Annotated in this window: 60 protein-coding genes, 1 tRNA gene and 1 pseudogene (1 of these 62 running past the window's edge); 19 read left to right on the top strand and 43 right to left on the bottom strand. The window is 72.6% G+C overall.

Annotation, left to right across the window (positions count from 1 at the left end; genetic code table 11):
- Positions 1-56: 56 nt before the first annotated feature.
- Complete coding sequence (gene pknB / locus ACQ393_RS09875) at positions 57-1,937, top strand: Stk1 family PASTA domain-containing Ser/Thr kinase (protein ID WP_430646720.1); 1,881 nt, start codon at positions 57-59, stop codon at positions 1,935-1,937.
- Positions 1,938-2,094: 157 nt separating this feature from the next.
- On the opposite strand, the gene ACQ393_RS09880 is transcribed toward pknB, so the two are convergent.
- The 3 genes from ACQ393_RS09880 to ACQ393_RS09890 form a co-directional block, all read right to left on the bottom strand.
- The gene (locus ACQ393_RS09880; protein ID WP_430646721.1) at positions 2,095-3,423 is read right to left on the bottom strand and encodes a class II 3-deoxy-7-phosphoheptulonate synthase; all 1,329 of its coding nucleotides are present in this window, start codon (positions 3,421-3,423) and stop codon (positions 2,095-2,097) included.
- 141 nt (positions 3,424-3,564) lie between these two features.
- Positions 3,565-4,260, bottom strand: a complete 696-nt coding sequence (locus ACQ393_RS09885) for a lysophospholipid acyltransferase family protein (RefSeq protein WP_430646650.1) — start codon at positions 4,258-4,260, stop codon at positions 3,565-3,567.
- A 50-nt stretch (positions 4,261-4,310) separates the two neighbouring features.
- Positions 4,311-5,258, bottom strand: coding sequence for an ROK family glucokinase (locus ACQ393_RS09890; protein ID WP_430646651.1), 948 nt, complete (start codon positions 5,256-5,258; stop codon positions 4,311-4,313).
- Positions 5,259-5,400: 142 nt separating this feature from the next.
- Between ACQ393_RS09890 and ACQ393_RS09895 the strand changes: the two genes are divergently transcribed.
- A complete protein-coding gene (locus tag ACQ393_RS09895) occupies positions 5,401-7,236 on the top strand; it encodes an AMP-dependent synthetase/ligase (protein WP_430646652.1) in 1,836 nt (611 codons plus the stop codon).
- Between the two features lie 102 nt (positions 7,237-7,338).
- Here the strand turns inward: ACQ393_RS09895 and def are convergent, their stop codons facing one another.
- From def to ACQ393_RS09910, 3 genes are read right to left on the bottom strand one after another with little or no spacing between them, the layout of a single operon-like run.
- On the bottom strand, positions 7,339-7,830 hold the full coding sequence (gene def, locus ACQ393_RS09900) for a peptide deformylase (protein WP_430646653.1): 492 nt from the start codon (positions 7,828-7,830) through the stop codon (positions 7,339-7,341).
- Positions 7,831-7,843: 13 nt separating this feature from the next.
- On the bottom strand, positions 7,844-9,205 hold the full coding sequence (locus tag ACQ393_RS09905) for an AAA family ATPase (protein ID WP_430646654.1): 1,362 nt from the start codon (positions 9,203-9,205) through the stop codon (positions 7,844-7,846).
- A 38-nt stretch (positions 9,206-9,243) separates the two neighbouring features.
- Positions 9,244-12,648, bottom strand: a complete 3,405-nt coding sequence (locus ACQ393_RS09910) for a pyruvate carboxylase (RefSeq protein ID WP_430646655.1) — start codon at positions 12,646-12,648, stop codon at positions 9,244-9,246.
- Positions 12,649-12,725: 77 nt separating this feature from the next.
- Here ACQ393_RS09910 and ACQ393_RS09915 point away from each other — a divergent pair, with 77 nt between their 5' ends.
- The gene (locus ACQ393_RS09915) at positions 12,726-13,568 is read left to right on the top strand and encodes a ParA family protein (RefSeq protein ID WP_430646656.1); all 843 of its coding nucleotides are present in this window, start codon (positions 12,726-12,728) and stop codon (positions 13,566-13,568) included.
- Positions 13,569-13,695: 127 nt separating this feature from the next.
- Here ACQ393_RS09915 and ACQ393_RS09920 read toward each other — a convergent pair whose 3' ends face one another.
- From ACQ393_RS09920 to ACQ393_RS09940, 5 genes are all read right to left on the bottom strand, one after another.
- Positions 13,696-14,250: a MerR family transcriptional regulator gene (locus ACQ393_RS09920; RefSeq protein ID WP_430646657.1), complete on the bottom strand. Its 555-nt coding sequence runs from the start codon at positions 14,248-14,250 to the stop codon at positions 13,696-13,698.
- 110 nt (positions 14,251-14,360) lie between these two features.
- Entirely contained in the window at positions 14,361-15,053 is a 693-nt protein-coding gene (locus ACQ393_RS09925) for a MerR family transcriptional regulator (protein ID WP_430646658.1), read from the bottom strand.
- A complete protein-coding gene (locus ACQ393_RS09930; RefSeq protein WP_430646659.1) occupies positions 15,050-15,550 on the bottom strand; it encodes an FHA domain-containing protein in 501 nt (166 codons plus the stop codon). The genes ACQ393_RS09925 and ACQ393_RS09930 overlap by 4 nt, the downstream gene beginning before the upstream one ends.
- Before the next feature lie 17 nt (positions 15,551-15,567).
- Positions 15,568-16,188: a CDP-alcohol phosphatidyltransferase family protein gene (locus ACQ393_RS09935; protein WP_430646660.1), complete on the bottom strand. Its 621-nt coding sequence runs from the start codon at positions 16,186-16,188 to the stop codon at positions 15,568-15,570.
- A 9-nt stretch (positions 16,189-16,197) separates the two neighbouring features.
- Entirely contained in the window at positions 16,198-16,665 is a 468-nt protein-coding gene (locus ACQ393_RS09940) for an NUDIX domain-containing protein (protein ID WP_430646661.1), read from the bottom strand.
- A 153-nt stretch (positions 16,666-16,818) separates the two neighbouring features.
- Between ACQ393_RS09940 and idi the strand changes: the two genes are divergently transcribed.
- From idi to ACQ393_RS09985, 9 genes are read left to right on the top strand one after another with little or no spacing between them, the layout of a single operon-like run.
- Complete coding sequence (idi, locus tag ACQ393_RS09945) at positions 16,819-17,361, top strand: isopentenyl-diphosphate Delta-isomerase (protein WP_430646662.1); 543 nt, start codon at positions 16,819-16,821, stop codon at positions 17,359-17,361.
- A complete protein-coding gene (locus tag ACQ393_RS09950) occupies positions 17,354-18,400 on the top strand; it encodes a polyprenyl synthetase family protein (protein WP_430646663.1) in 1,047 nt (348 codons plus the stop codon). The genes idi and ACQ393_RS09950 overlap by 8 nt, the downstream gene beginning before the upstream one ends.
- Complete coding sequence (locus tag ACQ393_RS09955) at positions 18,397-19,320, top strand: phytoene/squalene synthase family protein (protein WP_430646664.1); 924 nt, start codon at positions 18,397-18,399, stop codon at positions 19,318-19,320. The genes ACQ393_RS09950 and ACQ393_RS09955 overlap by 4 nt, the downstream gene beginning before the upstream one ends.
- Entirely contained in the window at positions 19,317-20,933 is a 1,617-nt protein-coding gene (gene crtI, locus ACQ393_RS09960) for a phytoene desaturase family protein (protein ID WP_430646665.1), read from the top strand. The genes ACQ393_RS09955 and crtI overlap by 4 nt, the downstream gene beginning before the upstream one ends.
- Positions 20,930-21,289 (top strand): lycopene cyclase domain-containing protein, encoded by a 360-nt coding sequence (locus tag ACQ393_RS09965; RefSeq protein WP_430646666.1) that lies wholly within the window; start codon positions 20,930-20,932, stop codon positions 21,287-21,289. The genes crtI and ACQ393_RS09965 overlap by 4 nt, the downstream gene beginning before the upstream one ends.
- Positions 21,286-21,636, top strand: a complete 351-nt coding sequence (locus tag ACQ393_RS09970; protein ID WP_430646667.1) for a lycopene cyclase domain-containing protein — start codon at positions 21,286-21,288, stop codon at positions 21,634-21,636. Before ACQ393_RS09965 ends, ACQ393_RS09970 begins: the two co-directional genes overlap by 4 nt.
- Positions 21,633-22,535: a prenyltransferase gene (locus ACQ393_RS09975; RefSeq protein ID WP_430646668.1), complete on the top strand. Its 903-nt coding sequence runs from the start codon at positions 21,633-21,635 to the stop codon at positions 22,533-22,535. Before ACQ393_RS09970 ends, ACQ393_RS09975 begins: the two co-directional genes overlap by 4 nt.
- Positions 22,536-22,566: 31 nt before the next feature.
- Positions 22,567-22,938 (top strand): RNA-binding S4 domain-containing protein, encoded by a 372-nt coding sequence (locus tag ACQ393_RS09980; RefSeq protein ID WP_430646669.1) that lies wholly within the window; start codon positions 22,567-22,569, stop codon positions 22,936-22,938.
- Between the two features lie 35 nt (positions 22,939-22,973).
- Positions 22,974-23,264: a GNAT family N-acetyltransferase gene (locus ACQ393_RS09985; protein ID WP_430646670.1), complete on the top strand. Its 291-nt coding sequence runs from the start codon at positions 22,974-22,976 to the stop codon at positions 23,262-23,264.
- Between the two features lie 49 nt (positions 23,265-23,313).
- Here the strand turns inward: ACQ393_RS09985 and ACQ393_RS09990 are convergent, their stop codons facing one another.
- A complete protein-coding gene (locus ACQ393_RS09990) occupies positions 23,314-24,153 on the bottom strand; it encodes a hypothetical protein (RefSeq protein WP_430646671.1) in 840 nt (279 codons plus the stop codon).
- 170 nt (positions 24,154-24,323) lie between these two features.
- On the opposite strand from ACQ393_RS09990, the gene ACQ393_RS09995 reads away from it, so the two are divergent.
- Together ACQ393_RS09995 and ACQ393_RS10000 are read left to right on the top strand one after the other, a co-directional pair.
- Complete coding sequence (locus ACQ393_RS09995) at positions 24,324-24,728, top strand: YchJ family protein (protein ID WP_430646672.1); 405 nt, start codon at positions 24,324-24,326, stop codon at positions 24,726-24,728.
- Between the two features lie 128 nt (positions 24,729-24,856).
- A complete protein-coding gene (locus ACQ393_RS10000) occupies positions 24,857-25,561 on the top strand; it encodes a GTP pyrophosphokinase (RefSeq protein ID WP_430646722.1) in 705 nt (234 codons plus the stop codon).
- 3 nt (positions 25,562-25,564) lie between these two features.
- On the opposite strand, the gene ligD is transcribed toward ACQ393_RS10000, so the two are convergent.
- Together ligD and ACQ393_RS10010 are read right to left on the bottom strand one after the other, a co-directional pair.
- Positions 25,565-26,593, bottom strand: coding sequence for a non-homologous end-joining DNA ligase (gene ligD, locus ACQ393_RS10005; protein ID WP_430646673.1), 1,029 nt, complete (start codon positions 26,591-26,593; stop codon positions 25,565-25,567).
- Positions 26,594-26,629: 36 nt separating this feature from the next.
- Complete coding sequence (locus tag ACQ393_RS10010; protein ID WP_430646674.1) at positions 26,630-26,908, bottom strand: DUF2277 domain-containing protein; 279 nt, start codon at positions 26,906-26,908, stop codon at positions 26,630-26,632.
- Positions 26,909-27,094: 186 nt separating this feature from the next.
- On the opposite strand from ACQ393_RS10010, the gene ACQ393_RS10015 reads away from it, so the two are divergent.
- Complete coding sequence (locus ACQ393_RS10015) at positions 27,095-27,280, top strand: hypothetical protein (RefSeq protein ID WP_430646675.1); 186 nt, start codon at positions 27,095-27,097, stop codon at positions 27,278-27,280.
- A gap of 71 nt (positions 27,281-27,351) precedes the next feature.
- Here the strand turns inward: ACQ393_RS10015 and ACQ393_RS10020 are convergent, their stop codons facing one another.
- The 7 genes and pseudogenes from ACQ393_RS10020 to ACQ393_RS10050 all read right to left on the bottom strand — a co-directional run bounded on the left by ACQ393_RS10020 (position 27,352) and on the right by ACQ393_RS10050 (position 34,728).
- Entirely contained in the window at positions 27,352-28,413 is a 1,062-nt protein-coding gene (locus tag ACQ393_RS10020; protein WP_430646676.1) for a YihY/virulence factor BrkB family protein, read from the bottom strand.
- A 32-nt stretch (positions 28,414-28,445) separates the two neighbouring features.
- Positions 28,446-29,579 (bottom strand): AI-2E family transporter, encoded by a 1,134-nt coding sequence (locus ACQ393_RS10025; protein ID WP_430646677.1) that lies wholly within the window; start codon positions 29,577-29,579, stop codon positions 28,446-28,448.
- 125 nt (positions 29,580-29,704) lie between these two features.
- On the bottom strand, positions 29,705-29,920 hold the full coding sequence (locus tag ACQ393_RS10030; RefSeq protein ID WP_430646678.1) for a hypothetical protein: 216 nt from the start codon (positions 29,918-29,920) through the stop codon (positions 29,705-29,707).
- The gene (locus ACQ393_RS10035; protein ID WP_430646679.1) at positions 29,887-30,819 is read right to left on the bottom strand and encodes a hypothetical protein; all 933 of its coding nucleotides are present in this window, start codon (positions 30,817-30,819) and stop codon (positions 29,887-29,889) included. Before ACQ393_RS10035 ends, ACQ393_RS10030 begins: the two co-directional genes overlap by 34 nt.
- Positions 30,820-31,335: 516 nt before the next feature.
- A pseudogene (locus tag ACQ393_RS10040) lies at positions 31,336-32,995 on the bottom strand (SulP family inorganic anion transporter).
- Positions 32,992-33,423 (bottom strand): ArsR/SmtB family transcription factor, encoded by a 432-nt coding sequence (locus ACQ393_RS10045; RefSeq protein ID WP_430646680.1) that lies wholly within the window; start codon positions 33,421-33,423, stop codon positions 32,992-32,994. Before ACQ393_RS10045 ends, ACQ393_RS10040 begins: the two are co-directional and overlap by 4 nt.
- Before the next feature lie 96 nt (positions 33,424-33,519).
- Positions 33,520-34,728: a Fic family protein gene (locus ACQ393_RS10050; RefSeq protein ID WP_430646681.1), complete on the bottom strand. Its 1,209-nt coding sequence runs from the start codon at positions 34,726-34,728 to the stop codon at positions 33,520-33,522.
- A 207-nt stretch (positions 34,729-34,935) separates the two neighbouring features.
- Here ACQ393_RS10050 and ACQ393_RS10055 point away from each other — a divergent pair, with 207 nt between their 5' ends.
- Positions 34,936-35,484, top strand: a complete 549-nt coding sequence (locus ACQ393_RS10055) for a hypothetical protein (RefSeq protein ID WP_430646683.1) — start codon at positions 34,936-34,938, stop codon at positions 35,482-35,484.
- 4 nt (positions 35,485-35,488) lie between these two features.
- On the opposite strand, the gene ACQ393_RS10060 is transcribed toward ACQ393_RS10055, so the two are convergent.
- The 5 genes from ACQ393_RS10060 to ACQ393_RS10080 all read right to left on the bottom strand — a co-directional run bounded on the left by ACQ393_RS10060 (position 35,489) and on the right by ACQ393_RS10080 (position 38,386).
- Entirely contained in the window at positions 35,489-36,073 is a 585-nt protein-coding gene (locus ACQ393_RS10060) for a mismatch-specific DNA-glycosylase (RefSeq protein WP_430646684.1), read from the bottom strand.
- Between the two features lie 52 nt (positions 36,074-36,125).
- A complete protein-coding gene (locus ACQ393_RS10065) occupies positions 36,126-36,962 on the bottom strand; it encodes an NUDIX hydrolase (RefSeq protein WP_430646685.1) in 837 nt (278 codons plus the stop codon).
- 86 nt (positions 36,963-37,048) lie between these two features.
- A tRNA-Pro gene (locus ACQ393_RS10070) sits at positions 37,049-37,122 on the bottom strand.
- Positions 37,123-37,256: 134 nt separating this feature from the next.
- Positions 37,257-37,913, bottom strand: coding sequence for a hypothetical protein (locus tag ACQ393_RS10075; RefSeq protein ID WP_430646686.1), 657 nt, complete (start codon positions 37,911-37,913; stop codon positions 37,257-37,259).
- Positions 37,910-38,386 carry a MarR family winged helix-turn-helix transcriptional regulator gene (locus ACQ393_RS10080; protein ID WP_430646687.1) on the bottom strand — a complete coding sequence of 159 codons (477 nt, stop codon included), beginning with the start codon at positions 38,384-38,386 and terminating at the stop codon, positions 37,910-37,912. Before ACQ393_RS10080 ends, ACQ393_RS10075 begins: the two co-directional genes overlap by 4 nt.
- A gap of 103 nt (positions 38,387-38,489) precedes the next feature.
- Here ACQ393_RS10080 and ACQ393_RS10085 point away from each other — a divergent pair, with 103 nt between their 5' ends.
- Both ACQ393_RS10085 and ACQ393_RS10090 read left to right on the top strand, forming a co-directional pair.
- A complete protein-coding gene (locus tag ACQ393_RS10085) occupies positions 38,490-38,978 on the top strand; it encodes a nitroreductase family deazaflavin-dependent oxidoreductase (RefSeq protein WP_430646688.1) in 489 nt (162 codons plus the stop codon).
- Positions 38,979-39,010: 32 nt separating this feature from the next.
- Entirely contained in the window at positions 39,011-39,652 is a 642-nt protein-coding gene (locus ACQ393_RS10090) for an N-acetyltransferase family protein (protein ID WP_430646689.1), read from the top strand.
- A 52-nt stretch (positions 39,653-39,704) separates the two neighbouring features.
- Here ACQ393_RS10090 and ACQ393_RS10095 read toward each other — a convergent pair whose 3' ends face one another.
- Positions 39,705-40,673, bottom strand: coding sequence for a CHAD domain-containing protein (locus ACQ393_RS10095; RefSeq protein WP_430646690.1), 969 nt, complete (start codon positions 40,671-40,673; stop codon positions 39,705-39,707).
- 85 nt (positions 40,674-40,758) lie between these two features.
- On the opposite strand from ACQ393_RS10095, the gene ACQ393_RS10100 reads away from it, so the two are divergent.
- Positions 40,759-41,556, top strand: a complete 798-nt coding sequence (locus tag ACQ393_RS10100; protein WP_430646691.1) for a YqjF family protein — start codon at positions 40,759-40,761, stop codon at positions 41,554-41,556.
- Here ACQ393_RS10100 and ACQ393_RS10105 read toward each other — a convergent pair.
- The 16 genes from ACQ393_RS10105 to ACQ393_RS10180 all read right to left on the bottom strand — a co-directional run.
- Positions 41,528-41,764, bottom strand: a complete 237-nt coding sequence (locus ACQ393_RS10105) for a DUF167 domain-containing protein (protein ID WP_430646692.1) — start codon at positions 41,762-41,764, stop codon at positions 41,528-41,530. The two genes, ACQ393_RS10100 and ACQ393_RS10105, sit on opposite strands and share 29 nt — an antisense overlap.
- A 61-nt stretch (positions 41,765-41,825) precedes the next feature.
- Positions 41,826-43,334, bottom strand: coding sequence for a ribosome biogenesis GTPase Der (der, locus tag ACQ393_RS10110; protein ID WP_430646693.1), 1,509 nt, complete (start codon positions 43,332-43,334; stop codon positions 41,826-41,828).
- Positions 43,335-43,387: 53 nt separating this feature from the next.
- Positions 43,388-44,083, bottom strand: a complete 696-nt coding sequence (cmk, locus tag ACQ393_RS10115; protein WP_430646694.1) for a (d)CMP kinase — start codon at positions 44,081-44,083, stop codon at positions 43,388-43,390.
- Positions 44,080-45,162 carry a prephenate dehydrogenase gene (locus ACQ393_RS10120; RefSeq protein ID WP_430646695.1) on the bottom strand — a complete coding sequence of 361 codons (1,083 nt, stop codon included), beginning with the start codon at positions 45,160-45,162 and terminating at the stop codon, positions 44,080-44,082. The genes cmk and ACQ393_RS10120 overlap by 4 nt, the downstream gene beginning before the upstream one ends.
- Positions 45,163-45,960 (bottom strand): pseudouridine synthase, encoded by a 798-nt coding sequence (locus ACQ393_RS10125; protein ID WP_430646696.1) that lies wholly within the window; start codon positions 45,958-45,960, stop codon positions 45,163-45,165.
- Positions 45,947-46,651, bottom strand: a complete 705-nt coding sequence (scpB, locus tag ACQ393_RS10130) for an SMC-Scp complex subunit ScpB (protein ID WP_430646697.1) — start codon at positions 46,649-46,651, stop codon at positions 45,947-45,949. Before scpB ends, ACQ393_RS10125 begins: the two co-directional genes overlap by 14 nt.
- On the bottom strand, positions 46,641-47,507 hold the full coding sequence (locus tag ACQ393_RS10135) for a segregation and condensation protein A (protein WP_430646698.1): 867 nt from the start codon (positions 47,505-47,507) through the stop codon (positions 46,641-46,643). The genes scpB and ACQ393_RS10135 overlap by 11 nt, the downstream gene beginning before the upstream one ends.
- Positions 47,491-48,378 (bottom strand): ParA family protein, encoded by an 888-nt coding sequence (locus tag ACQ393_RS10140; protein ID WP_430646699.1) that lies wholly within the window; start codon positions 48,376-48,378, stop codon positions 47,491-47,493. The genes ACQ393_RS10135 and ACQ393_RS10140 overlap by 17 nt, the downstream gene beginning before the upstream one ends.
- 45 nt (positions 48,379-48,423) lie before the next feature.
- Positions 48,424-49,329, bottom strand: a complete 906-nt coding sequence (xerD, locus tag ACQ393_RS10145; RefSeq protein ID WP_430646700.1) for a site-specific tyrosine recombinase XerD — start codon at positions 49,327-49,329, stop codon at positions 48,424-48,426.
- Complete coding sequence (locus tag ACQ393_RS10150; protein WP_430646701.1) at positions 49,326-50,012, bottom strand: NUDIX domain-containing protein; 687 nt, start codon at positions 50,010-50,012, stop codon at positions 49,326-49,328. The genes xerD and ACQ393_RS10150 overlap by 4 nt, the downstream gene beginning before the upstream one ends.
- 1 nt (position 50,013) lies before the next feature.
- Entirely contained in the window at positions 50,014-51,726 is a 1,713-nt protein-coding gene (locus tag ACQ393_RS10155) for a CTP synthase (protein ID WP_430646702.1), read from the bottom strand.
- A 146-nt stretch (positions 51,727-51,872) separates the two neighbouring features.
- Entirely contained in the window at positions 51,873-53,570 is a 1,698-nt protein-coding gene (gene recN / locus ACQ393_RS10160; protein ID WP_430646703.1) for a DNA repair protein RecN, read from the bottom strand.
- Positions 53,563-54,519, bottom strand: coding sequence for an NAD kinase (locus ACQ393_RS10165; protein ID WP_430646704.1), 957 nt, complete (start codon positions 54,517-54,519; stop codon positions 53,563-53,565). Before ACQ393_RS10165 ends, recN begins: the two co-directional genes overlap by 8 nt.
- The gene (locus tag ACQ393_RS10170; RefSeq protein ID WP_430646705.1) at positions 54,474-55,283 is read right to left on the bottom strand and encodes a TlyA family RNA methyltransferase; all 810 of its coding nucleotides are present in this window, start codon (positions 55,281-55,283) and stop codon (positions 54,474-54,476) included. Before ACQ393_RS10170 ends, ACQ393_RS10165 begins: the two co-directional genes overlap by 46 nt.
- A gap of 3 nt (positions 55,284-55,286) precedes the next feature.
- The gene (locus ACQ393_RS10175) at positions 55,287-55,475 is read right to left on the bottom strand and encodes a hypothetical protein (protein WP_430646706.1); all 189 of its coding nucleotides are present in this window, start codon (positions 55,473-55,475) and stop codon (positions 55,287-55,289) included.
- Positions 55,476-55,503: 28 nt separating this feature from the next.
- Positions 55,504-55,668, bottom strand: the final stretch of a protein-coding gene (locus tag ACQ393_RS10180) for an HAD-IIA family hydrolase (protein ID WP_430646707.1). Its footprint extends 864 nt past the window's final position; only the last 165 of its 1,029 coding nucleotides appear in the window; its start codon lies beyond the right edge, outside the window; it ends in the stop codon at positions 55,504-55,506.

The raw sequence follows: 55,668 nt of genomic DNA on the forward strand, positions 1-55,668 counted from the left end.
GGGCATATGCCGCTTCGTACACTCGTACGGTGACCACAGCTCCACCCGCGGACCCGATGATCGGCCGTCTCGTCGACGGCCGGTATCAGGTGCGCTCGCGCATCGCGCGCGGGGGGATGGCGACGGTCTACCTCGCGACCGACCTGCGGCTCGAGCGGCGGGTCGCGATCAAGATCATGCACGGCCACCTGGCCGACGACAACACGTTCAAGACGCGGTTCGTGCAGGAGGCGCGCTCGGCCGCCAGGCTCGCGCACCCGAACGTCGTGAACGTGTTCGACCAGGGCCAGGACGCCGACATGGCCTACCTCGTCATGGAGTACCTTCCGGGCATCACGCTGCGCGACCTGCTGAAGGACTACAAGCGGCTGACGCCCGAGCAGACGGTCGACATCCTCGATGCGGTCCTGTCCGGGCTCGCCGCCGCGCACAAGGCCGGGATCGTGCACCGCGACCTCAAGCCCGAGAACGTGCTGCTCGCCGACGACGGCCGCATCAAGCTCGGCGACTTCGGCCTCGCCCGGGCCGCGAGCGCGAACACGGCGACCGGGCAGGCACTGCTCGGCACGATCGCCTACCTCTCGCCCGAGCTCGTGACGCGCGGCGTCGCCGACGCGCGCAGCGACATCTACGCGCTCGGCATCATGGCCTACGAGATGCTGACCGGCGAACAGCCCTACGTCGGCGAGGCGCCGATGCAGATCGCGTACCAGCACGCCAACGAGTCGGTGCCCGCACCGAGCACGCGCGCGCCGTCGGTGCCCCCCGAGCTCGACGCGCTCGTGCTGTGGGCGACCTCGCGCGACCCCGACCAGCGTCCGGCGGACGCCCGGATCATGCTCGAGCGCGTCCGCGAGATCGAGCCCGTGCTGCGACCCGCGTCGTCGCGCACCGCCATGCAGGACACGCTCGTCATCAGCGGCGCCACGGGCGCGCCGACCGCCGAGACGCGCGTCCTCGCGCCCGGCGGCGCCGCACTCGCGACCGCCGACGCCGAGCCCGACGACGACACGGCGACCCTCGAGCGCGCGGCGGACCGGCGCCGCAACCGCGGCTACTGGCTGCTCGCGCTCGTGCTGCTGCTCACCGGTCTCTCGGTCGGCACCGGCTGGTACTTCGGCGCCGGCCCCGGCGCGCTCGCGAGCGTCCCGGAGACCGCGGAGATGCTGCCGCAGAACGCGACGCGCGCCCTCGAGGACGCCGGCTTCGCCGTCGACCCCGTCGACCGCAACGATCCGGTCGTCCCCGCGGGACAGGTCATCGGCACCGACCCGGCAGCGGGCGACCTCGCGCGCCGCGGCTCGACCGTCGGGATGTTCGTCTCGACCGGCCCGCAGATGCTCGCGGTGCCCGACGTGGTCGGCCAGCCCGAGGCGGAGGCCCGGGCGCAGCTGTCCGACTTCACGGTCGCCGAGGAGAGCTCGGAGCAGTTCTCCAGGGACGTCGAGTCCGGTCTCGTCATCGCCGTGCTCGACGCCGACGGTTCCGCCGTGGGTGCCGAGTACGCCGAGCTCGGCGGCCTGACGCTCGTGGTGTCCGTCGGACCGGTGCCGCCCGTGGAGGGTCTCGCGGTGGGCGAGGCGCAGTCGAGACTCGACGGGGCCGGCCTGAAGGTCGAGTTCACCGATCCGGCGTACGACGAGGCGGTGCCGGTCGACGCCGTGATCACGGCCGAGTGGCTCGACGATCCCATGAACCCGGGCGACACGGTCCGGCTCACGGTGTCCAAGGGGCCGGCACCGGTCGAGGTGCCGGAGGTCGTCGGCAAGACGATGTCCGACGCGATCGCGGAACTCGAGGCCGCCGGATTCTCCGTCTCGTACGAGCTGCCCGACCTCTTCCTGCCGCTCGCCACCGTGAAGGAGCAGTCGCCGGCCGCGAGCGAACTCGCACCGCGCGGGAGCAGCGTCCGCATCGTCGGCTCGCTCACGCTCTGATCCGCCCGCCGTCGTCCGATCGCGCGTGACGCGGGCACGCGCGGCGAATGCTGCGACCGCGCGAGCGGCGGGTTGCGCCCGCGCACGGGGCCGTGCGCGCAACGGGCGGCCGCGGCATCCGTCTGCCACGACCGCCCGTCGGCGGTGATCCACGCGATCAGCGCGCGGCGAGCTCCTCCGCGACGAGGAACGCCAGCTCGAGCGACTGCATGTGGTTCAGGCGCGGGTCGCAGAGCGATTCGTAGCGCGTCGCGAGGGTCTCCTCGTCGATGTGCTCGGAACCCCCGAGGCACTCGGTCACGTCGTCACCGGTCAGCTCCACGTGGATGCCGCCGGGGTGCGTGCCGGCGGCACGGTGCGCCTCGAAGAAGCCGGCGACCTCATCCATGACGTCGTCGAACCGGCGCGTCTTGTACCCGGTCGGCGTCGTGATGCCGTTGCCGTGCATCGGGTCGGTGACCCACAGCGGGTTCGCGTCGCTCCGCTGGATCGCCTCCAGCAGCGGCGGCAGCGCGTCGCGGATCTTCCCGGCGCCCATGCGCGTGATGAAGGTCAGGCGACCCGGCTCCCGGTGCGGGTCGAGCTTCTCGACGAGCTCCATCATGATCTCGGGCGTCGTGGTCGGACCGAGCTTGACGCCGATCGGGTTGCGCACGCGCGACAGGAAGTCGACGTGGGCGCCGTCGAGCTCCCTGGTGCGCTCGCCGATCCAGATGAAGTGCGCGGACGTGTTGTAGGGCGTGCCCGTGCGCGAGTCGATGCGCGTCATCGGCCGCTCGTAGTCCATGAGCAGACCCTCGTGGCCCGTGTAGAACTCGGTCCGGCGCAGTTCATCGAAGTCGGCGCCGCACGCGTCCATGAACTTCACGGCGCGGTCGATCTCGCGCGCGAGCTTCTCGTAGCGGATGTTGGCCGGGTTCGCCGCGAAGCCCTGGTTCCAGGCGTGCACCTGCCGGAGGTCGGCGAACCCGCCCTGCGTGAACGCGCGGATCAGGTTCAACGTCGACGCGGCCATGTGGTAGCCCTGCAGCAGACGCGACGGGTCGGCCGCCCGCGACTCGGGCGTGAAGTCGTACCCGTTGACGATGTCGCCGCGGTACGCGGGCAGCGTGACGCCGCCGCGCGTCTCGGTGTCGCTCGAGCGGGGCTTGGCGAACTGGCCCGCCATCCGCCCCATCTTCACGACCGGCATCGAGGCGCCGTAGGTGAGCACGACCGCCATCTGCAGGACGGTCTTCACCCGGTTGCGGATCTGGTCGGCCGTCGCGCCCGCGAAGGTCTCGGCGCAGTCGCCGCCCTGCAGCAGGAACGCCTCGCCGCGCGACGCGGCCGCGAGCCGGTCGCGCAGCATGTCGACCTCGCCGGCGAAGACGAGCGGCGGCAGGGTGGCCAATTCAGCGGATGCCGCGTGCGCGGCCTCGGCGTCGGGCCAACTCGGCTGCTGCTTGATGGGGAGCGTGCGCCAATAGTCGAGGCCGGCAATCACGGAGGGATCTGCATTCACGACCGGCTCGACGAGCTGTACCACTGGACTGTCCTGGGGGTTCGGGCGCACGCGGCGCTGAAACGGAAGGGGCGCCGCACGTCGCGACGCCGTGGATCCAGCCTACCGCGGCAGAACGCCGCGTTACCGCGACGGGGTCTGGGCGGCGCGCTGCTCGCGGAGGGTGCTCGCGTAGACGTCGACGTACTCCTGGTCGCTGAGCCGCCGCAGGTCGTACACGAGCTCGTCGGTCACCGAGCGGAGCACGAACCGGTCCCCCTCCATGCCGTGGAACCGGGAGAAGTCGAGGGGCTCGCCGAACACGATGCCGACGCGCCGGACCTTCGGCAGGCGCGTGCCGATCGGCATGATCTCCGCGGTCCCGATCATCGCCACCGGCACCACGGGAACGCCGGCCTCGAGGACCATGCGGGCGACGCCGGTCCGGCCCCGGTAGAGCTTGCCGTCGGGGCTCCGGGTGCCTTCGGGGTAGATGCCGAGGATGCGTCCCTCGCCGAGGACGCGGAGACCGGTGTTCAGCGACGCCTCGGACGCCTTGCCGCCCGACCGGTCGATCGGCAGCTGACCGGCCGCCTGGAAGAACATCCGCGTCGCCCAGCCCTTGAGCCCCTTGCCCGTGAAGTACTCGCTCTTGGCGAGGAACACGACCGGACGGTCGACGACGAGGGGCAGGAAGATCGAGTCGATGAACGAGAGGTGGTTCGAGGCGAGGATGACCGGCCCCTCCTCGGGCACGCGCTCGAGCCCGACGACCCAGGGGCGGAAGATCGAGAGGAGCAGCGGCCCTACCACGATGTGCTTCATGATCCAGTAGAACACCTGGGTCCTCCGTCTCGTCCGGCTGCCCGGCAAGCCTAGCGCCGCACGCGTCAGGCGTGCTCCTCCACCCAGACCCGTGCGAGGTCGGCCGCTCCCACGACGCCGGCGTCGTTGACGAGCTCCGCGATCACGAAGTCCGGCTCGGGGTGGTAGCCGCGGGCGGGCAGGTGCTCGAGGTAGGCCTCGCGGATCGGTGCGAGCAGGAGCTCGCCGGCGACCGCGACGCCGCCGCCGAACACGAACCGCTGCGGATCGAGCACAGCGGACAGGCTCGCCGACGCCTCGCCGAGCCAGCGCCCGAGCTGCCGCAGCGCCGCGACCGCGCCCGGATCCTCCGCGGCGATGAGGCCGCCGACGATCGAGCCGTCGAGGGCGCCGTGCTCATCGCGGGCGCGGGCGAGGCTCTGGCCGATGCCGCCCGCATCGGCGATCTCGTTCGCCATGCGCAGCAGCGCCCGGCCCGACCCGTACTGCTCGAGGCATCCGTGCTGGCCGCAGCCGCAGGCGATGCCGCCGGGGACCAGCCGCAGGTGACCGAGTTCGGCGCCCGCGCCGAACCCGCCGCGGAAGAGCCGGTCGCCTGCGACGATCGCACCGCCCACCCCGGTGCCGATCGTGAGCATGACCATGTCGCTCACCATGCGGCCGGCGCCGAAGCGGAACTCGGCCCATCCCGCCGCATTCGCGTCGTTCTCGACGACGACGGTGCCGCCGACGCGCGCCTCGAGCTTCTCGCGGAAGGGCTCGTTGCGCCAGTCGATGTTGGGCGCGTAGTAGACCGTCGACTGCGCGGCGTCGATGAACCCGGCCGCGGCGACGCCGACGGCGTCGACGCGCTCACCGGCGGCGAGCTCCCCGATCATGGCGACCACCGCGTCCTCGAGCGCGACCGTGTCGACCGGCGTCGGGACCCGCGCCGAGCGGATGATGCCGCCGAGTTCGTCGACCACTGCGCCGGCGATCTTGGTGCCGCCGATGTCGATGCCGATCGCGTGCACGTCGAACGCCTTTCGCCGGGGGTGCGGGGGTGTGGAGCGGCCGGTCTGGCCCGCGCCGCACCGACTAGAGTGTAGTCAACCCCACTGCCGTGGTCGCGCGATCCCGAACCCGTGCGGCCCTCCCGGTGCCGAAGGAGCTACCGTGATCGAGTTCACCACCGCGCCCCTGGTCCCCGCCGACCCCGACGCGAACACCACCGACCTCCTGGTCGAGCGCGTCAGGGCCACGCCCGATTCCGTGCTGTTCTCGCTACCGACCGCCGACGGCGGGTGGAGCCCGGTCACGACGCGCGAGTTCCACGCGCAGGTCGTGGCCCTCGCCAAGGGCCTCGTGGCGGCGGGCATCCAGCCGGGCGACAAGATCGGCCTCATGAGCAAGACCCGCTACGAGTGGACGCTCATCGACTTCGCCGCGTGGTTCGCGGGCGCGGTGCTCGTCCCCGTCTACGAGACCAGCTCCCCCGCGCAGGTCAGGTGGAACCTCGGCGACTCCGGCGCGATCGCCGTGATCCTCGAGACCGCCGACCACTTCGCGCGCTTCGACGAGGTCCACCCCGACCTCCCCGCGATCCGCAACGTGTGGCAGATCGACCTCGGCGACCTCGACAAGCTCGCGGCGTCGGGTTCGGAAGTCTCCGACGACGAGATCGAGCGCCGGCGCAACCTCGCCGTCGGCTCCGACATCGCCACGCTCATCTACACCTCAGGTTCGACCGGCAAGCCCAAGGGCTGCGTGCTCACGCACGCGAACTTCGTCGAGCTCTCCCGCAACTCGGCCGTCGCGCTTCAGGAGGTCGTGCTCGACCCGAACGGGGCCTCGACGCTGCTGTTCATCACCACGGCCCACGTCTTCGCCCGGTTCATCTCGGTCCTCTGCGTGCACGCCGGCGTGCGCGTCGGCCACCAGCCCGACACCAAGCAGCTGCTGCCCTCGCTCGGCAGTTTCAAGCCGACCTTCCTCCTCGCGGTTCCGCGCGTGTTCGAGAAGGTCTACAACGTGTCGGAGCAGAAGGCCGAGGCCGGCGGCAAGGGCAAGATCTTCCACGCGGCGGCCGAGACCGCGGTCGCGTACTCGACGGCGCTCGAGGCCGGCGGCCGGATCCCGCTCGGCCTGAAGCTCAAGTTCGCGCTGTTCGACCGGCTGGTCTTCTCCAAGCTCCGGGCCGCGATGGGCGGCAACGTTAAGTACGCCGTCTCCGGCTCGGCGCCGCTCGGCCCGCGCCTCGGCCACTTCTACCACGCCCTCGGCATCACCATCCTCGAGGGCTACGGCCTCACCGAGACCACCGCGCCGGCGACCGTGAACCTCGTGACGAAGTCGAAGATCGGCACGGTCGGACCCGCACTGCCGGGCGTCTCGGTCCGCACGGCCGACGACGGCGAGATCCAGGTCAAGGGCATCAACGTCTTCAAGGAGTACTGGAAGAACCCGGAGGCCACGGCCGAGACGTTCGACGGCGAGTGGTTCAAGACCGGCGACATCGGCGAGTTCGACGCCGACGGTTTCCTCACGATCACCGGCCGGAAGAAGGAGATCATCGTCACGGCCGGCGGCAAGAACGTGGCGCCCGCCGCGCTCGAGGACCCGATCCGGGCCAACCCGCTCGTCGGTCAGGTCGTCGTCGTCGGCGACCAGAAGCCGTTCATCTCGGCGCTCGTGACGCTCGACCCGGAGATGCTCCCCGTGTGGCTCAACAACCACCACGAGGACGCGGGGATGTCGGTCGAGGAGGCCACGAAGAACCCGGCCGTCCTCGCCGAGGTGCAGCGCGCGATCGACGCGGCGAACGAGCACGTCTCCCGTGCGGAGTCGATCCGCAAGTTCGTGATCCTGCCCACGGAGTTCACCGAGGACAGCGGTCACCTCACGCCGAAGATGAGCATCAAGCGCAACGTCATCCTCGACGACTTCTCGGCGGAGATCGACGGCCTCTACTCGGGCGCGCCCGCGACCGAGGGTCACTCGATCATCAGCTGACCGCTCGCGACGACGGATGCCCCGCGGCCTCGGCCGCGGGGCATCCGTCGTGTCGGCGCCGCCGGCGTCCTCCGTCGCTCTGGCCGCGGACCCGGACGCGGCTCAGAACCAGTCGGACTCGCGGACGGCCCGCATGGCCGCACGCCGCTCGTCCTTCTCCAGCCGGTCGAGGTAGAGCAGGCCGTCGAGGTGGTCGGTCTCGTGCTGGAGCGCCTGGGCCATGAGCCCTTCGCCGGCGAGCTCGATCTCGTTGCCATCCAGGTCGATTCCGCGCACGCGGGCGTACGGATGCCGCGGGGTCTTGTGCCAGAGGCCGGGAACCGACAGGCAGCCCTCGTCGAGGAGTTCGGGCTCCCCGGTGACCTCGACGAGCACCGGGTTGATGATGTACCCGACCTCGCCGTCGACGTTGTAGCTGAACACGCGCAGGTTCACGCCGATCTGCGGCGCCGCGACGCCGGCGCGGCCGGGCAGCCGGACGCTGTCCACCAGGTCTTCGACGAGGGATCGGACGCGGTCGTCGACGAGGTCGACGGGGCTCGAGACGGTCTTCAGGACGGGGTCGCCGAACAGGCGAATGGGACGTTCCGGCAATGATGCTCCGTGTTCAGTGCCCGCGTTCGACGGGCAGGCCTTCCACCACGAGGGCGGCGAGTTCGCGGGCCGAATGCTGGGTCACCGGGCGCAGGTCGCTCCAGTTCACCACCGAGCCCGCCGCGAGCTGGGGATCGTACGGGATCCGCACGATCTCGCGCACGCGCGACTGGAAGTGGGCCTCGATCTCGTCGACCTTGACGAGATGCGTGCCCTGCGTGGCCAGGTTGATGGCGACCACGGCGTTCCGGACCAGTTCGCCGTAGCCGTTCGCCTCGAGCCACGTGAGCGTCTCGCTCGCGAGCCTGGCCTCGTCGACGCTGCCGCCCGAGACCACGACGATCGAGTCGGCGCGCTGGAGCGTGGCCCGCATGACGGAGTGCACGATGCCCGTGCCGCAGTCCGTGAGGACGAGCGAGTAGTAGCGAGCGGCGAGCCCCGCCACCACGTTGTAGTCGTCGTCGTCGAACGCCTCGGACAGCGACGGGTCGGTGTCGGAGGCGAGGATGTCGAGTCGGGTCTCGTCACGCGAGACGAACCGGGAGAAATCGGTGTAGCCGCCGATCGAGGACGCCTTGGCGACGACGTCGCGCACCGTCTCGCGCGTCTGGCGGTCGACGCGTTCGGCGAGCGTGCCGCGGTCGGGGTTCGCGTCGATCGCGATGATGCGATCGTCGCGGGCATCGGCCAGCGCCATGCCGAGCAGTGCGGTCACCGTGGTCTTCCCGACGCCGCCCTTGCGCGTGAGCACCGGGACGAAGCGCGCGCCGCCCTCGAACCGGCGGCGGATGCGCTCGCTCAGCTCCTTGTGGGCGCGCACCTTGGCCGAGTCGCCGAGGTTGACCAGGTGGAAGGTGGCCTCGTAGAGGAACCGGTTCATGCCGCCCTGCGGCGCGGGCCGCGTCGTGCGGTTCAGGTCGATCAGGCGGTCGGCCGTGAGCGACTCGGCCGTCTCGGGCACCTCCGCGGGCACGACCGCGTTCTCGCCGTCGGCGACGACGGCCATGTGCGCCCCCGTGTCCGTCGTGACGCGTTCCCGCCGCAGCCGTGCACCGTCGGCGGCGAGCAGGGCGCCGTACGGCGAGGGGTCGCGCCGCGCCGCCGAGCGGTGGGCCGAACCGGCCAGCGCGGGCACCACGTCGACCGAGGTGGTCCCGGTCGTCACGGCGGTCAGGTCGCCCGGGTCGACCGCGACGTCGTCGATCGCGACCGCCACCTCGTCCTCCGGCATGGTCCGCGCCGGGACCGGCGGGAGGTCGACGCGCACGTCGACTTCATCGGCCGCGTGCGCGCCGCCCGACCGCGCCCGGCCGGCCGTCGTGCGCGACACCGGGCGACGCTCGCCGCGATCCGGATCGTCCTCGTGCTCTGCCACCGATTTCCCCTCCTCATCAGTGCGGAACACCCCCGAGTCTAGCCCGGGCGCACGACGACGAGCAGATCACCCGCCTCCACCTGCTGGGTCCGCGGGATGGCGACGCGCTCGAGGACGCCCGCGACCGGCGACGTGATCGCGGCTTCCATCTTCATCGCCTCGATGGATGCCACGGCCTGGCCTGCCTCGATCTCGGCGCCCGCCTCGACCTGGAGCGTCACCACGCCGGAGAACGGCGCGGCGATGTGCCCGGGCTGCGAGGCATCCGCCTTCTCGGCCACCCGCGTCTCGACCGTGATGCTCCGATCCCGGACGAAGACCGGGCGGAGCTGGCCGTTCAGGATGGTCATGACGGTGCGCATGCCCTTCTCGTCGGCCTCGCCGATCGCTTCGAGGCCGGCGTACAGCCGGACGCCCTTGTCGATCTCGACGACGTGCTCCGAGCCGGGACGGAGGCCGTAGAGGTAGTCGAGCGTGTCGACGACCGAGAGGTCGCCGAAGAGCTCGCGGATCTGCTCGAACTGCCGGGTCGGTGCCGGGAAGAGCAGCGAGTTGAGGAGGGCACGGCGCTCGGCACCGGGCTCGGCGAGGCCTCGACGCTGCGCGTGCGAGAGCTCGGTCACGCCGACGCGCACGTCGCGACCGGCGAGGACCTTCGAGCGGAACGGCTCGGGCCACCCGCCGGGCAGGTCGCCGAGCTCGCCGGCCATGAAGCCGATCACCGAGTCGGGCACGTCGTACTTCTCGGGGTTGGCCGCGAAGTCCGCCGGGTCGGCCTTGACGGCCGCGAGGTGCAGTGCGAGGTCGCCGACGACCTTCGACGAGGGCGTGACCTTCGGCACGCGGCCGAGGATGTCGTTCGCCGCCGCGTACATGTCCTCGATGAGCTCGAAGTCGTCCGCGAGACCCAGCGCGATCGCCTGCTGGCGCAGGTTGGAGAGCTGCCCGCCGGGGATCTCGTGGTGGTAGACGCGCCCCGTGGGCCCGGGCAGGCCTGACTCGAACGGCCGGTAGATGCGGCGCACCGCCTCCCAGTACGGCTCGAGGTCGGAGACGGCGTCCAGCGAGATCCCGGTGTCGCGCTCGGTGTGGGCGAGCGCGGCCACCAGGGCGGATGCCGAGGGCTGGCTCGTGGTCCCGGCCATGGGCGCGCTGGCGACGTCGACGGCGTCGACGCCGGCACGGCTGGCCGCGAGGAGCGTGGCGAGCTGCCCGCCCGCCGTGTCGTGCGTGTGCAGGTGGACCGGCAGGTCGAAGCGCTCGCGGAGCGCTGCGACCAGCTTCTCGGCGGCCGCGGGGCGCAGCAGGCCGGCCATGTCCTTGATCGCGAGCACGTGCGCCCCCGCGTCGACGATCTGGTCGGCGAGGCGCAGGTAGTAGTCAAGCGTGTACAGGTCCTCGCGCGGGTCCAGCAGGTCGCCCGTGTAGCAGACGGCGACCTCGGCGATCGGCGTGCCGGCGGCGAGCACGGCCTCGATGGCCGGTCGCATCTGCGAGACGTCGTTCAGCGCGTCGAAGATGCGGAAGATGTCGACGCCGGTCGCGGCCGCCTCCTGCACGAACGCGTCGGTGACCTCGGTGGGGTACGGCGTGTAGCCGACCGTGTTGCGTCCCCGGAGCAGCATCTGGATGTTGACGTTCGGCAGCGTCTCGCGCAGCGCGGCGAGCCGCTCCCAGGGGTCCTCGCCGAGGAAGCGGAGGGCCACGTCGTACGTCGCCCCGCCCCAGGCCTCGACGGAGAGGAGCTGCGGCGTCATGCGCGCCACGTACGGCGCGACCGCCACGAGGTCGCGGGTGCGCACGCGCGTGGCGAGGAGCGACTGGTGCGCGTCGCGGAAGGTCGTCTCGGTGACCGCGAGCGGCGTCTGGGCGCGGAGGGCGGCGGCGAACCCGGTCGGGCCGAGCTCGAGGAGCCGCTGGCGCGAGCCGGCGGGTGCGGGCGCGGCGAGGTCGATCTCCGGGAGCTTCTCGGCGGGCGCCACCGTGGTGGGCGCCGGGCCGTTCGGCTGGTTCACCGTCACGTCGGCGAGCCAGTTGAGGATCTTCGTGCCGCGGTCCTTCGACACGCGACCCCGGACGAGCTGCGGGCGCTCGTCGATGAAGGAGGTGCTGAGGTCGCCGGCGATGAAGTGCGCGTCGTCCATGACGGCCTGGAGGAACGGGATGTTCGTGGACACGCCGCGGATGCGGAACTCCGCCAGGGCGCGCTTGGCGCGCGTGACGGCCTGCTCGTAGTCGCGCCCGCGGCAGATGAGCTTGGCGAGCATCGAGTCGAAGTGCGGGCTGATCTGCGCGCCCGGGTTCACGGTGCCGCCGTCGAGGCGGATGCCCGCCCCGCCCGGCGAGCGGTAGGTGGTGATCTTCCCCGTGTCCGGCCGGAAGTTGGCGGTCGGGTCCTCCGTGGTGATGCGGCACTGCAGCGCCGCGCCGCGCAGGTGGATGCGGTCCTGGGTCAGGCCCAGGTCGTCGAGGCGCTCCCCCGCGGCGATGCGGATCTGGGCGACCACGAGGTCGACGTCCGTGACCTCTTCGGTGACGGTGTGCTCGACCTGGATGCGCGGGTTCATCTCGATGAACACGTGCTGGCCCGCGCGCTCCCCCGCTGTGTCGAGGAGGAACTCGACCGTTCCGGCGTTGACGTACCCGATCGACTTCGCGAACGCGACCGCGTCGCGGTACAGCGACGCCCGGACGTCGTCCGAGAGGTTCGGCGCCGGCGCGATCTCCACGACCTTCTGGTGGCGGCGCTGCACCGAGCAGTCGCGCTCGAAGAGGTGCACGGTCTCGCCCGCGCCATCCGCCAGTACCTGCACCTCGATGTGCCGGGGACGCAGGACCGCCTGCTCGAGGAACATCGTCGGGTCGCCGAATGCGCTGTCGGCCTCGCGCATCGCCTCCTCCAGCGAGCGCCGGAGGTCCTCCGGGCGGTCGACGCGGCGCATGCCGCGGCCGCCGCCGCCGGCGACGGCCTTGGCGAAGATGGGGAAGCCGATCTCGTCGGCCTGCGCCAGCAGCGCCTCGACGTCGGTCGAGGGCTCGGTCGACTTCAGCACGGGGACGCCGGCGGCGATCGCCTGCTGCTTCGCGGTCACCTTGTTGCCGGCCATCTCGAGCACGCGCGTGGGCGGGCCGATGAAGGTGATGCCCGCGTCGGCCGCGGCCTGGGCCAGCTCGGGGTTCTCCGAGAGGAAGCCGTAGCCCGGGTAGATCGCGTCCGCCCCGGACTCCTTCGCGACGCGGATGATCTCCGACACGTCGAGGTAGGCGCGCACCGGATGTCCCGGCTCGCCGATCTGGTACGCCTCGTCCGCCTTCAGCCGGTGCAGCGAATTGCGGTCCTCGTAGGGGAAGACGGCCACCGTCTTCGCCCCGAGTTCGACGGCGGCTCGGAACGCCCGGATGGCGATCTCACCGCGATTGGCGACCAGGATCTTCTCGAACATGCAGGCCTTTCCGACGGGCGTCTCCGCACAGGGAACATTTAGGTATCGCGTTCCGAGTAACGGTAACGTATTCGCTCGTGCACGTTCTCTCGGTCAGTTCCCTGAAGGGCGGGGTCGGCAAGACCACCGTCACCCTCGGGCTGGCGTCGGCTGCCTTCGCGCGAGGCGTGCGAACCCTGGTGGTCGACCTGGACCCGCAGTCCGACGTCTCGACGGGCATGGACATCCAGGTGTCCGGCCACCTCAACGTCGCGGACGTCCTCGCGTCGCCGAAGGAGAAGATCGTCCGCTCGGCGATCGCCCCGAGCGGCTGGACGCGGTCGAACCCGCAGTCGACCATCGACGTCATGATCGGGAGCCCGTCCGCCATCAACTACGACGGTCCGCACCCGTCGATCCGCGACATCTGGAAGCTCGAGGAGGCGCTCGCCAACGTCGAGTCCGACTACGAGCTCGTGCTCATCGACTGCGCCCCCTCGCTGAACGCCCTGACCCGCACGGCATGGGCCGCCAGCGACCGCGTGGCCGTCGTGACCGAGCCCGGGCTCTTCTCGGTCGCGGCTGCGGATCGCGCGCTCCGCGCGATCGAGGAGATCCGCCGAGGGCTCTCGCCGCGGCTCCAGCCGCTCGGCATCATCGTCAACCGCGCGCGCGTGCAGTCGCTCGAGCACCAGTTCCGGATCAAGGAGCTCCGCGACATGTTCGGGCCGCTCGTGCTCAGCCCGCAGCTGCCCGAGCGCACGTCGCTCCAGCAGGCGCAGGGCGCGGCGAAGCCGCTGCACATGTGGCCCGGCGAGAGCGCGGAGGAGATGTCGAACCACTTCGACCAGCTGCTCGAGCGCGTGCTGCGCACCGCTCGCATCGGCGACTTCGCGCAGTCCGGCGCCCCGCAGATGGAGCTCGACGCACCCCAGCGCTGAGCCGGCGCCGACGCCCGTGCCGGACGTCACACGACGTCATCTTCGCCGGGTGACTACGCTGCGACCGCGTTCGTCGGCTCACCGGACCGCCTCGGCGAGGAGGGGCATCGCGTCCGGGCGAGGCGCGTCAGGAGATGCGGCGGGATGCCCGCGCACGTCGCGCGGCGAGCTCGTCGACCTGGTCGTCGCGCTGCGTGTCGAGTTCCACGAGCGTCGACTCCACCTCGCGCAGCACCTTGCCGACCGCGATGCCGAAGACGCCCTGACCGCGATTGACGAGGTCGATGACCTCGTCGTCGGACGTGCAGAGGTACACACTCGCGCCGTCGCTCATGAGCGTGGTCTGCGCGAGGTCGTCGATGCCGGCTTCGCGGAGCTGCGTCACGGCGACCCGGATCTGCTGGAGCGAGATGCCGGTGTCGAGCAGTCGCTTGACGAGCTTCAGGACCAGGATGTCGCGGAAGCCGTACAGTCGCTGGGACCCGGAGCCGGCCGCGCCCCGCACCGTCGGCTCGACGAGCTCGGTCCGAGCCCAGTAGTCGAGTTGGCGGTAGCTGATGCCCGCGGCGCGGGCGGCGACCGCCCCGCGATAGCCGGTTCCGTCGTCGTGCTCCGGCAGGCCGTCGGTGAACAGCAGTCCGAGGTCGTATCGTGTTCGTTCGCTCCGATCGAGCTCGCTCATCCGATCGCCCCTCCACTCTCGTCGTCGCCGCGGCGGCGCGCAGTCAACGCTACCCACGCCGACCACCGGAGTCGAGGACATCGGGCCGAACGTCACGGCGTGTCGCCCGCTCAGCGCACCTGGCGGCCGAGGGCGTCGCGCAGCACGGCCGCGTGCACGACCGCGAGCCGGTCGCCGAGCTCGCGGGCGCGCTCGGCACTCCGCGCCCGACCGGCCGGATCCGGCCGGCGTTCCGGCGCGATCGCCCGGCCGACCAGCTCGGCCTGGCGGTCGGCCGCGGCACGGAGTCCGCGCAGGTGCCGCGGTTCGATGCCGCTCGTCCGGAGCGCGGCCAGCGCGGTGAGCAGGTCGCGCGCCTCGGGCCCGTAGACCTCGGCCGGCCGGATCAGCGATGCGCTGATCGCCTCGTCGAGCAGCGTCGCGTCGGCACCGGCCTCGCGAAGGAGCTCCTCTCGGGAGAACCGCGCGGCGGTCGCCCGGAACGCCGCAGCGTCGACGACGCCGGGCAGGGCCGGCGTGCGCCCGGCGTCGATCTCGTCGAGGTGCGCGCGGATCACCTTCAGGGGAAGGTAGTGGTCGCGCTGCATGGAGAGCACGACCGTGATCCGCTCGATGTCGGCGGGTGAGAACTTGCGGTAGCCCGCCGCAGTGCGGGCGGGCGAGACGAGGCCCTGCTCCTCGAGGAAGCGCAGCTTCGACGGGGTCAGCTCCGGGAACTCCGGCTGGAGCTTCGCCAGGACCTGGCCGATGCCGAGCAGCGGTGGGGCGTGAGTCGGACGCCGCGCCGCGGCGCCCTCGCTCACCCGGTGCCCGTCGCCGCGAGGTCGTGTCGCGAGGCGTAGAAGGTGAGGCGGTACTTGCCGATCTGGACCTCGGCGCCGTCGCTGAGGAGCGCCGTCTCGATGCGGATGCCGTCGAAGTACGTGCCGTTCAGCGAGTTGAGGTCGCGGACCTCGAAGGCGGTGCCGTGCCGCACGAACTCGGCGTGCTTGCGCGAGACGGTGACGTCGTCGAGGAAGATGTCGGCGTCGGGGTGGCGACCGACCGAGGTGACCTCGGTGTCGAGCAGGAACCTCGCCCCGACGTTCGGTCCGCGGCGCACGATGAGCAGCGCGGAGCCCGACGGCAATGCCGCGATGGCCTCCTGCTCAGCGGCGCTCACGTCGGCGTCGAGCGCGCTCAACTGCGCCGCCGCGTCGCGGCTGAACCCCATCGTCGTGTCGTTCGGCTGGTCGACGCGATGCGCCGACGTCTCAGCCGACGGCTCGCGCTCCTCGCCGTTCGCACCGGCCTGGGTCATGTCGGAATCCGCCACCGCTAACCTCCCGGCTCAAGCGTATCGGATGCGGATGCCCCGGACACCCGCGTCGCGCGGACGACACGCGCGGTCTCGATCGCGTAGATGATGCCGGCCCACCAGTACAGGAACGCGCCCCAGATGGTGACCGCCCAGCCGAAGGGCTCGCTGACCGGCTGCAGGACGGGGAACGCGAGTCCGAGCATGATGACCGGCAGTCCGGTGAACAGCGCGAAGGTCGCCGCCTTGCCGAGCTGGTGGACCGGGAGCGGGCCGTAGCCGTGGTTGGCGAGCACGACGCCGAGGACCACGAGGAACACGTCCCTCGCCACGATCACCACGACGATCCACCACGGCACGAGGTCGTTCGCCGCGAGGCCGATGAGCGCGGCGAAGATGTACAGGCGGTCGGCGGCGGGATCGAGCAGCTGGCCCAGTCGCGTGACCTGGTCGAACCGTCGCGCGATGAAGCCGTCGAGCAGGTCGCTCACGCTCGCGACCACGAGCACGACGAGCGCCGGGACGTACTCGCCGACCACCACGAGCACCAGGAACACCGGCACGAGCAGCAATCGGAGCATGCTGAGGAGGTTCGGCACGGTCCAGACCCGATCCGACACCCCCGTGCGCTTCTCGGCCACGGCTCGATCCTATCGAGCGGACCGGCCCATCAGCCGGCTGCGCAACGCCGGCCAGGCCTCGGCGAAGCGCGGATGCAGCGGCAACTCGTCGACCGCGGGGATCGGGGTCCACCGCAGCGCGATGCTCTCGCGGTCGGCGAGGTGCGGCTCGAAGCGGACGACCGCGTCGGCGACGACCGTCGTGTACGACCAGAAGCCGAGGTCGAGCACGCTCTCGAACCGGGCGGACACGATGCCCGCCGGCATCCCGGTCTCCTCGGTCGCCTCGCGGACCGCCGCGTCGAGCGCAGACTCGTCGCGATGACGGGCGCCGCCGGGAATGCCCCAGGTGCCGCCGAAGTGGCTCCATGCGGCTCGGTGCTGCAGCAGCACCGAGCCGTCCGGATCGACGATGAGCAGGCCCGCGGCACCGTACCGTCCCCAGTACCGGACTCCCCCCGGGCCCTCCGCCCAGCCGTCGCCGCTCTCGCCCGTCATCCGTCAAGCATGACGCACGCCCGGCCGCACGCGGCATCCGAGCGACCGACGGTCCCCGTCCAACTTTCGGTTGTTCCGCCCGGCTCCGTGCCGCTGCTAGCTTCGGGGACACGAACCGGGGCGGACGCATCGCCGCCGGACGAGGAGGCGCACATGAACCACACGACCGAGACCGTCGAGGACGAGGTGGTCCTGCTCGACGAGTCGGGCGCGCCCGTCGGCCGGGCGCCGAAGAGCGCCGCGCACGGACCGGACACCGCGCTCCACCTCGCCTTCTCGTGTCACATCGTCAATCCCATCGGCGAGGTGCTCATCACCCGTCGCGCCCTCTCGAAGCAGACGTGGGCGGGCGTCTGGACCAACTCGTTCTGCGGGCACCCGAAGCCGGCCGAGGCGCTGCTGCACGCCGTGCGCCGCCGCGCCGACTTCGAGCTCGGGCTCGAGCTCGACACGGTCGAGCTCGCGCTGCCCCTGTTCCGCTACCGGGCGACGGACGCGAACGGGATCGTCGAGAACGAGGTGTGCCCGGTCTACGTCGCCACGGCGTCCGGCGACCCCGACCCCAACCCGCGCGAGGTCGCGGAGTTCCGCTGGGTCGAGCCGCGATCGCTCGCGACCGCCGTCGCCGCGGCGCCGTGGGCGTTCAGCCCCTGGCTCGTCCTGCAGGCGCAGGAACTGGAGCTCTTCCGTGCCTGAACTGCTCGATGCCGCGATCGACGACGAGCTGCGCAGGTTCTTCGCCGACGCACGTGGCCGGGCGGGCGCCTACGGCAGCCACTACACGGCGCTCTGGGAGTCGATCGAGCTGCAGAGCTCCGGGGGCAAGCGCATCCGCCCGCGGCTCGTCTGGGCGTCGTACCGCGGGTTCGGCGGCGCCGAGCGCGACCTCGTCACCCGGGTCGCCCTCGCGTTCGAGCTCCTGCACACGGCCTTCCTCATCCACGACGACCTGATCGACCGCGACACCGTGCGACGGGGGGCACCGAACGTCGCCGGCCGGTTCGCGGCGCGCGCGGAGGCGCACGGCGGCGATGCGCGCACCGGCGAGGTGTGGGCGGCGACGGCCGCGGTGCTCGCGGGCGACCTCGCGCTCAGCCGCGCCCATCGCGAGCTCGCGATGCTGCCGCTGGACCGAGCGCGCCGCGAGTCGCTGCTCGACATCCTGGACCGGGCGGTCTTCGTCTCCGCCGCGGGCGAACTGGCCGACGTGGTCGCCTCGCTCGGCGACTCCGCACCCGCGCTCGAGGGCGTGCTCGCGACGCTCGAGCAGAAGACCGCCGTGTACTCGTTCGAGGCGCCGCTCGCGGCGGGCGCCGTGCTCGCGGGCGCACCGGACGACGCCGTCGACGCCCTCTGCCGGTTCGGCCGGCTCGCCGGCGTCGCGTTCCAGATCGTCGACGACGTGCTGGGCGTCTTCGGCGATCCCGTCGTGACGGGCAAGTCCGCCTCCGCCGACCTGCGCGAGGGCAAGCGGACGGCGCTCATCGCGCACGCCGCGACCACGTCGGCCTGGCCGGCGATCCGTGCGCGCCTCGGCGATCCGGCCCTCGACGACCAGTCGGCGGCGGCGCTCCGCGAGGAGCTGCGCGCATGCGGCGCGCTCGATGCGGCCCTCTCGCTCGCGCACGAGCACGTCACGCTCGCGAGGTACGAGCTCGACGCCGCCGACCTGCCGGTCGGGCTGCGCGCCGAGCTCGGCGAGTTCGCGCAACGGGCGACGGAGCGCATGCGATGAGCGGACGCAAGGACCCCACGCTGCTCGAGCGGTACTCGGATGCCGCGGATGCGAGCTCGGCCACCGTGATCGCGCACTACTCCACGTCGTTCGGCGCCGCGGCGCGGCTCCTCGACGCCGAGGCGCGCCGACGCATCCGCTCCATCTATGCGCTGGTTCGGGTCGCCGACGAGATCGTCGACGGCGCCGCGGCGGAGGCCGGACTGGCACCCGCCGAACTGCTCGAGGTCCTCGACGGGCTCGAGGCGGAGACCGAGCAGGCGATCGCGCGCGGGTACTCGGCGAACCTCGTGGTGCACGCGTTCGCCGCGGTCGCACGCGAGACGGGGTTCGGCGCGGAGCTCACGCGCCCGTTCTTCGCCTCGATGCGTCGCGACCTGGACCCCGCGCCCTTCGCGCCCGAGGAGATCGGTCCGTACATCCACGGTTCGGCCGAGGTCGTGGGGCTGATGTGCCTCGCGACGTTCCTCGCGGGCGAACGAGCCGCGGCGACGGGCTCCGGGACGGCGTCGGCCACGGTCGACCCGGACCGCAGGGCCCGGCTCGAGCGGGGGGCGGTCCACCTTGGTGCCGCGTTCCAGAAGATCAACTTCCTCCGGGACCTGGCGGTGGACTGGCGCACGCTCGGCCGCAACTACTTCCCCGGGGTGGACCCCGATGCGTTCACCGAGGCGGACAAGTCCGCGATCCTCGACGACATCGACCACGACCTCGCGATCGCGGGCGAGTCGCTGCCCGACCTGCCCCGTCGGGCGCGGAGTGCGGTCGCCGCGGCGCACGGCCTGTTCGCGAGCCTCTCCGCGCGCTGCCGCGCGACGCCGGCCGCGGAGATCATCGCGACCCGGATCCGTGTCCCCGACGGCGAGAAGCTCGCCATCGCCGTGCGGTCGGCGCTCGTCACTGGAGGGAGCCGGCGATGATCGGCACGTCGGAACGCATCGTGGTCATCGGGGGCGGCATCGCCGGGCTCGCCTCGGCGGCCCTGCTCGCGCGCGACGGCCATCGGGTGACGCTGCTGGAGTCGCGCGACGAGCTCGGGGGTCGCGCCGGCAGCTGGTCGAGCGGCGGATTCCGGTTCGACACGGGCCCCTCCTGGTACCTCATGCCGGAGGTGTTCGACCACTTCTTCCGGCTGTTCGGCACCAGTGCCGCCGAGGAGCTCGACCTGGTGCGGCTCGATCCGGGCTACCGGGTCTGGGCCGACGGGTACGACGCCCCGGTCGACCTGCGGCCGACGCGCGCCGAGAACGTGGCGCTGTTCGAGTCGATCGAGCCCGGAGCGGGTGCGGCCCTCGAGCGCTACCTGGACTCCGCGGCATCCGCCTACGACATCGCCAGGCGACGCTTCCTGTACACGAACTTCGACGATCCCCGCTCGCTGCTCTCCGGCGAGGTGCTGCGGCAGTCGGGCCGGCTGGCCTCGCTGCTCACGACGCCGCTCGAGCGGTTCGCCGCACGAGCGGTGCAGGACCGTCGCCTGCGGCAGGTGCTCGGCTACCCCGCCGTCTTCCTCGGGTCCTCGCCCGACGCGACCCCCGCGATGTACCACCTCATGAGCCACATGGACCTGGAGCAGGGCGTCTTCTACCCGCGCGGCGGGTTCGCCGAGCTCATCGAGCGCATCACGGCCATCGCGGTCGGCGCCGGGGTCGACATCGTCACGGGTGCGCGCGTCGAGGGGATCGAGCTGGCCTCCGGCGGGGCCCGCCCGGCGGCGGCCGGCGCTCGGTTCCGCGACGCATCCGGGCGGAGCGTCGTCGCGCCGGCCCACCGCGTCGTGTCCGCGGCCGACCTGCACCACACGGAGACCGAGCTGCTCCCCCGGTACGCGCAGACGTACCCCGAGGCGTGGTGGCGCCGACGCACCTCGGGCCCCGGCGCGGTGCTCGCGATGCTCGGCGTGCGGGGCGAGGTGCCCGGACTCGCGCACCACACCCTGTTCTTCACCGACGACTGGCACGCGAACTTCGGCGCGATCTTCGGTTCCGACCCGCACGTCCCCGATCCCGCGTCGTTCTACGCCTGCATGCCGAGCGCCACGGATGACTCGGTCGCACCGGCCGGGGACACGAACCTGTTCCTCCTCGTGCCGGTGCCGGCCGACACGGCGATCGGGCGGGGCGGCATCGACGGCGCGGGCGACCGGCTCGTCGAGGAGACGGCCGACCGGGCCATCCGCCGCATCGCCGAGGTCTCGGGACTCGACGACCTCGCCGAGCGCATCGTGGTGCGGCGCACGGTCGGCCCCGCCGATTTCGCGGCCGACCTCAATTCATGGCAAGGCGGAGCCCTCGGGCCGGCGCACACGCTTCGCCAGTCCGCCTTCCTCCGCGGCACCAACCGGTCCCGACGGGTGGACGGGCTGTACTACGCGGGCGGCTCGTCGGTACCCGGGATCGGGCTGCCGATGTGCCTGATCAGTGCGGAGAACGTGCTGAAGCGCGTGCGCGGCGACCGCTCGTCCGGTCCGATCGGCGAACCGTCCGGCGCCGACGAGCTCGCGACCGTCGATCCGGGCAGCGGCAGCGCATGACGGGGTTCGCCTACCTCGCGGGGCTGCTGGTCGTGATCGGGTGCATGGCCCTGATCGACGCGCGGTGGCGCCTGGTGTTCTGGCGCGCCCCGCTCGCCGCCGCCCTCACGATCGCCGTCGGCCTCGCCTTCTTCCTGCTGTGGGATGCCGCCGGGATCGCCGCCGGCGTGTTCTTCCGCGGAAGCTCGGCCATCGTGACGGGCATCGAGCTGGCACCCGAGCTGCCCCTGGAGGAGCCGGTCTTCCTGGCGTTCCTCTCCTACCTCACGCTCATCCTCGTCCTCGGCGGCGAACGCGCGCTCGCGGCGCGCGAACGACGCGTCGCGGCCGCGACGGATCCGGAGGACCGGAGTTGACCTACCTGCTCATCAGTCTCCCGTTCGTCGTGGTCGCGCTGGCCGCGGCATGGACGGGCCGCCCCCGCACAGCCGCGGCGCGACGCCGCCGGGTCGTCGCGACCGCGATCGCCGCGGGCGTGCTCGTCGTGCTGACGGCCGTGTTCGACTCGCTCATCGTCGGCACCGGGATCGTGGCGTACGACGACGCGCGCCGATCGGGCTGGGCCATCGGGCTCGCGCCGGTCGAGGACTTCCTGTATCCGCTCGCGGGCGTGCTGCTGCTTCCCGCGGTGTGGACGCTCGTCTCCCGGAGACCGGCGGCGACCCCGCTCGACGAACGCGCCGACCGGGGCGGCGCGCGATGAGCGCCGCGGCGACCCGCGACGGCCTCGCGCATCGGGCCGGGCAGGTCCTGCTCTCGTCGAGGCCCGTGAGCTGGATCAACACCGCGTTCCCGTTCGCGGCCGGGTACGTGCTGACGACCGGCCGGGTCGACCCGCTCCTCGTCGTCGGCACCCTGTTCTTCCTGGTGCCGTACAACCTGCTCATGTACGGCGTGAACGACGTCTTCGACTACGAGTCCGACCTGCGGAATCCGCGCAAGGGCGGAGCCGAGGGGGCGCTGCTCGACCCGAGCCTGCATCGCACCGTGGTCGCGGCGGGGCTGGTCACGGCGGCACCACTGGTGGCGGCCATGCTCTGGCTCGGCGGCACGGACGAGCCCTGGTCGTGGCTCGTCCTCGCGATCAGCCTCTTCGCGGTCTTCGCGTACTCGGTGCCGGGACTGCGGTTCAAGGAGCGGCCGGTGCTCGACTCGATCACCTCGAGCACGCACTTCACGAGCCCGGCCGTCTACGGCCTGGCCGTCGCGGGCGCCGAGTTCACCTGGCCGCTCGTCGCGCTGCTCGTCGCCTTCTTCTGCTGGGGCATGGCGAGTCACGCGTTCGGGGCCGTCCAGGACGTCGTGCCCGACCGGGAGGCGGGGATCGCCTCGATCGCGACGGCCCTCGGGGCCGCGACGACGGTGCGGATCGCGCTCGCGCTCTGGACGGCGGCCGGGCTGCTGATGCTCGCGACCGACTGGCCCGGTCCGCTGGCCGCCCTGCTCGTGCTCCCCTACCTCGGGGCGGCGTGGCCGTACCGGTCGGTGACGGATGCCGCGTCCGGCACGTCGAACCGGGGCTGGCGTCGATTCATCCTCATCAACTACGTCGTGGGCTTCCTCGTGACGATGCTGATGATCTGGTGGGCGCTGGTCCGCTGAGCGGAGCGCGCGCCCGCCGTAGGCTGGTGGGATGGCGGAGCTCGAGTCGGCGCGCGTGGACGCGTGGTTGTGGGCGGTCCGGGTGTGCAAGACCCGGTCGGCCGCCACGGCCGCCTGCCGCGCCGGCCATGTGCGCGTGAACGGCGAGCGGGCGAAGGCCGCGCAGCCGGTGCGGCCCGGCGACGAGGTGCGCGTGCGCCTCCACGGCTTCGACCGGATCCTGATCGTGCGTCGCCCGATCGTGAAGCGCGTGTCGGCCGAGCTCGCCGCGACGGCCGCCGACGATCGCACGCCGGCTCCCCCGCCCCGCGAGGCAGTGGCATCCGTGCCCCTGCGCGATCGCGGCGCCGGGCGCCCGACGAAACGCGAGCGGCGGGATCTCGACCGCCTGCGCGGTCGATGACGCGCCACGTGGCCGTCGGGCGTAGCCTTGGGCGCGTGAAAGACCTCGTCCACGAACCCGACCTCAGGCGGTACGTGCTCCGCGTCGACGGGCAGGTCGCGAGCGTGCTCGACTACCGTGAGCTCGGCGACTCGGTCGCCTTCGTGCGGACGTTCACGAACCCGCCCTACCGCGGCAGCGGCCTCGCGGCCGACGTGGTGCGGTTCGCGGTCGACGACGTCGAGGCGAACTCGACGCGCCGGATCGTGCCGAGCTGCTGGTACGTGGAGCACTGGTTCGACCGGCATCCCGACCGGCGCGCGCTGCTGGACCCGCGGACGACGTGAGCCGCCGACCCCGAGGGGGATCGGCGGCTCACGGATGCTCCGGCGCGGTTCAGTACCAGTTCAGCGACTGCGAGTGGCCCCACGCGGCGCACGGGCTGCCGTATCCGCGGGCGATGTAGTCCAGGCCCCACTTGACCTGGGTGGCGGCGTTGGTCCGCCAGTCGGCGCCGGCCGTCGCGAGCTTCTCCGCGGGCCACGCCTGGACGATGCCGTAGGCGCCGCTCGAGGAGTTCACCGCCTGGTAGTTCCAGCCGGACTCCTTGGTCCACAGCTGCACGAGGCACTGGAACTCGCTCTCGCCCCAGCCGTACTGCGACGCGGCCATGGCTCGCGCGGTCTGCTTGGCGCCCTCGGGGGTGTTCGCGCGGGCGAGCGCCTCGGCGGCCTCGCGCTCGGCGACCTCGCGGTCGTGCGCGGCGGCGGCCTCCTCGGCCTTGCGGATCTCCGCCCGCGTCGAGACGGTCAGGTCGCGGACCTCGTCGAGCGGGAGGGTCTCGTAGTCGCCGAGCGTCGCGACCGACGACGCGAGCGAGTCGGCGTCGATCTTGTCCTCGACGTCGGCGAGGGTCCCCTCGGCGACGGTGAGCGTGTCCTGGGCCGCGGCGTGCACCTTGGCCTCCGCGATGCCGGCGTAGGCGCCGAGCTGCTCGCCCGCGAGCCCGGTCGACCCGGCGAGCGCGGCGGTCTCGGCGACGCGCTGGGCGGCGAGCGACGAGTTGACGGTCAGACCCGTGCCCGCGACGGCGCCGACGGCGACGAGCGCGCCGGCCAGGACGAGGCGGCGGCGGCGACCGGTCTTGTCGCGGCGCGCGGCGCGGCGGGTCGCCGCCTCGGTGCGGAAGGGTGCGGAATCGGTGGGGGCAGGCGTGATCGAATCGGGAGTCTGCATAGCGTGTGGGGGCTCGGATCCGGGGGTCGGGGGCCTTCCGAGCGAAGGCATGGACGGGCCCGGGCACGATGGCCCGGGCGCACAGGTCCTCCAGCCTGCATGATGATTCTGAATGGATCCTCGACTTCAGCTGGGCGAACGATGATCGCGCGTGCGCGAGACTGGATCGCATGGAACCGCATCGCCCGTTCGACACTCCGGCGGCCGCGGATCGCTGCCCCTGCGGCAGCGGGAACGTCCACGGCGAGTGCTGCGGACCCCTGCTCGGCGGCGGCGCGGCTCCGACGGCCGTGCAGCTGATGCGCTCGAGGTACACGGCGTTCGTCGTGGGCGACGTCGCGTACCTGCTGGCCACGTGGCATCCGTCGACCCGTCCCGACGCGCTGGAGCTCGATCCGGACGTCCACTGGCGCTCGCTCGAGATCATCCGCACCGAGCGCGGCGGCCCCCTCGACCGAGACGGCGTCGTCGAGTTCGCGGCGAGGTACCGGGTCGGCGCGGAGCGCGGCGTGCAGCGCGAGACGAGCCGCTTCGTCCGCACGGACCGGTGGCGGTACGTCGACGCCGTCGACTGATCCGCGGCCGCGCTCCGCTCGACGCGAACGCAGCGGGTCCGCTGGGCGAACGCCGAGGTTCGCGGCGTAGCGTTGCGTGCGTGACGCCGCTCGACGGACCCCCGCCAGCACGCCCCGCTCCGCAGCCGATGCTGACCGACCGGGCGCAGCGCACGCTCGACACGATCGACGGGCAGACGCTCGAGGAGATGCGGGCGCTGCGCGACGAGACGGAGCGCTTCATGCAGCGCTACAAGTTCGGCATGGACGAGGTGATCACCAAGCTCTCGATCCTCCGCGAGGAGTTCAGCCAGGCCCACGCGTACAACCCGATCGAGCACATCTCGAGCCGGCTCAAGAGCCTCGACAGCGTCATCGACAAGATGCGGCGCAAGGGGATCGACCCGTCGTTCGACGCCATCCGCTCGACGATCACCGATATCGCCGGCGTCCGGGTGACGTGCAGCTTCGTCTCGGACGCCTACCGCATCGCCGAGCTCCTCACGGCGCAGGAGGACGTCCGCGTGCTCAAGGTCAAGGACTACATCGCCGAGCCGAAGTCGAACGGCTACCAGAGCCTGCACCTCATCGTCGAGGTGCCCGTGTTCCTCTCGACGGGTGCGCACCCGGTCGCGGTCGAGGTGCAGATCCGCACGATCGCGATGGACTTCTGGGCCAGTCTCGAGCACAAGATCTACTACAAGTTCGACCGGCAGGTCCCGGCGGGCCTGCTCGACCAGTTGACGGATGCGGCCCGCACGGCGGCCGAGCTCGACGCCCGCATGGAGCGGCTGCATCGGGAGGTGCACGGCCGCCCGCCGCACGCAGGCGGCGCGCCGGGCATCGCGGTCTGACCGTCAGTCGGCGTCGGGCTTCCTGGCACGACTGGGCTGCACGCGCGTGGGCTCCCCCGGCATCTTGGGGAAGTCGGGAGGGAACGGCAGCTCGCCGAGCCCGTGGTCGAGGTCGCGGCGCCACCAGTCGAGCAGCGTGTCGATGCGCCCCGCCGACCCGTGCATCGCCGCCCACGGGTCGCCGCGCTCGGCCAGTCGCGCGGGGACGGTCCGCACGGTGAACGACGACGGGTCGGCGCCCTCGAGCTCGTCCCACTCCAGCGGACAGGAGACGGCCGCGGTCGCGAGGGCACGAGGGCTGTAGGCGCCCGCCATCGTCCGGTCCCGATTGGCCTGGTTGAAGTCGAGGAAGATGCGCTCGCCGCGCTCCTCCTTCCACCACGCGGTGGTCACCGCGTCGGGCATGCGTCGTTCGAGCTCGCGCGAGAGCGCGATGACGGCGTGACGCACCTCGAGGAACTCGTGCTCGGGCTCGATGGGCGCGAAGACGTGGATGCCGCGGTTGCCCGACGTCTTGACGAACCCCGTCAGGCCGACCTCGGCCAGCAGCTCGCGCAGGGCGAGCGCGGCGGGCACGGCCTCCGCGAACCCCGTTCCCGGCTGCGGGTCGAGGTCGACGCGGAGCTGGTCGGGCAGGTCGGGCGCACCGGCGCGCGAGGCCCAGGGGTGGAAGACGATGGTGTTCATCTGCGCGGCCCAGACCGCGCCCGCCGGCTCGTCGATGACGAGCTGCGGATGGCTCCGCCCGCTCGGGTAGGTCACCATCACGTCCCGCATCCACTCCGGTGCGCCCTTCGGCGGGTTCTTGGAGAAGAACGACTCGCCGCCGATGCCGTCGCGGAACCGCTCGAGCGAGACCGGTCGATCGCCGTTGGCCGCGACGAACGCGTCGCCGACCGCGATGAGGTACTGCGCCAGTTCGAGCTTGGTGATCCCGGCGTCGGGCCACACGACCCGTTCCGGGCTGGAGACCCGCACGACGCGCACGCCGTCCGGTCCGTCGATCTCGAGGGTCGTCGCGTCGCGGGCCATGGCAGCGACGCTATCGCGCTCCCCCGACGTCGGCGTTCACGCGCCCGCCGTGGCGTAGCGCTGCGCCGCGCGCGCTCGCGCCTTCTCGGCCTCCACCTCCCGGTTCTTCGGCGGCGCCGAGGTCACGAGGTGGTCGAGCAGGTGCTGCGTGACGTGCGCGATCTCCTCGACCGCATCGTCGAAGGCCGCCTGGTTGGCCTTGGACGGGTGCGTGGACCCGCTCACCTTGCGGACGTACTGCAGTGCGGCGGCGCGGACCTCGTCGCTCGTCGCGACCGGTTCGAAGTTGTGGAGGGTTCGGATGTTCCGGCACATGCGGGCAGCCTAATCCGGGGCGGATGACGCGTCGAGGGCGTCGTTCGCGACGGCTGCTGCGTGCGACGCCGGCGCTACCCGGACCGCGGGCGAGCGTCAATCCCCTGACGGTCGAGCCCCGGGGCTGCCTAGCGTTGACCCGTCCGCCGACGCGGCGGACGCACGATCGGAGAAGGAGGACGAACCATGGCACGAGTGCCGCACGACCCCACGGAGGGCGAGTACACCGACTCCGACCTGCCGCTGGACGCGGAGGTCCCCAAGGACGCCGACGTCGTCGACGACGGCGACTGGGGCACGGACGACGACGCGGTCGTCGTCGAGGAGGTCGAGATCGTCGAGATCGACCGCGACCCGGGCACGACGCGCTGAGGCGACCCGGTCCCGCCGCGCGCGGCGGGCCCGTCCCGACCGACTGCGGCGGCCCACGCCGCCGCAGGTGCTCACGGGACGGAGTGCCGGTCGCGCGCGGCGGGGTCGGTGACCCCGGGGAGGGCGTCCCTGGCCGCGGCGACCTCGGCCGCGGCATCCGCTGCCCGTCGTTCGGCGCGCTTCAGGCGTCGCAGCGCCATCGAGGCGGCCCCGTACCGTGCCGCCACCCGGTCCCGCTCCTCCTCGACCCCCGTGATGACATAGGCGCTCGCGAGGAGGACGACCTGGCTCGACAGGTTGAGCCAGATGAGCAACGCGATGATCGAGCCGAACGAGGCCAGCAGCGGGTTGCTCGTCGCGCCGCCGACGAAGAGCCCGGACAGCACCTGGAGCACGGTGAGGCCCGCTCCCCCGATGAGCGCACCGGACCAGAGTGCCCGTGCGCTCGGCCTCAGTCCTGAGAGCAGCCGGAACAGGCCGGCGATCACGACGGTGTCGATCGCGAAGGCGACGGCGACCGAGAACGTCCTCGAGCCGGTGTCTGCGAGCACGCCGCCCAAGGGCCGGCCGAGCCAGTCGACGACGGTGTCGAGGGCGCCGGTGCCGACGACCGTCACGGCCGCGCCGGCGACGAGGAGGCCGCCGAACGCGACGGCGATCGCGAGGTCTCGCAGCAGCTGCCAGAGGAAGAAGCTGTCGTCGTCGGGGCGGCCGGCGAGCTGCCGCAGGGCGATGCGCAGGGAGCGGATGGCGCCGATCGCCGCGCCGACGGCGCCGACCAGCGCGATCGCGCCCGCGATGCTGAGCGTGATCGGCTGGATGAGCGCCTCGGGATCGATCGCGGCGCCCTCGCCGATGAGTCCGGGGATGACGCCGCTGACCGTCGTCACGATCGCGTCGATGGCGTCGGGGTTGCCGGCGAGCCAGATGCCGGCGACCGCGAAGCCGAGGAAGGTGCCCGCGAACACCGAGAACAGCGTCCGGTAGGTGACGCTGTCGGCGAGCATCGCCCCGTGCTGCTCCTGGTACAGCAGGAACGCGCGCGCGGGCTTGGTGCTCAGCACCCACTGCACGAGGCGCGCGATCCTCCCGCGGAGGCCGCCGTTCGCGCTCGCGGTCTGCTGCTCGCCCATGACGTCAGGCTAGCTGCCGCCCCCGGAGGGGGTCAGGGCCTTGACCGGCGTGCCTCGCGTCGGTGCTCGGTCCGCGATTCCCGGTCCGCCTTCCGCTCGGCGGCCATCTCCGCCGCGATGGCCTTCGTCTCGTCGAGGTCCCCGGTCGCGGGCCGCCACCACCTGAGCGACGGGTCCGCATCCAGCAGCACCGTGCGGACGAGGAGGGTGAGCGGCACCGCGAGGATGGCACCGAAGGGGCCGAGCACGAGCGCCCAGAACAGGACCGACACGAACGTGATCGTCTCGCTGAGGCGCACGGCCCCGCCGACCACCTTCGGCTGCACGATCGACTGGACCACCGCGTTCACGACGCCGTAGACCACGATGACCGCGACGACCGTCGGCCAGCCGCCGGAGAGGAAGCCGAACACGAGCGGCGGCACGATCGCGATGAAGTACCCGATGTTCGGGATGAAGCTGCAGATGAACGAGAGCAGACCCCAGAGCAGCGCGCCGGGAACCTGCAGGACGAGCAGCGCGATCCAGTTCAGCGCGCCCTGCGCCACGCCGAGCGCGGTGGTGACCACCATGTACCGGCGCACGTTCGCCGAGTAGGCGACGAGCGCGTCGACGAGCGCCGGGCGCCGCGGTCGGATCTGCCGGAGGATCGCGGGACCGTACGCGGCGTCCATCGCCATCAGGATCAGCAGGGTGAGCACCACGACGAGCGAGAACACGATGCCGGCGACGCCCCCGAGCAGCGCCGAGACCAGTTCGATCGCCCGCGACGGCTCGAGCCCGTCGACGATGACCTGGGCCTGCTCCGAGCCGATGCCGAGGCGCTCCAGCGCATCGCCGAGGGCTGCGGCGGCGGCCTGGAGTTCCGTGGCGTACTGCGGAAGCAGCGTCGTGAACTGCGCGAGCGCGACGATCAGCGCCGTGACGAACCCTGCGAGGATCGCGAAGACGGCGAGGATGGCGCTTCCGGTCGCCAGCCCGCTGGGGACCCCTCGTCGCTCGAGGCCGCGACGGACCGGGTGAGCGCAGATCGTGAGCACCAGGGCGAAGAACACGGGCGTGACCACCGTGCGGGCGGCGGCGAGACCGAAGACGACGACGACCGCCCCCGCGAGGCCGAGCAGGATGGCGACGGCGCGCGGGATCCCGCCCGCCGGCTGGATCACCGCTGCGGCGTCGCCCTCCGTCGGCCGGGGCCCCGTCGGAGCCGACCTGCGACGCCACCAGCCGCGACCCATGGACCCCCCGATCCGCCTCCCGGCGGGGTGCGGGGCGGCGTCTGGTGCGCAGGTTAGCAGTCGCCCGTGGCGGGCGACAGGACCTTGGGCAGCGTTCCCCCGAACGCGAGCACCGCCCGCTCGCGGCGATGGACGCCGGCGAACGAGCGGTGCTCGACGGGGTGCTCCTCCGGCTGCTCACGGCGTTCGAGACGCCGCAGCCGCCAGGTGAGCCGGACCGCGTGCGGTCCGGGGATCAGTACCAGCCGACCGACACGGAGTGCGACCACGCGCCGCACGGCGTGCCGTAGCGACCGGCGATGTAGCCGAGGCCCCAGGTGATCTGGGTGGAGGCGCTCGTCGCCCAGTCGGCGCCGGCGGTCGACATCTTCGACCCGGGCAGGGCCTGCGGGATGCCGTACGCACCGCTCGACGGGTTCTGGGCGTACACGTTCCAGCCCGACTCCTTGTTCCAGAGGTCGACGAGGCACCCGAACTGGTCGGCACCCCAGCCGTACATCGACGCCATGAGGTCGCGGGCGATCGCCTGCGCGCCGCTCGGGTTGGCCGGACCGCTCGGGTAGGACGGCGCGGCGGCGGCGGCCTCCTGCTCGGCGGCGGCAGCGGCCTCGGCGGCGGCCTTCTCGGCGGCGGCCTTCTTCGCCGCGGCCTTCTCGGCTGCGGCCTTCTCGGCGGCCTTCTTGTCGAACTCGGCCACCTTCGCGGTCACCTCGTCGACCTTCTCGGAGGTGAGGCCGGCGAGCTCGAAGACGCGCTCGGGTGCGAGGTAGGTGTAGTCGTCGAGGCTTGCGACCGACGAGGCGAGCTCGGCGGCATCCGCCTTGCCCTTCGCCTTGGCGAGGGTCGCGTCGGCGGCCTTCAGCGTGTCCTCGGCGGTCTTGACGGCGTGCGCCGCGAGCAGGCCGCCGGCCGCGTCGAGCTGGTCGATGCCGCGGTCGGTGCCGGCGGCGATCGCCGCGGTCTCGGCGACGCGCCGCTCCTGGTCTGCGACCGCCGACTGCACGGCGAAGCCCGAGCCGACGAGGGCGCCGACCGTGACGACCGCGCCGGACGCGATCCACGCGGCGCGACGGTTGCGACGGGTGCGACGAACCCGGGCACGCGTGGCGTCGAGGGATTCGTCGGAGGTGGTCAGCGTGGTGCTGGGGGAACTGTTCTGGTTGCGCATAGATCTCACGGGCGACGCGCGAGGTGCTGGCCCCGGGCGTCGCGGTTCTCGTCTCGGTGCTTGGAAAGGGGGGTCGCCGCGGCGAAGTCGCCAGTCTGCACACTGTTCCTCCACGAGTCGTGCCGGTTCCCTGTGAAAGTCATCCGAGGTGTCGACGGAACCTCACGTCCGTGAGAACGGAATCCTCATCGGTCGACGCGGGAGAAATCGGGGTATCCCTGCCACGCGCCGGGGCCGTGGGAGCGGACGAACGCCTGGTGCACGCGCTCGCACGCGCCGCGCAGCGTGGTGGCCCAGCCGAGGAGGCCGCCCTCGAACTCGGCGCGGTACCGGACGTCGCCGTCGACGCGGACGATACTGACCCGGCCGTACTCGCGGCCGAGCGAGTCGACGAGTCGCCACCGCCCCGGTTCGGGTTCGTCGGCGGCGAGGATCGGATGCCAGGTGACCAGTGGTGCTCCCTCCAGAGCGCCCCGGCCGGCGTGCCTCGATCGTACGTCGAGCCGCCCCGGTCCGTCACATCGCGGCGGACGCCCGGTGCACGTGGCTGCGCGCGTGCGCGACCGCGCTCGCGAGGTCGTCGAACAGGTGCTTCTGGTGACGGAGCGAGTCGATGACGCCCACCCGGCGCGCGAGCTCGAGGTGCCGGGCCTGGATCCCCTTCACGAGCACGGTCACGCCGCGTCGCTCCAGCGCCTGGACCAGTTCGGTGATCACCTGCGCCCCGGTCGCATCGAGGATCTGGAGCTGCGACATCCGGATGATGACGACGTCGACGTCGCGCATCGCGCCGACGCGCTCGAGCATGCGCTCGGCCGCGCCGAAGAAGAGGGCGCCCTCGAGCCGGAACAGCGCGACCCGCTCGTCGCCGGCCTCCGCGGGACCGGGCAGCTCCTCGCGATGGACGCCGCTCGATCGGGCGAGCGTCCGCAGCGCGAGGAACGCCGCGACCGCGATGCCCACGAGCACCGCCGTGATGAGGTCGACGCTCACGGTGATGATCGCCGTGGCGACGAACACGACCGCATCCGCGCGGGTCGAACCGACGACCGACCGTACGGTCGCGACGGAGATCATGCGCGTCGCGGTGACCATGAGGACCCCCGCGAGCGCCGCGAGCGGGATCGACGCCACCACCGACGCGCCCACCGCGACGATCGCGGCGAGCAGCGCGGCGTGCACGATGGCCGAGAGCCTCGTGCGCCCGCCCGTGCGCACGTTGACGGCCGTCCGCGCGATGGCTCCGGTCGCCGGCATCCCGCCGAACAGCGCCGACGCGATCGATGCGAGCCCCTGGCCGACGAGCTCGCGATCGGCGTCGTACGGGCCGGTGTCGGAGATGGATGCCGCGACCCGCGCCGACAGGAGCGACTCGATCGCGGCGAGGGCGGCGACCGTCGCCGCCGGCAGGAGCAGGGACGATAGGGTCGCGGGGTCGAACGCGGGCAGCGTCGGCGCCGGGAGGCCGCTCGGCAGCGCCCCGATCGTCGCGACGGGGATCCCGGCCAGCACGACGACCAGCGTGACGACGATGATCGCGACGATCGAGCCGGGGCACGAGCGGGTGGATGCGGGGGGCGACGAGCATGATCGCGGCCACCGTCGCGACGACGGCGAGCGACCACGCCGCATCCGGCCAGGAGGCGCCGAGCACCGCGTCGACCGCGCCGACGACGGCGTTCGCCCCCTCCGTCGCGGGCACGCCGACGGCCGCCGGGACCTGCTGGAGGAAGATGATGACCGCGATCCCGAGGGTGAACCCCTCGATCACCGGCCACGGGATGAACGTCACGGCACGGCCGAGCCGCAGCGCGCCGGCGACCAGGACCATCGCCCCGGCCAGGAGGCCCACGATCGCGAGCGCTCCCGGACCGTGCGTCGCGATGATCGGCGCCAGCACGACGACCATCGCTCCCGTCGGCCCGGAGACCTGCACGTTCGAACCGCCGAACACCGCGGCGACGACGCCCGCGACGATCGCGGTCACGAGCCCGCTCGCGGCGCCCGCGCCGGAGCCGACCCCGAACGCGAGCGCGAGCGGCAGCGCCACGATCCCGACCGTGACGCCGGCGACGAGGTCGCCCTTCCAGGTGCGGCGGAGGTCGCGGTAGTCCGCGACGCCGGGCAACAGCGAGCGGATGCCGCGGGCGGCGCGCTGCGCGGAGGACGCGGTCACGACCGGGCCGCCGTCGCAGTCGCGGCCTCACCGGTCGGCGTGGCCGAGGCATCCGTCGCCGTCGACGGCGTCGGGATGGCGGGCAGGCCCGCCTGCTCGACGAGCTGGCGCTCGGTCGCCTGGAGGATCTCGCCGAGGAGCGCACGGGCGACGCGGAGGAGGTCGGCGACCTGCGGGTAGGCGAGCCGGTACGACACCTGGTTGCCGCGGCGCTCCGCGGTCACGAGCCGGTAGTTGCGGAGTACGGCCAGGTGCTGGGAGAGGTGGGACGCCTCGAGTCCGGTCGCCTCGAGCAGCGCGGCGACCGGGGTCTCCGCGTCGGGCGCGGTCGCGAGCACCTCGAGCACTCGGACGCGCAGCGGGTGCGCGAGGCCCTTGAAGAGGTTGGCCTTGACCTCGTAGAGCGGCCGGCTGGCGTCGGTGAACACGGGGACTCCTCCATGGATTGATGGATCCATCAATCCATTATGCGCTCGCCGGGCTCCGAGACCGCACGCCGTCGATCGCGACGGCCGTGCGGGTGCTCAGTCGCCGGCACGCACGGCCGACGCGATCCGCGCGGCGAGATCGTCGAGCTCGGCGAGCAGGTCGACGACACCCCAGACGCGGTTGCGCTGCCGTGCGGTGACCTGGCGGATGACGCCGTCCTCCTCCAGACGATCGAGCGCGGTGTAGACGCTCGAGAGCGGCGCGCCGGTGAGCTCCTGCGCCTCCTCGGCACCGAGGATCGGGTGCTCGGCGAGCACGTCGAGGAGCTTCGCCGCCGCACTCCCCGCACGCGGCCGCGTGAGCTCGCGCCAATAGGCGGGGAGCTCGGCGAGCCGGTCGGCCGCCTCGCGCGACTCGGTTGCGGCGATGCGCGCGCCGCGCGCGAGGTCGGCCACGAACGCGTCGACGTCGCCGTCGCGATAGCCGTTGACGAGCGCGAAGTACCGGTCGCGCTCGGCGAGCATGGCGGATGCCACGGGCACGACCGTCCGCGACGTGAGCCCGCGCCGGCGGAACACGGCGTTGATCAGGGCGCGCCCGATCCGCCCGTTGCCGTCGGTGAAGGGGTGGATCGACTCGAACTGGGCGTGCACGATGGCGGCCTGAGCGACGGGATCGAGGTCGTCGCGGGCCGCGAACGCGATGAGGTCGTCGAGCAGCGCGCGCACGAGCTCGGGCGGCGGCGGGATGTGCACCGCGCCGATCGGCGAGTGGTCGGATCCGCTGATCCAGTTCTGCACGTCGCGGATGCGCCCGGCGTACCGCGCGTCCATGGGGTCGTCGGCCATGAGGGTGCGGTGCGCGTCGAGCACGTCCTCGAGCCCGATCCGCCCCGCGGTCCCGGCGCGATCGATCATCTGGCCGAGCGCCCGCGTGGCGGCGACCATCGACGAGGCGGACTCGTTCGCGCGAATGCCGGCGACCGCCCTGGCGTAGTCGTCCATGCTCGCGTCCACCTGCTCGATGCGCGATGACGAGACGGACTCGGTGCGCAGGAGGAGCCCGCCGAGCGCGCCGAGCTGCCCCCGCGGATCGGTATCGACCGCGATGACCGCCCGTGCCGCCTCGGCGAGCGCGTTCGCGAGTCGAGGTTCGGGACGGTAGTCGAGGCTCGCGATCATGGGCGGCAGCGAGACCGTGATCTCGCGCAGCATCCGATCGGCTCGCGTGCCGTGTCGGCCCTCCTGCCGCCAGGGCACGGTTCGCGAGCCGTGCGCCGGCCAGGTGGTGCCCGCGTTCGCCAATGTCGCCCCTTTTCGGAGTTCGGTGAGCGTTATTCCGTGTTTTCATCATAACTCGGAATAACACGGGGCCCATTCCGACTTCGGTGTCGTCCGCAACTCCGCTACCTCGGCGCCGGGGCGATCGTCGCGGCGATCATCGCCCTCCCGTTCTTCCTCGCGTGGCCCCGAGAGGCCTGGTGGGCGATCATCGCTCTCGCGCACGCCGTCGTGCTCGCGGCATCCGGCGTCTCGTTCTCCCACTACGCGGTGTGGCTCATGGCGCCGCTCGCGTTGCGCCTCGGTGCGGCCGTCGGGCGCATCCGGCGGGTCCGGGCCCGGTGGATCGTCGCCGGCGGCGCGCTCGCCGTGATCGCACTGATGGCCGTGGGCGATCTCGTGAACGTCGGCCCGCGGCCGGCGGCATCCGTCGTCTCGGACTGGGCGGCCGACCTCGAGTGCGTCGCCGGCATGCCGTCGGTGCTCGTCGTCGTTGACCACGTGGGGGCGAACCTTGAGGCCGGGTGCGCGATGGACGTCGACCCCATGAGCCTCGCGCTGGTGCTGCCCGACGCCGGGAACCTGACCCGCGACCGCTTCCTCGCATCGGAGGAGTGGCGGGAGCGCTGGTGGTCGTACCTCGAGGGCGCCGACGGCGCCGCGCTCGATCCCGACCAGCTCGAGTGGCTCGAGGCGGAGCACCGCGCGGTGCTCGAGCGCGAGTTCGTCGTGGTGGAGCGCGTCGGCGGCGTCGAGCTGTGGAGCCGTCGCGGCGACTGAACTCTCAGCCGCCGATCGGCGGTGCGAGCGGAACACCCGCGGCGCGCGCGGGCTCGGCGTACGCGCGCGCCAGGTCGGCCACGGTCGCGTGCGCGTTGAGCCCGCTCGGATTCGGCACGACCCAGAGCTCGGCGCGCGCGATCCCCTCCTCCTGTCGACCGGCGCGGGCCTTCGGGCGGTCGAAGCCCTGCCGGTACGCGGTCAGCCCGACGATGGCGACGACGAGCGGATCCCACCCGGCGACGTCGCGCTCGAGGCGCTCGGCTCCCTCGCGGAGTTCGCTCCGGTCGAGCTCGTCCGCGCGGGCGGTCGCACGATGCACGAGGTTGGTGATGCCGACGCCGGCGTCGAGGAACATGCGCCGGTCGGCATCGGTCATGCCGTTCGCGAACCCGGGCAGGCGAGGGATGATGCCCGCGGCGCGGAGCGCCGGATAGAAGCGGTTGCCGGGGTGCGCGAAGTGCGTGCCGGTCGCGGCCGTCCAGAGGCCCGGGTTGATTCCGACGAACACGAGCCGCGGGTGCTCGGGCATGAGGTCGCCGACGGTCGCGTCGCGGTACGACTCGAGTTCGGCGCGCGTGAAGCCCATCTCGACGTCCTCTCTCTCCGCTGGACCGCGTCCCCGCTCGCTGCACCTCAGGCTACGACGTGCGAGCGGATGCCTCGGCGCGTCGGCGCACGGAACGGAGCATCCGCAGCGTCGCGGCCCGGTGCAGGCCGAGCCCCATGAGCATGGCGCGGTACGCGGTGCCGCGCCATCCGGGGAAGGTCGCCCTCGTCTCCGCGCGGAGGAGGCCCCGATCCGGGCCGAGCTCATCGACGTGGAAGATCAGCTCGAAGTCGGAGAACCGATGCCGCCCGGCGAGCGCCAGTCGCTGCGGCGGCTCGGCCGCGACGACGTGGAATCCGGGAACGACGGCACCGGGCACGGGCATGGCGGGGCCGCTCGTCGTGACGTCGTCGGCGCCGAGCGCGCGGGCGAACCGAGCGGATGCCGCGTGCGCGACGACCTCGACGAGCGCTCGCCACACCGCGTCGCGGTCGGCCGCCACCTCCGCGACGTGCTCGTCGACGTGCGGGAGCGGGTCGAGGACACCCGCCCGCCGGAGGTGTTCGAGGAGCTGCGTCGTCACGCGTAGTCGCTGGAGTTCGGCGGGCGAGAACCAGCGCGCGTCGGCGGCGTCGTCGGCCGCCGCGAGCGCGCCGCCCAGGACGGTCGCGGCGAAGTCCCGGATCTCGAACTCGCGACCGTCTCCGGTCGGCATGCGCAGGCTCCACAGCTCCCGGCCCACGTCGACGCGCAGCCCGGTCTCCTCCAGAACCTCGCGCGCCGCGCCGTCCGCGAACGTCTCGCCCGGTTCGAGCTGCCCACCCGGGACCGACCACCGGCCGCGCTGCGGCGGCGCACCGCGCCGGACGAGCAGCACGCGGCCCTCGGCATCGGTGATGACCGCCCCCGCGGCCGGCACGACGTCCATGCGATCACGATACGGCGGCGCGCGGCCCCGGAATGCAGAAACCGGCTCCGACCTGTGTCATCCACAGATCGGAGCCGGTTCTTCGGTCGGGCTGACAGGATTTGAACCTGCGACCCCTTGACCCCCAGTCAAGTGCGCTACCAAGCTGCGCCACAGCCCGATGCCCTCAGCGTCTCCGTCGAAGGCAACTCGACCATCATAGCGGCATCCCGAGGGGTGCTCGTGCACGCAGGCGGGCGCACCGGCGTGCCGGCGGGCACCCGCTCGAGCGCACCGGCCGAACCCGAGCGCGCCTCAGATGTGCTGCCGCACCGCGGCCATGAACCCGTCGACATCGTCCACCCAGATCCGCACCTCGTCGACGAACTGCTCGCCGCCCTTGGGCGCCGCGCCCGGCAGTCGCACGAGCGTCGGGCGCTCGAGCTCGATTGCCACGATCGTCTCGTGCTGCATGCGCAGCGACAGCGTGCGCGCGCCATCCGCCTCGGTGATCTTCGGCGTCTTCGGCTCGTCGACGCGCTTCACGCGGGCGACCGAGGCGATGTCGTCCCAAGTGAGCAACACGTCGGTCTCGAGGCCCTCGCGCACCCGGATGCCCTCGGGGCCGACCGTGTGCGGCCGCATGAGGTACGCGGCGAGCAGCCCGAACATCCAGGTGAGGCCCCAGATGCCGGCGATGAGCACGACGACGCGGACGACCGGCCAGCGGTGCACGATCAGGTCGAGGATCGGGATCTCGACGGCCGACAGCACGATGAAGATCCAGAGGATCGTGATGACGGGCGCGTGGTAGCCGAACCCTGCGGCGCCGGGCGCGATAGCCGGCCGCCGCGCGATGAGGCGCCAGATGCTCGCGTAGATGCGCAACTCGAGCTTCAGGGCGCGCAGGGCGAACCCGCCGATGCGACGGGCGACGGATGCCGCGGGCGCGCGGTCGAGGTCGGCGGTCACCGTTCGACTCCGGCCCGAGCGGCGGTCCGGCCGGCCTCCGCCGTCTCGACGAGGTCGCGCAGCCGGTCGGCGACCGCGCCGACGCCGCGCAGGAACGCGTCGCGGTCCGCCGGCTCGACGGCGCCGAGCAGGGTGTCGGAGAGCTCGGCGTGATCGCGCTGCATCTCGTGCATGAGCTCGGCGGCCGACGACGTGAGCGACACGAGCACCGCACGCCGATCGTCGGGGTGCGGCTCGCGCCGCACGTACCCGGAAGCCTCCAGCGCGTCCACGAGCCCGGTGATGTTGCGGGGGCTCACCTCGAGACGGGTGGCGAGCGCGTGCTGGGTCGATGGCCCCGAGTGCACGAGGTCCCAGAGCACGCGCGTGCGCGCCGGGGTGAGCGAGCTGCCGGCGAACTCGCGGGCGAGGTCGCGCTGGAAGAGGTCGCTGATCTCGAGGAGTCGATCGAGCACGGTCACCGGAGCATCCATACCGTGATGATACTTCACTATCACCCAGCTGCACGAATCCTGCGCCGGACCGAGGCTGCGTGCCATCCGCCCGCACTCGGCGCCGCACGCATAGTGTGGCGGGATGGCGATGTCCAAGCCCGGTCCGATGCTCGGCTGGTTCTACCGCGCTCCGTCGGCGCTGTACCGCGCGCGCCTGGGCTGGATCATGGGCGGCCGCTTCCTCATGCTGACGGCTGTCGGCCGCACGTCGGGCATCGCACGACGCACCGTGCTCGAGGTCGTCAAGCGCGAGGCCGCGGTCGGGGCATCCGCTCCCCCGACGCTCTGGGTGGTCGCCAGTCGCGGACCGAAGACGGACTGGTGGCGGAACGCGACCGCGAACCCCGAGGTGCGCGTCGACTGGCGATCGCGGCGGTTCGACGCACGGGCGGTCGACCTCGACGAGGACGCCCGCGTGGACCTGCTCGCCGACTACCAGCGCCGCTACCCGCGCGCCGCGGCCATGCTCGGGACGGCGGCACTCGGCGAGGCGTTCACGGCGGACCCCGACGATCTCCGCCACCTCGCGCAGGACCTCCGCGCCCTGCGCCTCGATCCGAAGCAGGCGTGACGGATGTCGCCGGCTCGCGTTAGCGTCACGGTATGAGCGACGCCGGCGCATCCGCCAACCCACCCGACGCCCCCGACGACGCGGCCTCCGCGGCGCTCCGCGTGGTGTCCGCGTCGTCGGTTCCGTTCGACGACGTGGCGGCCGTCTTCGGCACGCGCGGCGACCCCGCGACGTGCTGGTGCCAGTGGTACAAGCTCCGCGGCTCGGCGTGGGAGTCGGCGACCCGTGACGAGCTCCGGGGCCGGCTCGAGGAGCAGCTCTCCGCGCCGGGCACCGGGCCGGGCATCATCGCCTACGACGGCGACACCCCGGTCGGCTGGTGCGCGGTCGAACCGCGCGACCGGCTCGAGCGGCTCCGGCACAGCCCGGTCGCATCCGCCTCGCCCGACGACGACTTCGACGACCGGTCGATCTGGGCCGTCACCTGCTTCGTCGTGCCTCGCGCGTTCCGCCGCCGCGGCGTGGGGCGTGTGCTCGCGGCAGCCGCCGTCGAGACCGCTCGCGAGCACGGCGCGACGGTGCTCGAGGCCTATGCGGTCGATCCCACGGCACGCGCGAAGCCGCCCGCCGCCGATCTCTTCCCCGGCACCGTGTCGATGTTCGAAGCCGCCGGGTTCCGCGAGGTCGCACGCCCGAAGCCCCACCGAGTGGTCATGCAGCATCCGCTCGGCTGAACACGATCCGGCCGACCCGGCCCGCGTCGCGACGACTCAGTGCCGCCGGTGCTCAGTGCCGCCGGTGCGCGTGCCAGGCGGCCGCCGCCTTCGTGAGCTCGTCGGCGGCGTCCGAGAGCTTCGCCAGGTGTCCCGCGGCGCGCGCGTCGGCATCGTCGGCGAGGCGGTGCAGCACCTCGGCCGGGTCGCCCGCATGTGCGGCGTGCGCGGCCGCGCGGCGCAGGTGCTCCGCGAACAGCAGCTCGTCGCGGTGATCGCCGAGCACGTCGTGGATGTCGTCGCCGGCATCGGCCAGCGCGGCTGCACGTTCGCCGAACAGCTCCACCGGCGGCTCGGTGACCGCCTCGGCGGCGTAGCGGAGCCGGCGCGACGCCTTGCGGAGCTCGTGCAGGTCGTCGAGCGACGGCTCGCCGGGCAGGCGGCGCGCACGTCGGGCAGCCCGCTTCGCCTCGCGATCGAGCAGCTTGCCGAGCTCGATCGCCGCGTCGTCGGCGGCCCTCCCGGTGAACGGCGGCTCGGCGAGCACCCGGTCGAGCTCCTCGAGCCGCTCGACGGCCCGAGGCAACTCCTGGCGCTCGACGAACCGGGCGTGCGCGCGATCGTGCGCGACCTGCTCGTCGTCGACCAGGATCCCGCGGATCCGGTCGCGCTCGGCCTCGGAGGCGAACCTTCCCGCCTCCTCCGCTTCGGCGATCGCGGCGTCCGCGACCTGCACGCGCACCTCGAGGTCGCGGACGGTGCCGAGCTCGTGCCCGAGTTCGCGCAGGCGTCGGCGGAGCCCCGTGACGACCGCCTCGTCGAGCACCGGGCCGTACGCGGCGAGGACGCTGCGCAGCCGGCGGACGTTCGTCCTGAGCTGGTGGAGCGCATCGGGCTCGTCGGCGAGCGCCGCGGGGAGGAACTCGCGGAACCGATCGCGGACGACGACGAGCGCTGCGATGACGATCGTTCCGGCTTCTGCATCGGCAGCGGCGCCGGCTCCGTCGCCGTCGGCCGCGGGTTCGTCGTCTCCAGGCGCCACGTGACCATCGTCGAGGCGCCGCACCCGCGCGTCAACGGCCGAACGACCCTTCCGGCCGCGCCACCGCGCGAGCGAGGATGGGCGCGTGCAGGGGCGTCCGTCCGCGAGTCCGCCGCTGCCCGGCCGCGCCGTGGTCGAGCAGCGATGGCGCGACGTGGTCTTCCTGCACTGGCGCGTGGATCCCGCGCGGGTCGCGCCGTACCTCCCGCCGGGGACCCGGCCCGACGTCCTCGACGGCACGACCTGGGTCGGTCTCATCCCGTTCGTGCTCGCCGACGCCCGCTTCCCGCCGTTCCCGCCGATGCGCCGCCTCGGCACCTTCGTCGAGGTGAACGTGCGGTGCTACTCGGTCGACCACGACGGCAACCGCGGGGTGGTCTTCCGCACCCTCGAGGCGGGGCGGCTGCTCCCGGTGATCGCGGCGCGGCTCGCGTTCGGGCTCCCCTACCGCTGGGCGAGCTCGCGCGTCGTCCATCGGGTGGATGCCGCCGGCCACGAGCTCGACTTCCGAAGCCGCCGACACGGCCCCGGCGGCCCGTCGACCCGCATCCGCGCGTGCCTCGGGGCACCCGTGCCGTCGGACGCACCCGACGCGGCACTCGCGCAGTTCCTCACCGCGCGATGGGGCTTCCACGAGCAGCACCTCGGGCGCACCATGTGGGCGAGGAACACCCACGGGCCGTGGCCCCTGCTGCGCGCCGAGCTCCTCGAGCTCGACGACGAGCTGCTCGCGGCGTCGGGCTTCGGCGACCTCGCCGCCCGCCCGCCCGACTCGGTGCTCGCGTCGCCGGGCGTCGCGACGGCCTTCAGCCGGCCGCGAGCCATCGAGGCGCCGGCGTGGCGCCTCCAGCCCGTCACACGCCGTCGACCCGCACCCGCTTGATCCGGGCGGTGTGCCCGCGCACGATCTCGACGTCGCCCTTGCGCACGCCGTAATGTGCGGCGAGCGCTGCGACGACGCCCGCGTTGGCGGCGCCGTCGACGGCGCGCTCGCGGACGTGCACGGTGACGGATGCCGCGGGGTCCTCCGGCGTCGGCTCGACGAGCGGCCCGCGGCGGCTCCCGGGCTTCACACGAACGGTCAGTTCCATCGCGTTCCGTTCCGTCGAGTCTTCCGCCGCGGCATCCGCTCGGCTCGCCCGGCCGAGAGGGCTACGGGCGCTGCCGGCGCTCGCGGACGCGCATGTTCAGCACGATCGGCGTACCGACGAAGCCGTAGATCTCGCGCAGGCGGCGCTGGATGAAGCGGCGGTAGCCGGGGTCGAGGAACCCGGTCGTGAAGAGCACGAAGGTCGGCGGGCGCGTCGAGGCCTGGGTGCCGAACAGGATCCGCGGCTGCTTGCCGCCGCGCAACGGGTGCGGGTGGGCCTGCACGAGCTCGGTGAGGAACGCGTTGAACTTGCCGGTCGGGATGCGCGTGTCCCACGACTCGAGCGCGACCTCGAGTGCGGGGACGAGCTTCTCGAGGTGGCGGCCGGTCTTCGCGGAGATGTTCACGCGCGGCGCCCACTGCACGTGGTGCAGGTCCTGCTCGATCTCGCGCTCGAGGTAGCGGCGACGGTCGTCGTCGAGGAGGTCCCACTTGTTGTACGCGAGCACGAGCGCGCGGCCCGACTCGAGCACGAGGTCGATGATGCGCACGTCCTGTTCGGAGATCGGCTGCGAGACGTCGAGCAGCACGACGGCGACCTCGGCCTTCTCGAGCGCGGCCTGCGTGCGCAGCGACGCATAGAAGTCGGCGCCCTGCTGCAGGTGCACGCGACGCCGGATGCCGGCCGTGTCGACGAAGCGCCACACCTTGCCGCCGAGTTCGATCTGCTCGTCCACGGGGTCGCGCGTGGTGCCGGCGAGGTCGTTGACGACGACGCGTTCCTCGCGGGCCGCCTTGTTCAGCAGGCTCGACTTGCCGACGTTCGGCCGGCCGAGGATCGCGACGCGGCGCGGACCGCCGAACTCCTCCTTCGCGACGGCCGAGACCTGCGGGAGGACCGTGAAGACCTCGTCGAGCAGGTCGGCGACGCCGCGGCCGTGGAGCGCGGAGACCGGGTACGGCTCGCCGAGGCCGAGGTTCCACAGCGCGGCGGCCTCGGGCTCCTGCCTGGCGTCGTCGACCTTGTTCGCGACGAGGAAGACGGGCTTCTTCGTCTTGCGCAGCAGCCGGACGACGTGCTCGTCGGTCGCGGTCGCACCGACCGTGGCGTCCACCACGAAGAGCACGACATCGGAGAGGTCGATCGCGACCTCGGCCTGCGCAGCCACCGACGCGTCGATGCCCTTCGCGTCGGGCTCCCACCCGCCGGTGTCGACGAGCGTGAAGCGACGGTCGAGCCATTCGCCCTTGTACGAGACGCGGTCCCGGGTCACGCCGGGCGTGTCCTCGACGACGGCCTCGCGGCGGCCGAGGATGCGGTTCACGAGCGCCGACTTGCCGACGTTCGGGCGGCCGACGATCGCGATGACCGGCAGCGCGGGGAGGTAGCGGATGCCCTCCTCGCCCTCCTCGGCGAGTTCGAGCAGGTCGAGGTCCTCGTCCTCCAGGTCGTAGTCCTCGAGGCCCGACCGCAGGGCGGCGGCACGCTGCTCGGCGAGCTCGTCGTCGGTGGCGGCGAGGCGCTCGGCGAGGTCGTCGGGGGCGTCGAACTCGTCGTCGCGATCGGTCATGGCAACTCCTGGGTGGTCTCGGGGCCGCGCGCGCGAGCGCACAACCGGTCTATTCAACCAGTTCGAACCTGAGCGTCCCGGATGACGGCGAGCACCGCCCCGACGGTCTCGTCGAAGTCGAGGTCGGTCGAGTCGACCGTCACGACGCCGTCCGCGGCGTTCATGAAGTCGACGACCTTCGAGTCGGCCGCGTCGCGCGCGCGCAGCTGCTCCCCGGTGGCCGCGGCCGAGTGCCCGACGAGCTCCGCCGAACGACGCGCCATCCGCACCTCCTCGGACGCGGTGAGCAGGATGCGGGCGGGCGCATCGGGCGCGACGACGGTCGTGATGTCGCGGCCCTCGACGACGATCCCGCCGCGCCGCTCGGCTGCCATGATCGCGCGGAACAGCTCGATGAGGTGCGTGCGCACCTCGGGCACGCGCGCGACGCGGCTCACGACCCCGGAGATCCCGGGCTCGCGGATCGCCTGCGTGACGTCGGTTGCGCCGACGTGCACGGCGTAGCCGGTCGGGTCGGTGCCGATCCGGTAGTCGAACGAGTCGAGGCACGAGACGACGGATGCCGCGTCCGCCGTGTCGACGCCGGACGCCGCGGCGTGCCAGGCGAGTGCCCGGTACGCGGCCCCCGTGTCGAGGAAGCCCCAACCGAGACGGCGCGCGACCTCCTTCGAGACGCTCGACTTGCCGCTGCCGGCGGGTCCGTCGACGGCGACGACGAACGGGTGGACGGGGTCGTGCGGCATGGTCATCCTGCGATCCGCCAGCCGCGCGCGGCCAGCTCGGTGGTCAGTCGGTCGGCCGCCTCGGGCACGACCTGCACCTCGGCGAGGCCGACTTGGCGGCCGGGTGAATGTTCGAGGCGGAGGTCCTCGAGGTTCACGCCGATCTCGCCGATCTCGGCCAGGAGGCGCGCGAGCTGCCCGGGACGGTCGTCGATCATCACGACGATCGTCGTGAAGCGCTTGTCGGTGCCGTGCTTGCCGGGCAGGCGTGCGACGCCGGTGTTGCCGCCCGTGAGCTCCTCCGCGACGCGACGGCGGGCGCCCGGCGCGGCGGGGTCCTCCAGCGCTTCGATGAAGCGGTCGAGGTCCTCGCGGTAGGCGATGAGGATGTCGCGCACCGGCGACGCGTTCGCCCCGAGGATCTGCACCCACAGGTCGGGGTCGCTCGCGGCGACCCGGGTGACGTCGCGCACTCCCTGCCCGGCGAGGCCGAGCGCCGCGTTCGGTGCGTCGAGGAACCGTCGCGCCATGATGCTCGAGACCACCTGCGGCACGTGCGAGATGAGCGCGACGCCGGCGTCGTGCTCCTCGGGGCTCATCTCGACGAGCGTCGCCCCCAGGTCGAGGATGAGGTCGTCGATCGCGCTCGCGCGCCGGTAGCTGATCTCGTCGTGCGCGGCGACCACCCACGGGCGGCCCGCGAAGAGGTCGGCACGGGCGGCGAGCGGTCCCCCGCGCTCGCGGCCCGCGAGCGGGTGCGAGCCGATGTAGCGCGACACGTCGGCGCCCGCGGCCTCGAGCTCGGCGAGGATGCCGGACTTCACGCTCGCGACATCCGTCACGATCGCGTCGGGGAATGCGGCGAGCTCGGCCGCGACGACGCTCGCCGTGACATCCGGCGGCACCGCGACCACGATGAGCTGCGGCGCGTCGTCGGGCTGCGCGGGCCGCCCGGCCCCGAGGTCGACGGCGATCGCGACGTGCGTCGGCGAGGCGTCGGCGAGGATCACGTCGATGCCGCGCGTACGGAGCCCGAGCGCGACGCTCGTGCCGAGGAGCCCGGCACCGACGACGCGCACCGGTCCGATGAGCCGTGACTCGACCACCTACCCGTTCCCCTTCCGCTCGGCGTCCGCCGCGCGCACGATGGTGAGCAGCTGGCCGAGTTCGACTCTAGTCAACTCGCGCACGGCGCCCGACTTCAGCGTGCCGAGGTGCAGCGGGCCGAACTGGCGGCGAACGAGTTCGACCACCGGATGGCCGACGGCGTCGAGCATGCGGCGCACGATCCGGTTGCGACCGGAGTGGAGCGTGACCTCGACCATGGTGTGCCGCTGGTCGCCCTGCGCCTGCAGGATCTTCGCGCGGTCGGCGCGGATGGGACCGTCCTCGAGCTCGACGCCGCGCTTCAGGCGCTGCAGCGTCTGCGGGGTCATCCGCCCGGCCACCTTGGCGATGTACGTCTTCTCGACGCCGAACGAGGGATGGGCGAGCACGTGCGCGAGCTCGCCGTCGTTCGTGAGCAGCAGCAGCCCGCTCGTGTCGCCGTCGAGGCGGCCGACGTTGAACACCCGCACGTCGAGCGCGTCCGTGAAGCGGCGCAGGTCGGGCCGGCCCTGCTCATCGCGCATCGTCGACACGACGCCGCGCGGCTTGTTCAGCATGAAGGTGCGCTTGTCCTGGTCGAGCTGCACGGCGACGCCGTCGACCGACACCTTGTCGGCGACCGGGTCGATGCGCGTGCCGAGTTCGGTGACGACGTGGCCGTTCACCTCGATGCGGCCCTCGACGATCATGTTCTCGACGACGCGGCGGCTCGCGACGCCCGCCGCGGCGAGCGCCTTCTGCAGCCGGACGCCCTCGGGTGCGTCACCGGGGCCTCCCGGCCGGTCAGACGAGGTCACGTTCGAATCCCTCCTGGCCGCCGTCGAGGAGCGGCGAGATCGGCGGCAGGTCGTCGAGCGACGCGATGCCGAGGTTCGTGAGCAGCAGGTCGGTCGTGCCGTACAGGATCGCGCCCGTCTCCTCGTCGGTGTCGACCTCGGTGATGAGGCCGCGCCCGTACAGGGTCCGCACGACCGAGTCGACGTTCACGGCGCGGATCGACGCGATCGACGACCGTGAGATCGGCTGCTTGTACGCGATCACGGCGAGCGTCTCGAGCGCCGCCTGCGAGAGCTTCGTCGACGTCTGCGCGAGCACGGCGTCGGTGATGAGCGCGTCGTACTCGGTGCGCGCGTAGAAGCGCCAGCCGCCGCCGACCTCGCGCAGTTCGAAGGCACGACGGATGCCACTGGCCGCGGGCTGCCCGCCGGACGCGTCGGTGCGCGGCTCGCCGGACGGCGCCCCGCCGTCGTAGTCCGCGACGAGGCGCGCGATGGAGGCCTTCACCTCGGCGATGGGGCGCGCCACGGCCGCCGCGAGGTGCACGAGGCCCTGCGGCTCGTCGGCGATGAAGAGGAGCGCCTCGATCGCCCGGTCGAGGTCCAGGCTGGGCTGGCCGGGCACGTCGAGCGGCGTCGCGACGGACACCTCGGGGCGCTCGTCATCGGCGTCGTCCTCGGTCGGCGTCGTGGCATCCGTCTCATTCGTCATAGTCGGCTCCCAGGCTGTCCAGTCGGTCGTCGGACCAGTGCTCGTTCGCGGCCCAGCGCAGCGTCAGCTCCCCCAGCGGCTCGAGCTGCTCGAATCCGATCGCCGCGTGGCGATAGAGCTCGAGCACGGCCAGGAACCGCGCGACGACGATCCCCGGCCGGTCGACGCCGGCGATGAGGCGCCGGAACGTCACGGGCTCTCCGCGGCGGAGCACCGCGACGACGTGCGCGGCTTGCTCGCGGATGGAGACGAGCGGCGCGTGCAGGTGGTCGAGACCGACGGTCGGCAGCTCGCGCGGCGTGAGGGCGAGCGTCGCCAGCGCGGCGAAGTCGTCGGGTCCGAGCGTCCAGCGCAGCTCCGGGGCGCGCTGGCGGAACCGCTCCTCCAGCTTGACGGTGCGGGCATGCCGCAGGCCCTCGACCTCGATGCGGCCGCTGAACCAGCGGGCGGCCTCCTTGAACGCGCGGTACTGGAGCAACCGCGCGAACAGCAGGTCGCGCGCCTCGAGCAGCGCCACGTCCTCGGCGTCGACGAGCTCGCCCTGCGGCAGCAGGCCGGCGACCTTCAGGTCGAGCAGCGTCGCTGCGACGACGAGGAACTCGCTCGCCCGGTCGAGGTCCTCGTCGGTCTCGATGGCGCGCAGGTACGAGATGAACTCGTCGGTCACGGCCGACAGCGACACCTCGGTGATGTCGAGCTCGTGCTTGGCGATGAGCGAGAGCAGCAGGTCGAACGGACCCTCGAAGTTCGACAGCGCGACACGGAATCCGGGATCGGCGGCCGTTTCGGCCGCCGCGCCCGTCTCGTCCGCCGGGCCGATCGTCGCCGCCGCCCTCGGTTCAGGCGACCGCGCCACGGTCGACCAGCTCCCTCGCGAGCTGTCGGTACGCCCGCGAGGCGGGGTGGTCGGGCGCGAACTCGGTGATCGGGGTCGCGGCGACGGTGGCGTCCGGGAACTTCACGGTGCGCGTGATCACCGTCTCGAGCACCCGGTCGTCGAACGCGTCGACGACGCGCTCGAGCACCTCACGGGAGTGCAGCGTGCGCGCGTCGTACATCGTCGCGAGGATCCCGTCGAGCGTGATCGCCGGGTTCAGCCGGTCGCGCACCTTGTCGATCGTCTCGATCAGCAGCGCCACGCCGCGGAGCGCGAAGTACTCGCACTCGAGCGGGATGACCACGCCGTGGCTCGCGGTGAGCGCGTTGACCGTGAGCAGGCCGAGCGAGGGCTGGCAGTCGATGAGGATCACGTCGTAGTCCGCCGACACCTTGCGGAGCACGCTCGCGAGGATCTGCTCGCGCGCGACCTCGGTCACGAGGTGCACCTCGGCCGCGGAGAGGTCGATGTTGGCCGGGATGACGTCGAGCCCCTCGACGCCGGTCCGCTGGATGGCGTCCGCCGGAGCGACGTTCCGCGAGAGCAGCAGGTCGTAGATCGTGGGCACGTCGTGCGTCTGCACCCCGAGACCTGCCGACAGCGCGCCCTGGGGGTCGAAGTCCACGGCCAGCACCCGACGGCCGTACTCGGCGAGCGCCGCGCCGAGGTTGATGGTCGTCGTCGTCTTGCCGACGCCGCCCTTCTGGTTGCAGAGCGCGATGATGCGGGCTGGGCCGTGCGAGCGCAACGGGGCCGGCTCGGGGAACTCGCGCAGCGGGCGACCGGTGGGACCGAGGTCCGACGACTCCAGCGTGGCGGTGCCGTCCGCCGGGTCGTGTTCGTAGGTCACGGTGCGGCTCTCTCTCCCCGTCGATTCCGGAATGCTTGGTCGATTCTAACGAGCACGGGGGTGGGCGACCGTGTACATCTCCCGGAGTGTATCGGCCGTGACCAGCGTGTAGATCTGCGTCGTCGCGACCGACGCGTGCCCGAGGAGCTCCTGGACCACCCGCACGTCGGCTCCGCCCGCGAGCAGGTGGGTCGCGAACGAGTGCCGCAGCGTGTGGGGCGAGACGGATGCCGCGATCCCGGCCCGCTCTGCGGCATCCTGCAGCACCTGCCAGACGGCCTGGCGCGACATCCGCCTGCCGCGGACGCCGAGGAAGAGCGCGGGGGTCGCGCTCCCCCGCGCCGAGAGCATGGGCCGGGCGCGCACGAGGTAGGCCTCGAGTGCCGCTCGCGCGTAGCTGCCGACCGGGACGATCCGCTCGGTGCCGCCCTTGCCGAAGAGGCGCACCACGTCCTCGTCCACGAGGTCGTCCACGTTGAGCGCGGTCGCCTCCGAGACGCGGGCCCCGGTCGCGTAGAGCAGTTCGAGGAGCGCGGTGTCGCGAAGGCCGGTCACCTCGTCGCCGACGCCCGCCGCCTCGATGATGGCGGCGACGTCCTCGACCGGGATCGCCTTCGGCAGCCGCATCGGCAGCTTCGGCGGGCGCAGGTCCTTGGCGGGATCCGTCGGTGTGCGCCCCTCCTCGGCGAGGAAGCGGTGCAGGCCGCGGACCGCGGAGAGCACGCGCGCGATCGACGAGACCGCGAGCGTCGGCTCGCGCTCGGCACCGAGGTAGCGCACGAAGCGCGGCAGGTCGGTCTCGGCGACGGCCTCCGGTCCTGCGATCCCCGAGCGCTCGAGCCAGTCGGCGTAGATCGCGAGATCGCGCCGGTACGACGCGAGGCTGTTGCGCGCGAGCCCGCGTTCCACGGTCAGGTGCCGCAGGTAGTCGTCGACCGCGCGCTGGCTCACCCGGCGGTCGACCTCCGGCTCGGGTGGGCCGCCCACGGCGCGTCGGCGGGTCCGAGCGTCGTCCAGCCGCGGGCCCTGGCCGCTGCGGCGGCGAGCACCCCCACCGTGAACGAGGGGTTGCCCGTGGTCCGTGCGAGCACGGAGTCGACGCAGTGGTCGAGCGGCACCCAGCGCAGCTCCATGTCGGCCTCCTCGTCCTCGCGGGCGTGCGCTGCGGGCGCCGCGGCGAGCCCCCGCGCGAGGAAGATCCGGATGGCTTCGTCGCTGCCCCCCGGGGTCGTGAAGTAGTCCGCGAGCACGGCCCAGTCCGACGCCACGAGGTCGGCCTCCTCGGCGAGCTCCCGCCGGGCCGCCTCGAGCGGGGGCTCGTGCGCGACGTCGAGCAGGCCGGCCGGGATCTCCCATTCGCGGGCGCGGACCGGCTGGCGGTACTGCTTGACGACGAGGACCCGGTCCTCGTCGTCGAGCGCGAGGATCGCGACGGCACCGGGGTGTGCGACGTACTCGCGCACGATCCGCCCGCCCTCGGGCCCGTACTCGAGCGTGTCGCGACGCACGTCCCAGATCCGGCCCTCGAACACGGTCTCGCGCTCGAGGACCGGCAGGTCGACGTACTCGTCGACGAGCGGGCCCGTTCGGGGGTCGGCGCCGCGGTCTTCCGTCCCGCCGACCTCGCCGGTCACGTCAGGCGCCCTCGACGTCGTCGAACAGCAGGCTCGCCTGGCGCCGCTCGAGCGCCGCACCGACCAGGCCCCGGAACAGCGGGTGCGCATCGTTCGGACGGCTGCGCAGCTCGGGGTGCGCCTGGGTGGCGACGTAGAACGGGTGCACGTCGCGCGGGAGCTCGACGAACTCGACGAGGTGCCGGCTCGGCGACATCCCGGAGAAGACGAGCCCGGCCTCCGCGATCCGGTCGCGGTAGGCGTTGTTCACCTCGTACCGGTGGCGGTGCCGCTCGGACACCTCGGTCGCGCCGTAGAGCGTGGCGACGATCGAGCCCTCGTCGAGCGCCGCCGGGTAGAGGCCGAGGCGCATCGTGCCGCCGAGGTCGCCGCCGGCGATGATCTCGACCTGCTCCTCCATCGTCGCGATGACCGGGAACTCGGTGTCGGGGTCGAACTCGCTCGACGAGGCGCCGGGCAGCCCGGCCACGTTCCGCGAGTACTCGATGACCATGCACTGCAGGCCGAGGCAGAGGCCGAGCGTCGGGATGCCGTTCTCGCGCGCGAAGTGCAGCGCGCCGAGCTTGCCCTCGATGCCGCGCACGCCGAACCCGCCGGGCACGCAGATGCCGTCGAGGTGCGAGAGCCGCTCCTTGGCGCCCTCGGGGGTGCGGCACTCGTCGGACGGGATCCATTCGATGGAGACCTTGGTGTCGTTCGCGAACCCGCCGGCGCGGAGCGCCTCGGTGACCGAGAGGTAGGCGTCGGGCAGGTCGATGTACTTGCCGACGAGGCCGATCGTGACCTCGTGCGCCGGATCGTGCACGACGCGCAGCAGGTCGGCCCACGCCGACCAGTCGACGTCCGCAGCCTTCTCGCCGAGGCCGAGCGCCTCGATGAGGTACGCGTCGAGGCCCTGGTCGTGCAGCATCGTCGGGATGTCGTAGATCGAGGGCACGTCGACCGCGTTGACCACGGCGGCCTCGTCGACGTCGCACATGAGGGCGATCTTGCGCTTGTTGGACTCGGTGACCGGGCGGTCGCTGCGCAGCACGAGCGCGTCGGGCTGGATGCCGATGGAGCGCAGCGCGGCGACGGAGTGCTGAGTGGGCTTGGTCTTCTGCTCCCCCGAGGCGCCCATGAACGGCACGAGCGAGACGTGCACGAAGAAGACGTTCTTGCGGCCCAGCTCGTGGCGCACCTGGCGCGCGGACTCGATGAACGGCTGCGACTCGATGTCGCCGACCGTGCCGCCGATCTCGGTGATGATGACATCGGGCTTCGGCGTCTCGGTCGCCTGCAGGCGCATCCGGCGCTTGATCTCGTCGGTGATGTGCGGGATCACCTGGACGGTGTCGCCGAGGTACTCGCCCCGGCGCTCCTTGGCGATCACGGTCGAGTAGATCTGGCCGGTCGTGACGTTGGCCGCCTGCGAGAGGTTGATGTCGAGGAACCGCTCGTAGTGGCCGATGTCGAGGTCGGTCTCGGCGCCGTCGTCCGTGACGAAGACCTCGCCGTGCTGGAAGGGGTTCATCGTGCCGGGGTCGACGTTGAGGTACGGATCGAGCTTCTGCATCACCACCCGCAGCCCCCGAGCAGTGAGCAGGTTGCCGAGGCTTGCCGCCGTCAGGCCCTTGCCCAGAGAGGAGACGACACCGCCGGTCACGAAGATGTGCTTCGTCACGTTGTCCGTCGGGTCGGTGTCTGAAATGTCTGCGCCGCGAGAATCCACCACGGGCTTGCAGTCTATCCGACTCCTGGCTGGGAATGGCCCGAACCCCTGCCGAATCCGGGGAGCGGATGCCGCCTCCCCCGGATCTCCGCGGAAACCGGGGCTCCATCCCGCGCGCCGACGCCGCCGCGCCGGGCGTGTCGGGCGGCTCAGGCCGCGTCGGCGTCGGCGATCTCGAGCAGCTCCCGCGCGTGCGCGAGCCCGGACTCGGAGTCCGCCAAGCCGGAGAGCAGCCGCGCCATCTCGGCCTCGCGCTCCGCACCCTCGAGCTGACGCACGCTCGAGGCGGTGACCCGCCCGTCGGTGCCCTTGACGACGCTCAGGTGGTTCGACGCGAACGCCGCGACCTGGGCGAGGTGGGTCACCACGATGACCTGGGAACGCTCGGCGAGCCGCGCGAGCCTGCGGCCGATCTCGATCGCGGCCGCGCCGCCCACTCCGGCGTCGACCTCGTCGAAGACGAACGTCGGCACCGGATCCGCGCCCGCGATGACCACCTCGATCGCGAGCATGACCCGTGAGAGCTCGCCGCCCGAAGCGCCCTTCGCCACCGGCCGGGGCTCGGTGCCGGAGTGCGGACGGAGGAGGATCGAGACCTGGTCGCGACCGTGCGAGGCCGGCTCGGCGAGCGGCTCGACGGTCACCGTCAGTTCGGCGTCGGGCATCGCGAGTGCCGCGAGTTCTGCGGTCACCGCGCCGGCGAGGCGGGAGGCCGCGGCGGTGCGGAGCGCGCTGATGCGACCGGCGAGCCCGTCTACCTCGGCCGCGCGCTGCTCGACCGCGCGCTCGAGCTCCTCGATCCGGTCGTCGTCGCCGTCGAGTTCGACGAGGCGCAGCCCGCCGTCGTGACGGAACGCGAGCGCCTCTGCGAGCGTGCCGTGGCGCCGCGCGAGGTTCGCGAGGACCGCACGACGCTCCTGCACCGCCTCGAGTTCCGCAGCCCCGTCGGCGTCGAGCCCGGCGAGGTAGCCCGAGAGCTCGGTCGCGGCGTCCGCGAGCGCGAAGCCGGCCGTGGCGACCGACTCCGCGATGGGGGCGAGCGCCGGGTCGTGTGCGACGACGCGATCGACGTGACGCCGCGCGGACTCGACCAGGGTGATCGCGTCGGGGGTGTCGTCGCCGGCGACCTCGGCGGAGATGAGCTCGCGCGCCTGCGCCGCGGCGAGCCGGAGGTCCTCGAGGTTCGTGAGGCGATCGGCGCGTTCCTGCAGCGTCTCGTCCTCGCCGGGCTGCGGGTCGGCCGCTTCGAGTTCGTCGAGCGCGACCCGCAGCTCCTCCGCCTCGCGCACCCGCTCCTCATGGTGCTCGCGCAGCGACCGCAGCTCATCGGCCTCGACCCGCCACCACCGGTACGCCGCGCGGTACTCCGACAGCACGCCGGCCAGGTCGGGGCCGGCGAACCGGTCGAGCGCCTCGCGCTGCGCCGTGGCCGACCTGAGCCGCTGCTGGTCGGCCTGGCCGTGCACGACGACCAGGTGGTCGGCGAGTTCGGCGAGCACGCCCACGGGCGCACTTCGCCCGCCGACGATCGCACGGCTGCGACCCTCCGCCGAGACCGACCGGCCGAGCAGGAGTTCGCCGGCGTCGATCTCGCCGCCCGCATCGGCGACGCGCTCGGCGACGGACTCGGGATCGGCGAGGAGCCAGCGCCCCTCGACCCACGCCTGCTTCGCGCCGGAGCGGACCGTCCCCGCGTCGGAACGCGCACCGAGCAGGAGCCCGAGCGCGGTGACCACCATGGTCTTGCCCGCCCCCGTCTCGCCCGTCACGGCGGTGAAGCCGGGACCGAGCGGCAGGGTCGCCTCGGCGATCACCCCGAGATCACGGATTCCGAGTTCCTCAATCACCGGAGACCGGCCCCCTCCATCCCGTCACGGGCAGCTGGAACTTGTTCACGAGCCGGTCGGTGAACGGCGCCTGGTGCAGCCTCGCGAGGCGCACGGGCACCGGGGACCGGCGCACGATGACGCGCGCGCCCGGAGGCAGCTCGAACATCCGCCGACCGTCGCACCAGATCACCGCGGCGGCCTCGGTGCGCTGCAGCACCTCGACGGCGAGCGAGGAGTCGGGGCCGACGACGAGCGGCCGTGCGAACAGCGCGTGCGCGCTGAGCGGCACGAGCAGCAGCGCCTCGACCGCGGGCCACACCACGGGGCCGCCCGCGGAGAACGAGTAGGCCGTGGACCCGGTGGGCGTCGACATGACGACGCCGTCGCAGCCGAACGACGACAGCGGCCGCCGGTCCACCTCGATGACCACCTCGAGCATGCGCTCGCGCTCGGCCTTCTCGACGGTGGCCTCGTTCAGCGCCCAGCCCTGGTAGACGACCTCGTCGCCGACCTTGGCTCGCACGGAGAGCGTCATGCGCTCCTCCACCGTGTAGTCGCGCGCGAGCGCTCGACCCACCGTGTAGCCGAGGTCGTCGCGCTCGCTCTCGGCCAGGAAGCCGACGTGACCGAGGTTCACGCCGAGCAGCGGAACGGGGTGGTCGCGCGTGAGCTCGGCCGCCCGCAGGATGGTGCCGTCGCCGCCGAGCACGATGACCAGCTCGATCTGCGTCGGCGACACCTCCTCGAAGCGCTTGACCATGCCCTCGAGTTCGGGGAGCGCCGTCATGACGTCGTGCCACTGCTCTGCGGCCACGACCGGAACGGCGCCGGCCGCGGCGAGCTGACCGCACACGTCGGCCGTCGCGTCGAGCGCGGACGACCGGCCGGTGTGGGACACCACGAGGAAATGCCGTGCATCGCTCACGCCGTGACGCCTCCCGTCGCTCGTCGGACCTGACTCGACCATTCTGACGGATCGCCGCCCCGCGTCGGGCTGAGCAGCACCAGGACCTCGCGGTTCCCGTGCGTCCCCGCGATCGGGGAGGACAGGACGCCCGCCGTGCGCAGGCCGAGGTCGTGCGCCGCCCAGAGCACGTGCGTGACCGCATCGCCCCGCGCCGCGGGGTCGCGGACCACGCCCTCGCGCGTGCCGCTGCGGCCGACCTCGAACTGCGGCTTCACCAGCAGCACGAACTCCGCGTCGGGCGCCGCGGTGGCATGCAGCGCGGGAAGGACGGTCGTGAGGGAGATGAACGACAGGTCGGCCGTAACGAGGCTCGGCCGTTCGGCGACGCCGGTCAGCCGGGCGAGCGTCGGCGGATCGAGGTGGCGCACGTTGCATCCCTCCACCAGGACGAGGCCGGGTCGGCCATGCAGTTCCGGCGCGAGCTGGCCGTGCCCGACATCGACCGCGAGCACCGTCTCGGCACCGCGTTCGAGGAGCACCTGGGTGAATCCGCCCGTGGATGCGCCGGCGTCGAGCACGATGCGGCCGCCGGGCTGCACGTCGAACGCGTCGAGGGCCGCGATGAGCTTGTGCGCGGCACGGCTCACGTAGTGGTCGGCTGCCGCGACCTCGATGCTCGCGTCGTCGGGCACCCGGTAGGAGGCCTTCGTGACCGGCTCGCCGTCGACGCGCACCGCTCCGTCGGCGATGAGCGCGGCAGCGTGCGTGCGCGAGCGCGCGAGCCCTCGTGCCGCGAGCGCCGCGTCGAGTCGCTGCGTCGCCACCGATCAGCCCGCGGAACGAGCGGGGTCGGATCGCTCGAGCTCGCGTCGGAGCTGCTCGGCCAGTGCGTCGAAGCCGGCCGCCCGCTCCTCGAGCGGCGACGCCTCGATGGACGAGAGCGCATCGGCGGCCGCGGCGGCGAGATCGGCCGGCGTCTCCACGACGTCCTCGGTATCGAGATCTCCTGTGCTCACGCCTCCACGGTACCCGCTGCAACCGTCATCAGCGGTACAGCCGCTCCGGCACCTCGAGCGCGTGGATCGCCGTCCCGCACTCCCAGATCGCCGTGCAGGCCGCGCGCAGCAGGTCCAGCGGATCGCCGTCGCGTTCGACGACCACGCGGCGTCCGTCGACGCGGACCTCCGCGCCGCCGACGCGCACAGCGCC

The sequence above is a fragment of the Agromyces sp. GXS1127 genome (assembly GCF_050565425.1).
GTDB lineage: Bacteria > Actinomycetota > Actinomycetes > Actinomycetales > Microbacteriaceae > Agromyces.

Bases quoted from the DNA above. Each gene is read 5' to 3' on its own strand.
- idi (WP_430646662.1), top strand. From the start codon at position 16,819: ATGAACCACACGACCGAGACCGTCGAGGACGAGGTGGTCCTGCTCGAC.
- ACQ393_RS10165 (WP_430646704.1), bottom strand. From the start codon at position 54,519: ATGGTCGAGTCAGGTCCGACGAGCGACGGGAGGCGTCACGGCGTGAGC.
- ACQ393_RS10000 (WP_430646722.1), top strand. From the start codon at position 24,857: ATGCTGACCGACCGGGCGCAGCGCACGCTCGACACGATCGACGGGCAG.
- ACQ393_RS10015 (WP_430646675.1), top strand. From the start codon at position 27,095: ATGGCACGAGTGCCGCACGACCCCACGGAGGGCGAGTACACCGACTCC.
- ACQ393_RS09910 (WP_430646655.1), bottom strand. From the start codon at position 12,648: ATGTTCGAGAAGATCCTGGTCGCCAATCGCGGTGAGATCGCCATCCGG.
- ACQ393_RS10020 (WP_430646676.1), bottom strand. From the start codon at position 28,413: ATGGGCGAGCAGCAGACCGCGAGCGCGAACGGCGGCCTCCGCGGGAGG.
- ACQ393_RS09930 (WP_430646659.1), bottom strand. From the start codon at position 15,550: ATGACCCAGGCCGGTGCGAACGGCGAGGAGCGCGAGCCGTCGGCTGAG.
- scpB (WP_430646697.1), bottom strand. From the start codon at position 46,651: ATGACGAATGAGACGGATGCCACGACGCCGACCGAGGACGACGCCGAT.
- ligD (WP_430646673.1), bottom strand. From the start codon at position 26,593: ATGGCCCGCGACGCGACGACCCTCGAGATCGACGGACCGGACGGCGTG.
- ACQ393_RS10085 (WP_430646688.1), top strand. From the start codon at position 38,490: ATGGCGATGTCCAAGCCCGGTCCGATGCTCGGCTGGTTCTACCGCGCT.
- ACQ393_RS10105 (WP_430646692.1), bottom strand. From the start codon at position 41,764: ATGGAACTGACCGTTCGTGTGAAGCCCGGGAGCCGCCGCGGGCCGCTC.
- ACQ393_RS10060 (WP_430646684.1), bottom strand. From the start codon at position 36,073: ATGGGCTTCACGCGCGCCGAACTCGAGTCGTACCGCGACGCGACCGTC.
- ACQ393_RS10010 (WP_430646674.1), bottom strand. From the start codon at position 26,908: ATGTGCCGGAACATCCGAACCCTCCACAACTTCGAACCGGTCGCGACG.
- ACQ393_RS09940 (WP_430646661.1), bottom strand. From the start codon at position 16,665: ATGACGGGCGAGAGCGGCGACGGCTGGGCGGAGGGCCCGGGGGGAGTC.
- ACQ393_RS09920 (WP_430646657.1), bottom strand. From the start codon at position 14,250: ATGAGCGAGCTCGATCGGAGCGAACGAACACGATACGACCTCGGACTG.
- ACQ393_RS09990 (WP_430646671.1), bottom strand. From the start codon at position 24,153: ATGCAGACTCCCGATTCGATCACGCCTGCCCCCACCGATTCCGCACCC.
- cmk (WP_430646694.1), bottom strand. From the start codon at position 44,083: ATGACCATGCCGCACGACCCCGTCCACCCGTTCGTCGTCGCCGTCGAC.
- ACQ393_RS09975 (WP_430646668.1), top strand. From the start codon at position 21,633: ATGAGCGCCGCGGCGACCCGCGACGGCCTCGCGCATCGGGCCGGGCAG.
- ACQ393_RS10065 (WP_430646685.1), bottom strand. From the start codon at position 36,962: ATGGACGTCGTGCCGGCCGCGGGGGCGGTCATCACCGATGCCGAGGGC.
- ACQ393_RS10080 (WP_430646687.1), bottom strand. From the start codon at position 38,386: ATGGATGCTCCGGTGACCGTGCTCGATCGACTCCTCGAGATCAGCGAC.
- crtI (WP_430646665.1), top strand. From the start codon at position 19,317: ATGATCGGCACGTCGGAACGCATCGTGGTCATCGGGGGCGGCATCGCC.
- ACQ393_RS10090 (WP_430646689.1), top strand. From the start codon at position 39,011: ATGAGCGACGCCGGCGCATCCGCCAACCCACCCGACGCCCCCGACGAC.
- pknB (WP_430646720.1), top strand. From the start codon at position 57: ATGATCGGCCGTCTCGTCGACGGCCGGTATCAGGTGCGCTCGCGCATC.
- ACQ393_RS09980 (WP_430646669.1), top strand. From the start codon at position 22,567: ATGGCGGAGCTCGAGTCGGCGCGCGTGGACGCGTGGTTGTGGGCGGTC.
- ACQ393_RS09995 (WP_430646672.1), top strand. From the start codon at position 24,324: ATGGAACCGCATCGCCCGTTCGACACTCCGGCGGCCGCGGATCGCTGC.
- der (WP_430646693.1), bottom strand. From the start codon at position 43,334: ATGACCGATCGCGACGACGAGTTCGACGCCCCCGACGACCTCGCCGAG.
- ACQ393_RS09955 (WP_430646664.1), top strand. From the start codon at position 18,397: ATGAGCGGACGCAAGGACCCCACGCTGCTCGAGCGGTACTCGGATGCC.
- ACQ393_RS10035 (WP_430646679.1), bottom strand. From the start codon at position 30,819: ATGCGCAACCAGAACAGTTCCCCCAGCACCACGCTGACCACCTCCGAC.
- ACQ393_RS09965 (WP_430646666.1), top strand. From the start codon at position 20,930: ATGACGGGGTTCGCCTACCTCGCGGGGCTGCTGGTCGTGATCGGGTGC.